This is a genomic window from Kordiimonas lipolytica (genome assembly GCF_001550065.1).
The window spans coordinates 1-40,946 of record NZ_LRUB01000034.1 but is presented as its reverse complement, the minus strand read 5'-3'; the positions used below and the strand labels follow the sequence as shown (position 1 = coordinate 40,946).

The 40,946-nt window shown below is 55.3% G+C and carries 32 protein-coding genes, 3 tRNA genes, 3 rRNA genes and 1 pseudogene; 27 read left to right on the top strand and 12 right to left on the bottom strand.

The features are described 5' to 3' along the window. The first annotated feature begins 230 nt into the window (after positions 1-230). The 6 genes from KORM41_RS17900 to KORM41_RS17870 all read left to right on the top strand — a co-directional run bounded on the left by KORM41_RS17900 (position 231) and on the right by KORM41_RS17870 (position 5,901). Positions 231-1,727, top strand: a 16S ribosomal RNA gene (locus tag KORM41_RS17900). A 251-nt stretch (positions 1,728-1,978) separates the two neighbouring features. Next, positions 1,979-2,054 (top strand) — tRNA-Ala (locus tag KORM41_RS17895). A 28-nt stretch (positions 2,055-2,082) separates the two neighbouring features. Beyond that, positions 2,083-2,159: transfer RNA gene (locus tag KORM41_RS17890), tRNA-Ile, on the top strand. Between the two features lie 389 nt (positions 2,160-2,548). Next, positions 2,549-5,293: ribosomal RNA gene (locus tag KORM41_RS17880) — 23S ribosomal RNA — on the top strand. 176 nt (positions 5,294-5,469) lie between these two features. After that, positions 5,470-5,584 (top strand): 5S ribosomal RNA (gene rrf, locus KORM41_RS17875). The 16S, 23S and 5S rRNA genes sit together here with 3 tRNA genes alongside, the layout of an rRNA operon. A gap of 240 nt (positions 5,585-5,824) precedes the next feature. Continuing rightward, positions 5,825-5,901: transfer RNA gene (locus KORM41_RS17870), tRNA-Met, on the top strand. A 279-nt stretch (positions 5,902-6,180) separates the two neighbouring features. Here the strand turns inward: KORM41_RS17870 and KORM41_RS17865 are convergent. The 3 genes from KORM41_RS17865 to KORM41_RS17855 all read right to left on the bottom strand — a co-directional run bounded on the left by KORM41_RS17865 (position 6,181) and on the right by KORM41_RS17855 (position 10,977). Next, positions 6,181-7,638, bottom strand: coding sequence for a hypothetical protein (locus tag KORM41_RS17865; protein ID WP_068151505.1), 1,458 nt, complete (start codon positions 7,636-7,638; stop codon positions 6,181-6,183). 205 nt (positions 7,639-7,843) lie between these two features. Continuing rightward, positions 7,844-10,321, bottom strand: a complete 2,478-nt coding sequence (locus tag KORM41_RS17860) for an ABC transporter permease (protein WP_068151501.1) — start codon at positions 10,319-10,321, stop codon at positions 7,844-7,846. Further along, positions 10,318-10,977: an ABC transporter ATP-binding protein gene (locus KORM41_RS17855; protein ID WP_068151499.1), complete on the bottom strand. Its 660-nt coding sequence runs from the start codon at positions 10,975-10,977 to the stop codon at positions 10,318-10,320. Before KORM41_RS17855 ends, KORM41_RS17860 begins: the two co-directional genes overlap by 4 nt. 126 nt (positions 10,978-11,103) lie before the next feature. On the opposite strand from KORM41_RS17855, the gene KORM41_RS17850 reads away from it, so the two are divergent. The 3 genes from KORM41_RS17850 to KORM41_RS17840 are packed head-to-tail and all read left to right on the top strand — an operon-like array spanning position 11,104 to position 13,846. After that, complete coding sequence (locus tag KORM41_RS17850; RefSeq protein WP_068151497.1) at positions 11,104-11,775, top strand: response regulator transcription factor; 672 nt, start codon at positions 11,104-11,106, stop codon at positions 11,773-11,775. Then, a complete protein-coding gene (locus KORM41_RS17845; RefSeq protein WP_068151494.1) occupies positions 11,772-13,007 on the top strand; it encodes a sensor histidine kinase in 1,236 nt (411 codons plus the stop codon). Before KORM41_RS17850 ends, KORM41_RS17845 begins: the two co-directional genes overlap by 4 nt. A gap of 53 nt (positions 13,008-13,060) precedes the next feature. Then, entirely contained in the window at positions 13,061-13,846 is a 786-nt protein-coding gene (locus tag KORM41_RS17840; RefSeq protein ID WP_068151493.1) for an alpha/beta hydrolase, read from the top strand. 35 nt (positions 13,847-13,881) lie between these two features. On the opposite strand, the gene KORM41_RS17835 is transcribed toward KORM41_RS17840, so the two are convergent. The 4 genes from KORM41_RS17835 to KORM41_RS17820 are packed head-to-tail and all read right to left on the bottom strand — an operon-like array spanning position 13,882 to position 18,921. Further along, the gene (locus KORM41_RS17835; RefSeq protein WP_068151490.1) at positions 13,882-15,330 is read right to left on the bottom strand and encodes a hypothetical protein; all 1,449 of its coding nucleotides are present in this window, start codon (positions 15,328-15,330) and stop codon (positions 13,882-13,884) included. Further along, positions 15,331-16,116 (bottom strand): outer membrane lipoprotein-sorting protein, encoded by a 786-nt coding sequence (locus KORM41_RS17830; protein WP_068151487.1) that lies wholly within the window; start codon positions 16,114-16,116, stop codon positions 15,331-15,333. Next, positions 16,113-18,707 (bottom strand): efflux RND transporter permease subunit, encoded by a 2,595-nt coding sequence (locus tag KORM41_RS17825; RefSeq protein ID WP_068151484.1) that lies wholly within the window; start codon positions 18,705-18,707, stop codon positions 16,113-16,115. The genes KORM41_RS17830 and KORM41_RS17825 overlap by 4 nt, the downstream gene beginning before the upstream one ends. A 10-nt stretch (positions 18,708-18,717) precedes the next feature. After that, on the bottom strand, positions 18,718-18,921 hold the full coding sequence (locus tag KORM41_RS17820; protein ID WP_068151481.1) for a YgaP family membrane protein: 204 nt from the start codon (positions 18,919-18,921) through the stop codon (positions 18,718-18,720). A gap of 94 nt (positions 18,922-19,015) precedes the next feature. Here KORM41_RS17820 and KORM41_RS17815 point away from each other — a divergent pair, with 94 nt between their 5' ends. Further along, entirely contained in the window at positions 19,016-19,333 is a 318-nt protein-coding gene (locus KORM41_RS17815; RefSeq protein WP_197421255.1) for an ArsR/SmtB family transcription factor, read from the top strand. 212 nt (positions 19,334-19,545) lie between these two features. After that, positions 19,546-21,570 (top strand): phenylacetic acid degradation bifunctional protein PaaZ, encoded by a 2,025-nt coding sequence (gene paaZ, locus KORM41_RS17810; RefSeq protein WP_068151478.1) that lies wholly within the window; start codon positions 19,546-19,548, stop codon positions 21,568-21,570. Between the two features lie 38 nt (positions 21,571-21,608). Here the strand turns inward: paaZ and KORM41_RS17805 are convergent, their stop codons facing one another. From KORM41_RS17805 to paaN, 3 genes are all read right to left on the bottom strand, one after another. Further along, entirely contained in the window at positions 21,609-22,223 is a 615-nt protein-coding gene (locus tag KORM41_RS17805) for a TetR/AcrR family transcriptional regulator (RefSeq protein WP_068151475.1), read from the bottom strand. Between the two features lie 104 nt (positions 22,224-22,327). Beyond that, complete coding sequence (locus KORM41_RS17800) at positions 22,328-22,771, bottom strand: PaaI family thioesterase (protein ID WP_068151472.1); 444 nt, start codon at positions 22,769-22,771, stop codon at positions 22,328-22,330. Then, positions 22,761-24,425, bottom strand: a complete 1,665-nt coding sequence (gene paaN, locus KORM41_RS17795) for a phenylacetic acid degradation protein PaaN (RefSeq protein WP_068151513.1) — start codon at positions 24,423-24,425, stop codon at positions 22,761-22,763. Before paaN ends, KORM41_RS17800 begins: the two co-directional genes overlap by 11 nt. Before the next feature lie 212 nt (positions 24,426-24,637). Between paaN and paaG the strand changes: the two genes are divergently transcribed. The 12 genes from paaG (at position 24,638) to KORM41_RS17735 (ending at position 35,155) form a co-directional block, all read left to right on the top strand. Beyond that, positions 24,638-25,429 carry a 2-(1,2-epoxy-1,2-dihydrophenyl)acetyl-CoA isomerase PaaG gene (gene paaG, locus KORM41_RS17790; RefSeq protein WP_068151469.1) on the top strand — a complete coding sequence of 264 codons (792 nt, stop codon included), beginning with the start codon at positions 24,638-24,640 and terminating at the stop codon, positions 25,427-25,429. A gap of 3 nt (positions 25,430-25,432) precedes the next feature. Continuing rightward, positions 25,433-25,864: a hydroxyphenylacetyl-CoA thioesterase PaaI gene (gene paaI / locus KORM41_RS17785; protein ID WP_068151467.1), complete on the top strand. Its 432-nt coding sequence runs from the start codon at positions 25,433-25,435 to the stop codon at positions 25,862-25,864. Between the two features lie 19 nt (positions 25,865-25,883). After that, positions 25,884-27,089: a 3-oxoadipyl-CoA thiolase gene (gene pcaF / locus KORM41_RS17780; RefSeq protein WP_068151464.1), complete on the top strand. Its 1,206-nt coding sequence runs from the start codon at positions 25,884-25,886 to the stop codon at positions 27,087-27,089. 13 nt (positions 27,090-27,102) lie between these two features. Beyond that, the gene (gene paaK, locus KORM41_RS17775; protein ID WP_068151461.1) at positions 27,103-28,392 is read left to right on the top strand and encodes a phenylacetate--CoA ligase PaaK; all 1,290 of its coding nucleotides are present in this window, start codon (positions 27,103-27,105) and stop codon (positions 28,390-28,392) included. Between the two features lie 146 nt (positions 28,393-28,538). After that, positions 28,539-29,540, top strand: a complete 1,002-nt coding sequence (paaA, locus tag KORM41_RS17770; protein WP_068151458.1) for a 1,2-phenylacetyl-CoA epoxidase subunit PaaA — start codon at positions 28,539-28,541, stop codon at positions 29,538-29,540. Between the two features lie 14 nt (positions 29,541-29,554). After that, positions 29,555-29,839, top strand: coding sequence for a 1,2-phenylacetyl-CoA epoxidase subunit PaaB (paaB, locus tag KORM41_RS17765; RefSeq protein WP_068151455.1), 285 nt, complete (start codon positions 29,555-29,557; stop codon positions 29,837-29,839). An 11-nt stretch (positions 29,840-29,850) separates the two neighbouring features. After that, complete coding sequence (gene paaC, locus KORM41_RS17760; RefSeq protein WP_068151452.1) at positions 29,851-30,627, top strand: 1,2-phenylacetyl-CoA epoxidase subunit PaaC; 777 nt, start codon at positions 29,851-29,853, stop codon at positions 30,625-30,627. A gap of 2 nt (positions 30,628-30,629) precedes the next feature. Further along, positions 30,630-31,133, top strand: coding sequence for a 1,2-phenylacetyl-CoA epoxidase subunit PaaD (gene paaD / locus KORM41_RS17755; RefSeq protein WP_380084364.1), 504 nt, complete (start codon positions 30,630-30,632; stop codon positions 31,131-31,133). Positions 31,134-31,148: 15 nt separating this feature from the next. Continuing rightward, positions 31,149-32,219, top strand: coding sequence for a 1,2-phenylacetyl-CoA epoxidase subunit PaaE (gene paaE / locus KORM41_RS17750; RefSeq protein ID WP_068151450.1), 1,071 nt, complete (start codon positions 31,149-31,151; stop codon positions 32,217-32,219). A 298-nt stretch (positions 32,220-32,517) separates the two neighbouring features. Next, a complete protein-coding gene (locus tag KORM41_RS17745) occupies positions 32,518-33,228 on the top strand; it encodes a TonB-dependent receptor (protein ID WP_068151446.1) in 711 nt (236 codons plus the stop codon). Beyond that, positions 33,229-34,821, top strand: a complete 1,593-nt coding sequence (locus KORM41_RS17740; RefSeq protein WP_068151443.1) for a TonB-dependent receptor — start codon at positions 33,229-33,231, stop codon at positions 34,819-34,821. A 103-nt stretch (positions 34,822-34,924) separates the two neighbouring features. Further along, the gene (locus KORM41_RS17735; RefSeq protein WP_068151440.1) at positions 34,925-35,155 is read left to right on the top strand and encodes a hypothetical protein; all 231 of its coding nucleotides are present in this window, start codon (positions 34,925-34,927) and stop codon (positions 35,153-35,155) included. Positions 35,156-35,273: 118 nt separating this feature from the next. Here KORM41_RS17735 and KORM41_RS17730 read toward each other — a convergent pair whose 3' ends face one another. Both KORM41_RS17730 and KORM41_RS17725 read right to left on the bottom strand, forming a co-directional pair. Next, on the bottom strand, positions 35,274-36,119 hold the full coding sequence (locus tag KORM41_RS17730) for a hypothetical protein (RefSeq protein WP_156432044.1): 846 nt from the start codon (positions 36,117-36,119) through the stop codon (positions 35,274-35,276). Between the two features lie 200 nt (positions 36,120-36,319). Continuing rightward, a complete protein-coding gene (locus KORM41_RS17725) occupies positions 36,320-36,895 on the bottom strand; it encodes a hypothetical protein (protein WP_068151435.1) in 576 nt (191 codons plus the stop codon). Positions 36,896-38,100: 1,205 nt separating this feature from the next. Here KORM41_RS17725 and tnpA point away from each other — a divergent pair. From tnpA to KORM41_RS17705, 4 genes and pseudogenes are all read left to right on the top strand, one after another. Then, positions 38,101-38,505, top strand: a complete 405-nt coding sequence (gene tnpA / locus KORM41_RS17720; RefSeq protein ID WP_197421011.1) for an IS66-like element accessory protein TnpA — start codon at positions 38,101-38,103, stop codon at positions 38,503-38,505. Continuing rightward, a complete protein-coding gene (gene tnpB, locus KORM41_RS17715) occupies positions 38,502-38,849 on the top strand; it encodes an IS66 family insertion sequence element accessory protein TnpB (protein ID WP_068146674.1) in 348 nt (115 codons plus the stop codon). The genes tnpA and tnpB overlap by 4 nt, the downstream gene beginning before the upstream one ends. 84 nt (positions 38,850-38,933) lie before the next feature. Continuing rightward, positions 38,934-40,519: pseudogene (gene tnpC, locus KORM41_RS17710) on the top strand (IS66 family transposase). Further along, complete coding sequence (locus KORM41_RS17705) at positions 40,516-40,878, top strand: DUF3024 domain-containing protein (protein ID WP_068146672.1); 363 nt, start codon at positions 40,516-40,518, stop codon at positions 40,876-40,878. Before tnpC ends, KORM41_RS17705 begins: the two are co-directional and overlap by 4 nt. Positions 40,879-40,946: the final 68 nt, after the last annotated feature.

Below are 40,946 nucleotides of genomic sequence, written 5' to 3'. Positions count from 1 at the left end.
TTTGCTCTTTGACATTGTAGATTGGAAGGGAGATGTGGACGGTGGTCTGGTTGATCATCATCTATATTTTCCGACATGTTTCACTGGTTTTCGGACCGGTTGAAATAAGCAGTGACTAACTTTGGTTAGTCACGTCAGTGAATTCTTGAGCGCATATTTCGGTATGCATTCAGATTTTCTTGTTGTGTGAATTGATGATGGTTTTTAGGAACCATTTATTGGTTCCTGTTCAACTTGAGAGTTTGATCCTGGCTCAGAACGAACGCTGGCGGCACGCCTAACACATGCAAGTCGAACGCGAACGCACCTTCGGGTGTTATTAGAGTGGCGGACGGGTGAGTAACACGTGGGAATATGCCTTTCGGTAAGGAACAACGCTTGGAAACGAGTGCTAATACCTTATACGCCCTGAGGGGGAAAGATTTATCGCCGAAAGATTGGCCCGCGTTAGATTAGCTAGTTGGTGAGGTAATGGCTCACCAAGGCGACGATCTATAGCTGGTTTGAGAGGATGATCAGCCACACTGGGACTGAGACACGGCCCAGACTCCTACGGGAGGCAGCAGTGGGGAATATTGGACAATGGGGGCAACCCTGATCCAGCGATGCCGCGTGAGTGATGAAGGCCTTAGGGTTGTAAAACTCTTTCAGATGGGAAGATAATGACGGTACCATCAGAAGAAGCTCCGGCTAACTCCGTGCCAGCAGCCGCGGTAATACGGAGGGAGCTAGCGTTGTTCGGAATTACTGGGCGTAAAGCGCGCGTAGGCGGCTTAGCAAGTTGGGGGTGAAATCCCGGGGCTCAACCTCGGAACTGCCTCCAAAACTGCTAAGCTAGAATCCTGGAGAGGTGAGCGGAATTCCTAGTGTAGAGGTGAAATTCGTAGATATTAGGAAGAACACCAGTGGCGAAGGCGGCTCACTGGACAGGTATTGACGCTGAGGTGCGAAAGCGTGGGGAGCGAACAGGATTAGATACCCTGGTAGTCCACGCCGTAAACGATGGATGCTAGGTGTTGGGTAGCTTGCTATTCAGTGCCGAAGCTAACGCGTTAAGCATCCCGCCTGGGGAGTACGGTCGCAAGATTAAAACTCAAAGGAATTGACGGGGGCCCGCACAAGCGGTGGAGCATGTGGTTTAATTCGAAGCAACGCGCAGAACCTTACCAGCCCTTGACATACCGATCGCGATTTCCGGAGACGGATTTCTTCAGTTCGGCTGGATCGGATACAGGTGCTGCATGGCTGTCGTCAGCTCGTGTCGTGAGATGTTGGGTTAAGTCCCGCAACGAGCGCAACCCTCGCCTTTAGTTGCCATCATTTAGTTGGGCACTCTAGAGGAACTGCCGGTGATAAGCCGGAGGAAGGTGGGGATGACGTCAAGTCCTCATGGCCCTTATGGGCTGGGCTACACACGTGCTACAATGGCGGTGACAGAGAGCTGCTACCCAGCGATGGGGTGCTAATCTCTAAAAGCCGTCTCAGTTCGGATTGTTCTCTGCAACTCGAGAGCATGAAGTTGGAATCGCTAGTAATCGCAGATCAGCATGCTGCGGTGAATACGTTCCCGGGCCTTGTACACACCGCCCGTCACACCATGGGAGTTGGTTTTACCTGACGCCGGTGGGCTAACCTTTTGGAGGCAGCCGACCACGGTAGAGTCAGCGACTGGGGTGAAGTCGTAACAAGGTAGCCGTAGGGGAACCTGCGGCTGGATCACCTCCTTTCTAAGGATGGCGATGATCTAGTATCATCACCAACTTAGCATCAAGGCTGCACATGAGCCTTTCTCCAAGTCAACGGAGATAAATCAGGCAAGTCCTGTTTATTCAGGAGATCAGGCCGCCGTTCACATGTCCCTTCCAAAGAGATTAAGAAATACAGATACATAGGTATCTGCACGCCGGTTGAACTGTGAGTGAATGACCCTGTGCCTCTTGAGCCAAGCGCGAGCGCGGCGATTGAGACATCCAAAAATGGGGCCTTAGCTCAGCTGGGAGAGCGCCTGATTTGCATTCAGGAGGTCAGCGGTTCGATCCCGCTAGGCTCCACCATTCACCTAAACAGTGTTCGAGTTGGTGAGGGCCGGTAGCTCAGGTGGTTAGAGCGCACGCCTGATAAGCGTGAGGTCGGAGGTTCAAGTCCTCCTCGGCCCACCATCGCTTTGCGATGGTGATCCTCACTTTAGAGCTATTAGCGTGGCGAGTTTTTAATCTCTGTCAAACGGGAAACGAATTCCTCTTCGGAGGATGTAACGAGTTTGTTCTTTGAAATTGTGAAGATGTTGATTGCGTTCGTAACTGCCATAGGGCCCCTCAAAACCTTATGGCGATATGGTTACGAATTGGACCAGATAATTATCCTTATCTGGTCTGAAAATTAGGGTAAGGATTATGTTGTTTAAGGTCTGTCTGAAGGCAGCCTTGAGCGCGTTCCATGGGATCGCTTGCGATGCCTGGGACAAGACATAAATCTTATTTTCAATTTTGCATGCTGAGAAAAGTTCCATTCATTGATAGAGAGTTTTGCTCTCTGGATATGGAGGAGCTCTCAAGTGACGTAAGGGCATTTGGTGAATGCCTTGGCGTATGGAGGCGATGAAAGACGTGACAGGCTGCGAAAAGCCGTGGTGAGGTGCCAGTAACCTTTGACCCACGGATCTCTGAATGGGGAAACCCACCCTTAGGGGTATTCTATACTGAATACATAGGTATAGGAGGCGAACCCGGCGAACTGAAACATCTAAGTAGCCGGAGGAAAAGACATCAACAGAGATTCCCCTAGTAGTGGCGAGCGAACGGGGACCAGGCCAGTGTTATCTTTTGATCTACCGGAACCATCTGGAAAGTTGGACCATAGTGGGTGATAGTCCTGTACGGGAAAGAAAAGAAGATAGCCTCGAGTAGGGCGGGACACGTGAAATCCTGTCTGAACATGGGAGGACCACCTTCCAAGCCTAAATACTACCATACGACCGATAGCGCACCAGTACCGTGAGGGAAAGGTGAAAAGTACCCCGATGAGGGGAGTGAAATAGAACCTGAAACCGAATGCCTACAAGCAGTCGGAGCGGACTTGTTCCGTGACGGCGTACCTTTTGTATAATGGGTCAGTGAGTTAGTCTACTTAGCAAGCCTAAGCCGTTAGGTGTAAGCGTAGCGAAAGCGAGTCTGAATAGGGCGACTGAGTTAAGTGGATTAGACCCGAAACCCGGCGATCTAGTTATGGGCAGGTTGAAGGTGCGGTAACACGCACTGGAGGACCGAACCCACGTCTGTTGAAAAAGACGGGGATGACTTGTGACTAGGGGTGAAAGGCCAATCAAGCCGGGAGATAGCTGGTTCTCCGCGAAAACTATTTAGGTAGTGCCTCAGGTATTACCTACGGGGGTAGAGCACTGGATGGATGCGGGGGGCGCGAGCCTTACCAATTCTAACCAAACTCCGAATACCGTAGAGTAGAGCCTGGGAGACAGACTGTGGGTGCTAAGGTCCATAGTCGAGAGGGAAACAGCCCTGACCACCAGCTAAGGTCCCTAAATCATGTCTAAGTGGGAAAGCATGTGAGACGGCCAAAACAACCAGGATGTTGGCTTAGAAGCAGCCATCATTTAAAGAAAGCGTAACAGCTCACTGGTCTAATTAAGCTGTCTTGCGGCGAAGATGTACCGGGGCTCAAGACATGTACCGAAGCTGTGGATTTGCACATTAGTGCAAGTGGTAGCGGAGCGTTCTGTAAGTCTGCGAAGGTGTGGCGTGAGCCATGCTGGAGATATCAGAAGTGAGAATGCTGACATGAGTAGCGATAAACAGTGTGAGAGACACTGTCGCCGAAATCCCAAGGGTTCCTGCGCAAGGCTAATCCGCGCAGGGTGAGTCGGCTCCTAAGGCGAGGCCGAAAGGCGTAGTCGATGGGAAACAGGTTAATATTCCTGTACCTGGTGGAATGTGACGGATACCGTAAGTTGTTCTTCCTTATTGGATTGGAAGGGCCGCGAAGGTGTCCCAGGAAATAGCACCACCATATAGACCGTACCCGAAACCGACACAGGTGGGATGGTAGAGCATACCAAGGCGCTTGAGAGAACTATGTTGAAGGAACTCGGCAAATTGCCTCCGTAACTTCGGGAGAAGGAGGCCCAGCTTTAAGGCAACTTTTAGCTGGGGGCACAAAAGAGGGGGTGGCGACTGTTTACTAAAAACACAGGGCTCTGCGAAGTCGCAAGACGACGTATAGGGTCTGACGCCTGCCCGGTGCCGGAAGGTTAAGAGGAGGTGTGAGAGCACCGAATTGAAGCCCCGGTAAACGGCGGCCGTAACTATAACGGTCCTAAGGTAGCGAAATTCCTTGTCGGGTAAGTTCCGACCTGCACGAATGGCGTAACGACTTCCCCACTGTCTCCAACATAGACTCAGCGAAATTGAATTCTCCGTGAAGATGCGGAGTACCCGCGGTTAGACGGAAAGACCCCGTGCACCTTTACTACAGCTTCAGTGTGGTATTAGGGACAACATGTGTAGCATAGGTGGGAGGCTTTGAAGCAGGGACGCCAGTCCTTGTGGAGCCAACCCTTGAAATACCACCCTTGTTGTTCCTGATATCTAACCACGTCCCGTGAACCCGGGACTGGGACCCACTGTGGCGGGTAGTTTGACTGGGGCGGTCGCCTCCCAAATGGTAACGGAGGCGCGCGAAGGTAGGCTCAGATCGGCCAGAAATCGATCGTTGAGTGCAATGGCATAAGCCTGCCTGACTGCGAGACTGACAAGTCGAGCAGAGACGAAAGTCGGTCATAGTGATCCGGTGGTTCTGTGTGGAAGGGCCATCGCTCAACGGATAAAAGGTACGCCGGGGATAACAGGCTGATACTGCCCAAGAGCTCATATCGACGGCAGTGTTTGGCACCTCGATGTCGGCTCATCTCATCCTGGGGCTGGAGCAGGTCCCAAGGGTATGGCTGTTCGCCATTTAAAGAGGTACGTGAGCTGGGTTTAGAACGTCGTGAGACAGTTCGGTCCCTATCTGCCGTGGGCGCAAGAGACTTGAGAGGAGCTGCCCCTAGTACGAGAGGACCGGGGTGGACGGACCTCTGGTGGACCTGTTGTGGCGCCAGCCGCATTGCAGGGTAGCTATGTCCGGACGGGATAACCGCTGAAAGCATCTAAGCGGGAAGCCCCCCTCAAGATAAGGTCTCTCTGAGAGCCGTGGAAGACCACCACGTTGATAGGTCAGGTGTGGAAGTGTGGCAACACATGAAGCTAACTGATACTAATTGCTCGATAGGCTTGAAGAGCCCCTCCATAGACAGAGAGGAATACTCTTTGTCCTGGTTCCGGTATCGCCACGGCGATCCCATGAACCGCGCTCAAGGCTGCTGCAGCCAAGAGCGGACAGAATGGAAATACTTCAAAGCATGCAAGACAAAAACGCAATCCGGTAAGCACTGCTTACTGTTTACTCTTTTGTTGATCTGGTGGTTATAACAAGATTGTCCCACCCGGTCCCATCCCGAACCCGGAAGTGAAAGGTCTTTGTGCCGATGGTACTTCGTCTTAAGGCGCGGAAGAGTAGGTCGCCGCCAGATCTACAAAAGAGTAAAACATCGTCACAATCTCAAAAAACTAACAAACCGCCCATAAGGCGGTTTTGTTGTTTTAAGAGGGAACGCTCAGCCCTCGCCGGAAAACCGGCAGCCCTGAGCGCGCTTCATGTGAGCGAAGCCCGTTAGGGATCGCGAAGCGGAAGCAACATTTATGACGCGGGCCAAAAGGCGCATTGCACGCGAAAGCGTGCCGCACCAAGCACCCCGCGGAAATGAAATTGACGCGGGGTGGAGCAGCCCGGTAGCTCGTCAGGCTCATAACCTGAAGGTCGCAGGTTCAAATCCTGCCCCCGCAACCACTCAAAAGTCCCCTGTCACCTCGTGTGGCAGGGGCTTTTTAGTTCTTGCTGTGGGCATGGTGAATGAAACTGTGTTCGACCGTAGCGTAGCGAAGGTAATGTGAGGAGCGCAAAGCGCCCGCAACAGTAAATCCTGCCCCCGCAACCAATAAAACAAAGGGTCCCCATCTGGGGCCCTTTTGTTTTATCTGGTCCGCTCTGGTCCGTGAATGAACAAGTTGGTTCGGGCGGAAAAAAGTTAAGGGGCGGGCTGGCTAGGCCTAGAACGCCCCATAGATATTAGCTGCAAAAGTCCCAAAATGCCGGACACTCAAGCCTGGTGAATGGGCCAGTCGAGGATTGGACAAGATCTTCATAGCTCAGGACCCTGCCGCTATGTACAGCGGCGAGCTGTTTGATATCAAGTCCGTATCCATCCAATGCCGCCTTGAATTCCGCGTACATTTCGGCAGGGGCGGGCAAACCATTTTCAGCAAATGAAAAGAAATGGTCGGCGCTGAAGGCGAGCTTGGCATGCGGGATGTAGGTGACTAGGTTATGGTTTGCGTGCCAACTGGCGATATCAACCACCTCAACCAGCCCTTTGCCGTAGCTACTGCGATCACCTGCAATCAGGAAGCGGTCGGTGCCAAGATCAGTTGGCACTGCTGCGCGCACGGCATCGATATGCTCCTCCGCCACTATGAAGGTTGCGCCGAGCCTGGCCGCGTCCTTCAGCCCGGCTATATGGTCGTCATGATGGTGGGTCACAATCTGGTATCTCAGGGGCTTGTTTGTACCAGCGAAAGCCTTCACGGCGTTGAAGCGGTCCTCCAGCCCAGGGTAACCACCCGAGGCGATAAGATAGTCACCCGCGTCGACAAAAATTGAGAAACCGCCATTCTTGCCGGCATGATAGACACCGTCTGCCAACCGGCGGACTGCCATTTCGGAATCGTCCAGCATTTTTGCGGGCGTGCCATATGTTTCCGGCACGGTGTATGCGTCATCGATATCGGCGTTGAAGTCCAGCGATCTTGAGACCGTCAGGCTATCCGGTTTGCCGTCATGCATGACATAGGTATCGGCCGCAAACGTAAAGCCGCCCCGTTTTTGGTAATCACTAAATACATAGCTGTAGAAACTGTCAGGTTTTCTGCCGGGCCTGGTCATTTTGCTGATAAGGCCGCTTGCCTTGTCGACATATAGTGTGAACTCGGGGTAACCCTCTGGCTTGAAGGCTAGAAGGTGCTGGGGTTTGCCGCGATGGGTGTCTTCGCCTTTATAGGTTGCCGTAGTGCGTGCGTCCGCCAGCAACTTGACCAAGGCAATATCCAGCCGCCAAGAGAGTCCCCTGTCTGCGCGGGCAAAGCTGGTCCATGGGTCTTCGGAGGATGTTTGTGCCGTGTGCTGGATGCGGTATCCTTTTTCCCCATTGAAGAAGGCGTGCTGTACATAGAGGCCCTGCACATAGACCCCGCCAACAGACTGCATGCTCTTGCGGCTGTTTTTAAAATCGATTGTTGTGCTGGTTTGGTAGCTAACCTGGTCGATTTCGGACGGGATGCGGCTTTGTCCTTCGCGAAAACCCTTATAGGTGTCATTGATGCGTAGGGTTTCCAGTTGCAGCAGGGCGTCACCACCATAGGCAGCCACAGCCTTGTCTATTACTGCTTCTTCCTTGGCGTCGGCATAAGCGGCGAGACTGGTGACCATCAAACCTACTGAAATGGCCAGACGGGAAACTTTCAACTTCACGACATATTCCTCCTGCGTGTTACGGCTCGCTGGCTTGCTTTGGCCCGCGCCTTTTTCTTGAGATGCACAGCTAGAGGTGGGTAATAATACCCGCTACTGCATTGAGGTAAAGTGAGTGACACGTGCGACCAGCTGTGAGGCCATACAGGTGAGATAATGGGAAGCCCCTGGTCAAGAGCCAGGGGACACCCATTTGTAGGATGGTCTACGCCGTCAGAAGGTCACGAACAGACGACTGCAGGGACTGACGGCAGGCCAGGAGCCCTACCAGGCAGACCACGCTGACCATGATGGCCATAGTCGCAACAAGCCACACAATGTCCGGGTCATAGGTCAAGCCGAATTGGGCTTGATACATCAGTTCCCCGGATATCCAGGTGCCCGTGATGGCGCCTGTGGCTGCAATCAGGGCTGTAAGGCCCCAGTCATAAAGATTAAGGCGCAGGCACTCAGCGCGTTTTAGTCCCATGCTCATGAGAAGCCCGTTTTTCTGGCGGTCGTCTGCGCTGAAGCCGCTGATGGAGGCCGCTAAAACGAAAAGGGCCAGAAGAAGCGTCATGCCGGCATAGCCGCTGGTGACCTTGGTTATGACTGCAAGCGTCTGGTCGAAACGGTCGGTCAACTCTTTCAGCGACACAAGGGCTAGTGTCGGGTGGGCCTGCCAAAGCCGTGCGAGGTCATTCCAGGCCTGTTCCGGCAATTCCATGCTGCCCATGTAGCGTGTCGGGGCATCGATATGTGCGCGGGCGGCATAGGGTACCTGAAACCAGAAAGTGATGGACCCACCGCCAGGCTTGAACGCGTGGCTGGCCACAAGGCGGAATTCATAGAGCTCGCCTTCAATCTGATAGGTCAGGGTGTCGCCATACGCGAACCCCATGTCGGTCATTACTTCAGGTTCAGTAGAAATCTGGCGCCAGTCGTCCGTGCCCTGTTGCCACCAGGAGCCACCAGCCAGGCGGTTGTTTGCAGGCAGGGTGTCGCTCCAGCTCAGGCGGATCGGGTTCTTGAGCGAGGCAAGCGTATCGCTTGGTTTCTGCATATAATCCGCCAGCCGCTCTCCGTTGACAGCAACCAGTTGGGCAGAGACATAGGGGCGAAGTGTGCGGACCTTGCTGCCGGTCTCTTTGGCCCACTGATGAATGGCTTCTGTGTGGTCCTCGAGGGCTTCAGAAACCAACAGATTCCCATCATGGGAACGACTATGGCCTTCAACCATGGCGCCAAAGTCACGCATCAGCATCAGAGTGAACAGAAGCAAGAGACCGCAAAGCCCAAGTCCCATCACCTGCGCCGACTTGGCGAACAGGCGCTGGCGCATGATGAAGAAAGCAAATGGCAGCAGGCCGGCCCGGCGCTTGCCCCAGGTGTCCCCAAGCCTGACGATAGCCCAGGTGAGCAGGATCATCAGAAGCATTGCGAAAACAATGGCAGTCAGCGTCATGCCGGTCAGAAGCCAGTTGTCGGAATAGGCGGCTGCGAGGATGGTCACAGAGATCAACCCCATCAACAGCCGTGGCCAAACATAGTGGCCTTCGGAGGTGCTGCGGATCAGACTAAGGAGGGATGCCCGCGTGAGCTGAACAAAGCTGGGCACTTGCAGCGCCAGTATCAGCGCAAAGAGCAGCGCTATTGTCTTGATTGCCGCAAGCGGGTACCAGCCTGTGGCCAAACCTGGAAAATATGACTGCATGTCTGTGATGATCAGAGTGTGGGCAAAGACGGCGACGGGACCGGCCATCAGCACACACATGATGAAACCGAAGAGCCATTCTCCAAGTGCCATCAATATGCCGGTACGCCTCAGTGTGCCGAAACTGGCGTAAATTGCCAGGCGGTAGCGCATTTTCGCAAGCCAACGGCGGTTGGTCATATCCAGCGCGACGGCACCGAGGAAAAACAAAATGACCGAAGCGAGGCCCAGGAAATTTTCTGTCCGCTTCCAGAAGCCGGCAAGCGGGTGCTGCCCGCCATATTTTTTTATGATCGAGGCGCCGGGAAGGGCCTTCGTGGCCCAGGCCTCAATTTCCTCCTGCTGGGTTTGGTTCGCAGTTATCAGGTAGCGGCTGCGCCCTTTACCAGTGCCGACAGATGTGCCCTCAAGCGTGGCTCCATGGACCATGGCCCGCATGGCCACGCTGTGCCCTTCCAGGATGCGGTCTGGTTCGTGGAACAGAATTGCGGTGACAATCAGGGTCGATTCGCCAAGTGTGAGAGTATCCCCAACATTCAGGCCAAGCTCGGTGACGAGCCGGGGTCCAAGCCAGACCTCCCCCATGTCGGGGCCGTGCGTGGCCGGGCGCTGGGTCCCTGACTGGCTGCTGCCGATTTGCAGCGTGCCCTGAAGGGGGTAGGCGCTGTCTACCAGTTTCAACTGGGCCCGAGCCCACTTTTCTCCGTTGGTCAGGGTAATATCGGTCAGGGCTGTCGTTGATAGGTCCCCGGCCATGCCTTGCAGTGTGTCCAATTCTGCTGTGGCGAGCGGACTGTGGGTTTCAATCACAAGGTCAGAGCCCAGCATCTGGTCCAGGTTATCTTTCAGGTAGGCCTGAATGGATGCGCTGGTAAGCGTCAGTGTCAACAAAAACACAAGCAAGACGCTCTGGGTCAGCATGCTGATACGGCCATCTGCGTTTGAGAGGTCGCGGAGGCTGTTTTCCATCATCAGTTTAAGCTTGGTCATGCTGCCGCCTCCAGTCGCCCGGCTTCAAGATGAAGGCTGTTTTGCGCCTTCAGTGCCAACCGCTTGCTGTGGGTTACAATCACAAGGGCACACCCGGTCTCGGCTGCGCAATCGAACATCAGGTTTGAGACGCTTTCAGACGTGCGGGCATCCAGATTGCCTGTGGGTTCGTCGGCGAAAATGAACCGGGGGCTGGATACAAAAGCCCGGGCGACAGCGATGCGTTGCTGTTCACCGCCGCTCAATTGGTGTGGGCGGTGCCTGGCCCGGTCCTTGAGGCCAACCTTCCCAAGCCAGTTTGCGGCGATATCAAAAGCGTTCCTGTTGCCCTTGAGCCTGAGCGGCAAGGCCAGGTTGCCGATGGCGTCAAGCTCAGGCATCAGGTGAAACTGCTGGAAAATGAAGCCGGATCTGGCCCGCAGGGCAAGGGCATCAACTGTGTCACCGTCAATGATAAAGCGCACAGAACCACTCGCCGGCGTTTCAAGGCCGGCGGCAATGGAAAGCAGGCTGGATTTCCCTGCGCCCGATGGGCCGACGATTGCCAGTGTCTCTCCTGCGCGGATGGTGTGTGAAAGATCGTGAAACAGCTCAATGCGTTCTTCTGATGTGTTAAAATGGTGGCTGATATTGTTCAGCTCGATTGTATCTTGCATGGATGCCTCCTGTCGCTTGCCAAGACATAAGGCGCGCAATGTCAAATGAAGGTGAAACGCATATTTGACGTTCGTTTGACATGCCTTGGGGGATGGTCTTTGATCGTCAGAGAGAGGGGCATATACATGCGCATACTGATCGTTGAAGATAACCTGGATATTCAGGCCAATATCGCGGATTACCTTGAGGATGAGTATCTACTGGATTTCGCCTACAGCGGCGACCAGGGGCTGGAGCTTGCCATAGAGGGCAGCTACGACGTGATCGTGCTGGATGTGATGCTGCCCGGGCGCGACGGGCTTGATGTATGCCGGGCATACCGTCAGGCGGCGGGGCTTCAGGCACCCATCATCATGCTGACGGCGCGCGACACCATTGACGACAAGGAGGCCGGGTTTGAGGCTGGCGCCGATGATTATCTGGTTAAACCGTTTTCGCTCAGGGAGTTGAAGATGCGGATCGAGGCGCTGGCGCGGCGTCCGAAAAACCGTAGTACCCCTAAGCCTTCTTTTGCCGGTCTTTCCCTTGATGTGGTTGCATTGACTGCCCAGGCGAATGAAGTCAGCGTGTCACTTCACGAAAAAGAAGCCAGGGTCCTTGCGCTTCTTCTGGACGCAGCACCTGAAGTCGTCAGCACTGCAGATATTAGCTATGCCTTGTGGGGGGATGAACCGCCGGAATCTGGTGCGCTTAGAACACATATTTATAATCTCAGGAAGGCGGTTTCGGGCCTGGGCTTGCCGGACATGCTGAAAACCGTGCGCGGCAAGGGCTATGCCCTGAAGGAGGAAAAATGACATCGTCCCCCCGCCGTGTCCGTGGCATGATCATGCGCACCTTCGTGGGTGCTCTTGTCAGCAGCTTTGCCGTTTTTACCATAATGGTTGTGTTCTTCGGCTTCACGCTTGAGGACGACATCTTTGAACTGCAGGTAAGCGAAGCCGCGGACAAGTTTCTGGCAGGAAACCCCAGTCCGTTGGCGGATAACGGAACGCTGGCCGGCCTCGATATGACCTACTATGTCGGTTTGGAGGCGATGCCCGCCTGGCTGCGCGCCGAAGTGGACCCAAGCTACCGTAATCGCCCGTTTGAAGTTTTCGGCAAAGAGCATGGCCATTTCCATGCGCTTGTGCGGACGATGGCGGATGGCAGGAACCTGTATGTTTTCTTCAACGCCCGGCCTTTCGTTCAGTCAACGCCGCAAATCAAGGGATTCCTTGTGGTCATTGGCGGCATGGCTGGGCTTGGGCTTCTGCTGTCGCTTTTCTTCCTGAACAGGATGAGCCGGAAGGTCTCTGGCCCGCTTGAAGGCATGGCCGCACTCTTGGCGAATGGCGAAAGCCTTGCCGGGCGCGTTGACCTGCCGCCTGAGGCCCCGCGCGAGCTGCATGCGTTGGCTCAAGCCATCGAGGAAAGGGACCGTCGCATTCAGACGCTTCTCGAGCGGGAGCGCCAGTTTAACCGAGATGCAAGCCACGAGCTCAGGACACCGCTTGCAGTCGCTTACGGCGCAGCCGAAGTGCTGGAAGAGAAACAAAAACCCAGCGCCGCGCTCACCCGGTTGAAGGGTGCTATCAAGGACATGCAGCAGTTGACAGAAGGCATCCTGTGGCTTGGCCGGGACCCAGGCGGTGCACATAGTTGCGATATCGGGGCCGTATGCGCGGACACCATCAAGGCCTATCGGCATCTGGTTGGCACGAGGGATGTAGTCGTCAAAGTTGAAGGCGATGAGGGCGCACTGATGCCCGTTCCTGAGGCTGTGGCCCATGTGATGGTTGGCAATGTGCTGCGCAACGCACTTTCCTACACGGACCGTGGTTCGGTAACGGTTTTCTTTGGCAAAGACATGGTTGAAGTCGTTGATACAGGAGTTGGTTTCGGTGGCGCCGAACCATCGCGTCAAGGCTTCGGCGTGGGGCTGACGCTTGTAGAGCGTCTGTGTTCCCATTTTGGCATCGCCTTTGATGTCGCGGCCCGAGACGAGGGAGGCACGAGGGCCGTTCTGACCTGGCGCAATGGCGTTTGACACCGGTTTGACAGATGCCGCGCTAGAAGGTCTCCGGAAAGGAGACTTTAACCATGAAAACCAAATTAATAAGACTATATGCCGCCATTGTTGCGGTCATGACAGCGACCACAGCCAGCCTCGCGGGGACCTATGTCCAGCAGCTTGGCTATGATGCGCCGGACGGTAACCGCATCACGGGTTTTATCTATCAGTCAGAGGACACCAAGAAAGATGCGCCGCTCGCGGTTCTCATGCACGGACTGATGGGCTCTAGCCTTTATTGGCTGGCGGAAGACAACCTGATGTATGGCGATGATGTGACGGCGGAGCTGATCGAGCGCGGTTTCCGAGTGGTTGCCCTTGATGCCCGAGCCCACGGTGCGCGCATCGTGGATGATAAGCCCATCGTCTATGTGAAAGCGGCCCGCCGGGGCAACAGTGCTGCCTATGAGGCCATGATTACCAATACAGTGAAGGACTATCAGTTCCTGCTGGATAAGGTTCTGAAAAAATACGCCAAAACCAAACAGGTGCTGGTGGTGGGCTACAGCATGGGGGCACAAATGGGCACCCTTCTGGCAGCCCAGGATGATCGGGTAACCCATCTGGTGACCATGGTGCCGCCGGCTGTTCGCAATGTGCCCGCAGTCTCGCCCATTCGTTTTGCACCTAGTATAAATATTCCTTGGCTATTGATTACTGCGGAACGGGATGAATATTCCACCGGCAAGCAGAATGCAGAACTTATTGCTGCGGCCGGTCGTGCGCCCGAAGCCGTATCCTTTGACAGCAAGCATGTGCTGCCAGCCGCGTATGTTCAAACGGTGGAGGGTTGGCTGGGCCAGATTACGCAGTAACCGCCACTTTGGCTTGCCACGCTACAGCTTTTCATTCAGAAGCTGTAGCGCACGGCGGCGAAGATGTTGCTGTTGCGCTCGAACTGGCCGAAGAAGTTATAATCATTCTTGCCGATGAACCAGTTGGCACCGCCTTCCAGAAGCCAGGCATCCGTCAGCTTGTAGCTGACTTTTGGGCGCAGGTAGGCATCCTGGTCTGATGGGCTATAGTATGCGAACAGCGACCATGTCAGGGTCTGGTTCATGGCCAGTTTTGTCAGCCGTGCGGTCAGGACGTGGCGGTTCTTGTCCTTCGCGGCAAAACCCGCAGGGAGGGTGGTGCGGTAGGCGTCATAATCAGCCATATGCTCCAGATAATATTGCACAGAGCCCGTCAGCTCTGACGCCAGTTCACGTTCATATCCGGCAAGGAAGCGGAACTCCCCATTAGGCACAAACGGGTTGGTGCCAGCATTGTCACCCCGGCTGTCATAAAAGCCGATCTCGATGTTGGTGATGCCGCTGAACATGGGTTTGCGAAGGCTGGCGCCGTAGGTTCTGAGGCGCGGGAAGGTGGCCTGGCCCGAGACCGGGTCCATGCTGTTCGGGCTTTTCTGGTAGCCGTCATAGAAATAAACTGCCACTTCCGCCGCGCCGATATTACGGTGCAGGCGCAGGGCGATTTCATCTTCGCTGAACCAGCTGTCGGGACGGTTGGCGTTCACCACTGCATTCCTGCCAACAACGCTGTTATACCCCGGATGAAAATAAGAAAGCCGCCTGCCATCGATATAGCGATCGGCGTCAAAACGCGGGGTATAGACCACATCCAGGTTGGCGAAATCGCTGAACATGGCCAGCTTTACGGCGTCAGATGGCGCCTTCAGGTATTCTTCGTCCCGGCCGATGAAAAAGGCATTCCAGTCCTTTGGGAACATGTCGTTGATGAACAGAAGGTCTCCCGTGCCCCATGTCAGGACCTGGCGGCCGATTTTGAGGTCAGCGAAGCTGGTTGGCCGCGCGAGGAAATTCGCCTCCCGAAGGTCGATGGCACCGCGGCCACTCTCCAGGCGCGGTTTGTAGCTGCCCGCCACCGGGTCAAACAGCAGGTCGCCGGTCACGGAAAGTGTGCCCAGGCTGAAGGCCTTTTCAAACGATAGCTGCAGGCGCGCTTCGGCAATGGAAGCCGCTTTCTGGTTCGGGTCTGATTGCGTTCTGAACCCCAGCCGGGTCTCAGCAAAACCTGTCAGGTCAAGGCCATGGAAACCGCTGTCACGGCTATCCATCTTGTTAGCCGCGTCAGTGTCAGGTGTGCCGCCAAGGCCGGGGGGCAAGGATGGGGGGGCTTCCCCGAACAGCCCTGGCGGCAACGCTGGTTCTTCTTTCTTTTCCTGGTCTTTCGTGTCTTCCAGCCCTTCAGGCAATGGGGGAGTGACTGCGTCAAACGCAGCTGCCGGAACGGCCAGTGCCAAGGACACAAGAAATGGAAAGAAGAGGCGCGTCACTTAGCGAAGCTCCCTGCGCGGTGGGTTCCTCAGGTAGCGTTCGCTGAAAATGTCTTCATCGATACCTTGATCGTAGCTGACATCCGAATAGCGCATCTCGGTGGATCCACCGATACGGCTATCGGACATGCGGGCGGCAGTCACTGTTGGAATGCCGTTTACCATGTCAACCTTCAGGGCGTCATAGGTGCGGTAATTTTCGCCCTGTTCGTCAAAATATTTGATCTGCACAGGCAGGAAAGTGGCCTTGTGGATGTAGGCGATATAATGGTCAAACTCGACCGCGCCTTTGTCCTTTGGCGTGTTCTTCAGCACATAGTAATTGTCGGTTTCTTCCACCAGTTCGTGGTTGTCCTCTTCCGGTGACCGGCCAGAGACATCCTCATAGAAGAAGTGCGACCCTACAAAGCTTGTGCGCTCATCGCTGGCGGCGATGCGCTTGACCAGATCAAGCGCGGGCAGATACATCCAGCGGTCGTCGTCCGCTTCCGGTTTTTTCCAGACCATAAAAACGGTTTTGGCAACGTCTGCGGGGCCGCGGAAATAAACATAGAATTTCTGCGCTGCGTCATCCGGCTCGCCGTCACGCCTCAGAATCGTGAATTCTCGCGTGCGGGTGCGGCCCTGTGTGTCAGTGATGGTCATGGACACTTTGGCCTTGCCGTCAGCACCCTGATAATAGGCGGCGTGGTTGGCTTTCGCCACGACCTCATCCACGGGCATGGCGAAGGCGCCAGAAGTCAGGGCTGTCGCAAGGGCGAATGTGGAAACCAGTTTTTTCATCATGCTTCGGCTCCATCTTTTTTGGGGAACAGATATTTCTGCAGGATTGTGATCAGGCTTGGCAGCAGCAACAGCGTCACGGCACCCGCCAGCAAAAGGATGGCAGAGATAAACACACCCACCGTCTGGTAGGGCACCAGGGGTGCGGCCAGCAGCGGCAGGAAGCCAACACCGATCACAATCACATTGCGGCTGATGGCGCGGGCGGGCTCACCGAACACGGTACTGATGGCATCGCCCCAGTTGTTGCCAAACCGGCTGGCGATCTGGCGGCTGCGGGCCAGGAAGTGGATGGCATAGTCAACCGCGAGGCCAAGGCTGAGTGCGGAAAGGACCGCCACAGGCATGTCATAGTCCTTGCCGATGAGGCCGATGAGGCCATAGATCACCAGGATCGTCACACTAAGCGGCAGCATGGCAAGCACGCCCCACAAAGGTGACCTGAACAACACAGCCATCATCACAAGGACGATGATGAAGCTGCCTGCGAAGGCCTCCAGCATGCCCGCGACCATTTTCTCCTGCCACACCACATTGATGTAGGTCAGGCCGAACCAGTTGTGCGTCAACCCCGCTGGCATGGGATTGTCTGCGACATAAGCGTCAACCGCGTCGACAACAGCTTTCATGTCTTTGTTGTCGCCGCTCGTAAGCTGCAGCCAAATGTTGGTTTCACGGTAATCCGGCGTCACAAAGTGCCACAAGTCTTGCGGACGGTGGCTGCTTTCATACGTAAGCAGGGTTTGCGCAACTGCGGCCGAAGTGGCTGGCAGGCGGTACGCCGCTTCATCATCTTCATAAAGGGCGCGGTGGACGGTTTTGACAACATCCGTAAGGGCATTGGTTTTGCCCACAAGGCCGGTGGTCAAGAGGTGGGCTTGCAGCTTTTCAATATAGGCCAACACATCCGGCCGCTTGAAAATCTCACGCGCCTGCAGTTTGGCGTCGATGCCTGTGATGGCGCTGTCGAGCGCGTCCCAGTCGGCATCACTTTCAACAGCGTCTTGCGCGGCATAAAGCATGGACTTGATATCTGCGGGGGTGGTCTCATCCGATACGCGGCCGTCAAGCGCCGCCCGTGCCACTGTCGGCATGTCTGCCATCAGGGACTGTGCGGTGATCGGGGCTTCGTCGCTAGCCGGGCCCAGCGTCAGGTACGCCATATAGGTGCCTGCGAAGCGTTCGTTCAGCGCACGGTCCGCTTCGCGGATCGGATGGTTTTCAGAGAACCACTTCACCGGGTTGTCGTTGATCTGGATCTTGCTGATGCCGTAAAGGGCGCCGGTGGAGATCAGCAGTGTCAACAGGACAAGCAGTTTGGCGCGGCCAAAGGACAGGCGAGCAATACCTGCCATGGTACGGTTCAGAAGGCCGCTTTCCTCGCCGGCATCACCGTGGCCGAAGTCTGAAAACGAGCTTTCGTTCATCAGCATGATATAGGCGGGCACCAGCGTGACCGTAAGAATCCAGGCCATGAATACGCCGATGGCAACAAACACACCAAACACCTGAACAGGCGGGATCGGCGTGAAGGCAAGTGACGCGAAGCCCGCACAGGTCGTCAGCGTGGTGAAGAACATGGGCGCGGCCAGTTCTTCCATCACCGCGCGTACGGTCTTGCCCCGGTCGCCTGTTTCCTTATATCGGTCGAAAAAGTCCGACAGAATATGCACGGCATCCAGGACGGCAATGGGCATAATGAAGATGGGGATCATGCTCGACATGATGTGAACCGTGTTGCCGGTGGCGACCAGAAGGCCCATTGTCAGGATCACAGCAATCATAGCCACGATCATGGGGGCCGCGATCAGCTTCAGGTTACGGAAGAAATACCACATCAGGGCAAAAATCAGCAGCATAGCCATAGGGGCGGAGATCGCCATCTGGACGAACATTTCAACGCCGAACTGGTCTTGCGCGACCGGCAGGCCGGTGATGTGATAGACATTGCCGCTGGTGTGCGATGCGGTGGCTGCGCGGATTTCCTCGGCCAGGGTATAGCTCAGGTCTTTTGAAGCAATCGGGATATAAAGCGCCAGCGCCTTCCTGTCGTCCGAGACCAGCGTGTTATCGAGAAGCGGGATATGTGCGGCCTTCTGGGCCACGGCCTTGGCATCGGCTTCAGAGGTCGGTGCAGACTGCATCAGCCAGTTGAAGCGCACGGCTCCAAGGCCTGCCTGTTCGATATTATCGACAGTGGACGGCGCAATGATATCGGCTGTGATGATGCCGCTGCCATCTTCATCTGGCATCAGGTCGAGCGATTTGACGGTTTCCGTAAGGCTGTAGATATCAGCCAGGGACTGCTGGTTGAACACACCGTTTGGGTTTGCCTCGTTCACCACGCCAACAACCACCATGTCATAAAGGCCGAAGGCGGCCTTCTTTTCATTGTGGAAGACACGCACCGGCTCGTCCGCGGAAAGCATATTCTCCGGGTCGGTGTCGATCTTGAGCGGGTTCAGAAAGCCGGGCGCATAATTTGGCGCCAGGCTGGGCAGCGCCACAGCGACGATCAGCAATAGACTGGCGAGTGATGCAAGCCAGAACCAGTGTTTAGGGCGCTTTACGGCGTGTTCGGATAGTGCCAGCATTTCTAAAACCTTATTTGAATGCTTCGCCAGGCTTGAAGCCAAGCTTTTTCAGGATCATGGCCAGGGGGCAGAAGCCAGTGAAGGCCGCCTGAAACATGTTGAGCCCGACAAAACCAGTCAGGATAAACCAATAGGGGTGAACCAAAAGCCCCAGCGCGAGGCTCAGGAGAATCATGAAGCCTGCGAATGCGAAAACAGTCCGATCGATATTCATCTTGTCACCTCGTTTTCAGTTTAGTATTATCTAATTTAGAACATACTAATTTAGCAATAGCTAAAATAATAAAAATAACTGGAGAGTCAAGACAGTGACTGCAAACTTGGTAGACTCGGAAATCCCATTTGACGCTGAGGGGTTCGAGCGCGCATTGACCCTCATCAAATCGCTCGATAACCGCAATCGGCTGTTGATATTGTGCATCTTGTGCTACCGCGAGGCAAATGTTTCAGACATGGCGTCGGCTTCGGGTCTGAGCATGTCAGCCGTGTCCCAGCACCTTACGGTGCTGAAAAATGCAGCCCTGGTGACCAGCCGCAAGGAAAGCCAAACAGTGATCTACAGCCTGGCAAGCGATGAGGTCCGCCAGATGATCGGGCTTCTAAAGGATCTGTATTGCGCGGCCTGATTTGGGTGCCAGGGTGAGGGCGCTTCCGCCTGACAAACTTCATTCTGACAAACTTCATTTTCTGATTGCCCGATGAGGGCGGCTGTCATGCTGCCAATATCTCCCCATCTGATGCATGCGATTAAATGATTGACTGATCGGTCAGTTAATTATTACAGTTATGATCTGGAATTATACCGGGATTCGGTATTTCAAACTGATAGGGAAGTAAGATGATTTTGGGAAGTTTTGCTGAAGGCCGTTGGCACAGGCCTGCCGGTGGCGGCGCACCTCTTTATGACGCATCGACGGGAGAAGTAGTTGCTGAATGCAGCAGTGACGGTCTTGATTTCGGGGCGATGGCGGCTTTCGCCCGTGAAAAAGGTGGCCCAGCCCTTCGGAGCAAGACCTTTCACGAGCGGGCCTTGATGGTGAAGGAAATCGCCCAGCTCTTGAACGAGCATAAGGACGAATTCTACGACCTTTCCTACAAGACGGGTGCGACAAAGGCAGATACTTGGGTCGATGTGGATGGCGGTATTTCCACCCTGTTCGTCTACTCCTCAAAAGGTAGGCGGGAGCTTCCGAACGACTATGTGCTGGTCGACGGCGATGTCGAGCGCCTTAGCCGTGGCGGCAGCTTTCTGGGGCAGCATGTGATGGTGCCCCTGCAGGGCGTGGCCGTTCACATTAACGCCTTCAACTTCCCCGTTTGGGGCATGCTGGAAAAGCTGGCGCCGACGCTGATTGCTGGCGTTCCTGCCATCGTCAAGCCGGCTTCGGCGACCGCCTACCTGACTGAAGCTGTCGTGAAGCGCATCATTGAAGCTGATATCCTGCCGGAAGGCGCGCTGCAGCTTATCTGCGGCGGCACTGGAGATCTATTGGATCATATGACCTGCCAGGATGTAGTGTCCTTTACGGGGTCAGCCGATACTGCAGCCAAACTCTCTAGCCACCCGGTGCTGCGCCGGGAAAACACGAGCTTCATTGCCGAAACAGATTCGCTCAATGCCAGCATTCTTGGACCGGACGTTTCTCCCGACAGCGAAGAGTTTGAGCTGTTTGTGAAGGAAGTAGCGCGGGAGATGACTGTCAAGGCGGGGCAAAAATGTACCGCTATCCGGCGTGCAATTGTGCCTGCAGCACAACTTGATGCCGTGGCGGCAGCGCTGAAGGAGCGGCTGCAGAAGATTACTGTTGGCGACCCGCGCAGCGAAGGCGTCCGTATGGGCGCGCTCGCGAGCCGGTCTCAGCGCGATGAGGTTATCCAGCGGATCGGCGAACTGGCAACAGAGTGCGACATCATTCTGGATGGCCGGAACGCTTTTGATCCGAGTGAGCCTGGGGCGTTTGTGGCCCCGACGCTGATGGTTTGCCACGATCCGCTCAAGAAAGAGCTTGTGCATGCGGTGGAAGCCTTCGGGCCTGTTAGCACCTTGATGCCATACGGTGATTTTGACGAAGCGATTGCCCTTGCCAACAAGGGCCATGGCAGCCTTGTGTCATCGCTGTTCACACGCGATCCTGAAACCGCAAGGAAAGCCCTTCTGGGCATTGGGGCATATCATGGCCGGCTTTATGTGGTTGACCGCACAAGTGCGGGCGAGGCCACGGGGCATGGTTCTCCGCTGCCGCACATGAAACACGGCGGCCCAGGTCGGGCCGGTGGCGGCGAAGAGCTGGGCGGCATTCGCGGCGTGACACATTATATGCAGCGTGTGGCGGTTCAGGGATCACCCGACGTTCTCACCGCAGTGACGCACCGCTGGGTACCTGGCTCAACGGAGGCTGATTGCAAGCCGCATCCGTTCCGCAAGAATTTCGCTGAAATTCAGATTGGCGACACCATCCATACCGCCCCGCGGACTGTTACGATGGAAGACATCGAGCATTTCGCCAATTTCACCGGCGATACCTTCTATGCCCATATGGATGAAGAGGCGGCGGCCGCCAACCCGTTTTTCGGCAAAAGGGTGGCGCACGGGTATCTGATGCTTTCCTTTGCGGCGGGCCTGTTCGTAGACCCGGATCCAGGGCCGGTACTGGCCAACTACGGCCTTAACAGCCTGAGCTTCATGCAGCCCCTTTTCCCTGGTGATTCCATGAAAGTCCGCCTGACCTGCAAGGAGAAGGTGGAACGGATCGGGTCTGACTACGGCGAAGTGCGCTGGGATGTCGAGATTACAAATCAGGACGGGGATATCTGCGCGACATATGAGCTGCTGACCCTGAACGCGCAACCTGGCACCTACTAGGGTCGATGGAGCCTGCTGGCCCACTGGTTTCCAGTGGGTCAGCTTTTGAAATCATCCTCGCCGAGCGATGTGATTCCCGCTGTGAAGATGCGGCTGGTCAAATGGGCGATGGCCGACGAATTCAGAACGCCGTCTGGCTTGTACCACATGTGGGTCCAGTTGATCATGCCCAACAAAAGCATCCCGATGGCTGTCTTTGCCTGCTTTTCCTGCAGGTCTACATCCACCATCTGATCAAGCGTGTCGGAAAAGGCTTTTACGACCTTGGCCTGCAGGGCAACGATATGTTTGCGCTGTTCGTCTGTCAGCGACCCAAGTTCATTTGAAAGAACGACGTGCTTGTCTGACGCGGTTTCATACAGGTGCATGAATTCCTTGAGGATTTCGCTCAAGCACTCCTGTGCCGGCAGGCCCTTTGCCAACACTTCGTCTGCGGTGGCCAGCAGGTCCTGAACATGGTCTTCCATCGCGTGATAGAGCATTTCCTGCTTCGAGGAAAAATAGTGATACAGCAGGGATTTTGAGATTTTACACTCGCGCGCGATCTGGCCAATAGAGGCTTTGTGAAAGCCTTCCTGCGAGAAAATGCGCGTCGCGGCGTCAAGGATCGCCTGTTTCCGCTCATCATAATCCGGTGATTGTGGACGCGCCATGTTTGGTAAAGCCCTTGTTCTTCGTTAATACTGCGAGACAGTAGCAACTGTCTTGGTGGTGGTCCAGAAGACTTCTGAAAACCCGGTGCATATGACCGGGTCTTTTACACCAGTAGCTGATTTGTGCTGGTTGCAGTAGCAATATGTGTTCCTGCGCTGTCAAGCAGCTGCGCTTCACAAAAGGCGATGCGCCGCCCGAACTTTACCAGCCGTGCTTCGGCCAAATAGCTACCTGGCAGGCAGGGTCGAAAAAACTGCATCTGGAGATTGGTGGTGGCGACCGCCGTGTCTTCCGGCACGCGGGCCATCACACTCATGGCCATGGCCAGGTCCAGCGCTGCCGTGACAATGCCGCCCATGACGACGCCATTGTCATTGAGAAAGTCTGTGCCAAGCACAAAGCCAGCGGTCAACGTGCCGCTATCGGCATCATAGTTTTCGATTGATGTGCCCAGCATCAAGGTTACAGGGCCGCCATTCAGGGGTGTCCCGAAGGTGCCGCTTTCAATCGACTCGCGTATCGCGTTCCAGTCTGGATTAGCCTGCATTGTGCCGGACCTCCACGATATTGAACCGGCCCGCAATAAAGGCATTGTCTGTCAGGCTGGCATTGGCGGCGGGGTTGGCCCCGCTGCCATGGAAATCGCTGAAGGCAGTGGCCTGGTTGACCATCAATGGCCCAGTCAGGTTGCAGGATAGCGACACGCCGGCGTCAACGGCCGTTCTGGTGACCTTGTCAAGAACCTCAGGGTTCGTGCTGTAGGCGCCGAGTGTCATGGACCCGCGGGACCTGACCAGCGTATCGATGCAGCCGAGCGCATGGTCGGTATCCTCCGTGCGGACGATATAGAATATCGGTCCAAACTGTTCCTGACCGTAGGCTTCCACCTCCGAAGCTTCAACAATGCGGCAGCTTGGTGTGAAACAGCAATTGGGCCCGCCCTCAATGGTAACGCTGCGCGCTGGGAGTGCCAGTCCTGGTTGTTGCTGGATGTCTTCGACGCGTTGCCTGACGTCGTCATTAACGATGGCGCCCAGAATGCTTGCGGCCCGCTGGTCATCCGCGAGGAGGTTTGAGACTGCTTCGGTGATACGGTTGACGACGTCACCGAAGTCAAGGTGGCCTTCATTGGTCTGGATGCCGTCTTTCGGCACAAACAGGTTTTGCGGGGTTGTGCACATCTGCCCCGAATAGAGGCTGAGCGACAGGGCGAGGTTGGAGGCCATGCCGCTGATATCGTCTGTGCTGTCGATCAGGATGTTGTTGACGCCAGACTTTTCCGTGTATGTGCGCGCGCCGCGCAGGGCTTCCCTTTCAACCCTGTTGCCGAACGTTGCACTGCCGGTGAAATCGATGATGCCGATGGCCGGGTGGGTGACAAACGCTTCGGTTGCTGGGTTCTCAGAAGTGTCGACCGCAAGGGTGACAACATTCGGGTCAAGGCCAGCTTCCTTCAGGACGCTGCGCAGAACCTCAACTGTAATCGCAAGCGGCAGGATGGCTTTTGGGTGCGGCTTGACAATCACAGTGTTCCCGGTGGCGAGGGAGGCGAAAAGACCAGGATAGCTGTTCCATGTCGGGAAGGTGTTGCATCCAATAACCAAGGCGATGCCCTTGGGTCGGATATGGAATGCCTTTTCAACAACCAGCGGCGGCCTTTTGCCTTGGGGTTTGTGCCAGGTAACCGGGCCCGGCACATTGCCCATTTCCTGATAAGCATAGACCAGCGCTTCAAGACCGCGGTCCTGCGCGTGCGGGCCTCCAGCCTGGAAGGCCATGGCAAAGGCCTGGCCTGTAGTGTGTTTCACCGCATGGCCGATTTCAAAGCTGCGGGCATTCAGCCTGACCAGGGCTTCGGTCAGTATGCCGATCCTTTCACCGATGGATGTCGCCGCCCAATCCCGAGCAGCCGCTTTGGCGGCGCCAACTAGGGCATCCGGGCTGGAAGCAGGGTAGCTGATATCCAGTGGCAGGCCATAAAGGGCATTCTCATTGCCGATCCAGCTGCCGCTTTGGGGTTGGTCGATCACGAACTTCTTCCCCAGAAGCTTCATGAAGGCTTGTTCGCCATCGTCCGGCGCGGACTCACCATAGATGCTGCGTGACGGAATCTCCGAAAACGGGCTCCAGAACTGTCTGGATTGCGCTGCGGCAATCGCTTGCTGGAGCAGGTCCCGGTGGCGGTCAAAAAAAGGCGTCACATTCAATCTCGCTATTTTCTATTTTGAAATCAGTTGGTTAGATTTCATCTCTTGCTTTCGCTTTGCATCGCTGCGGCGAAATGACACACATAGATATTGACAAATCATGATGCGCCGTCAATAAAAGATTGAACGGTCGGTCAATAAATGATCAACTTGGGAAGATTTGCAGCTTTCGTCACGGGGGACGAAACTGAGGGAAGGGAAGCCCTATGGAATATACGGCGATCACATTCGCGGTAGAGAACGGTGCCGCGCACCTGACGCTTAATCGTCCTGACAAATTGAACTCTGTAACAGCCGTGATGCTGCGTGAAATTTGCCACGCGCTTGATGTTGTGGAAACAGACTCTGACATTCGGGCTTTGTTGATTACGGGTGCGGGGCGTGGCTTCTGCGCCGGGCAGGACCTGAACGAACGGGCTGTCAGCTCGGGTGGCGAGCGCCCGGATCTTGGTGCCACGGTTCGCGACGGTTATGCGCCGATGATCACGCGTCTATATAATCTGCCTGTGCCTACGGTTGCGGCAGTCAATGGTATTGCGGCGGGCGCGGGCGCGAATATCGCCTTGGCCTGTGACATTGTCCTGGCGGCTGAAAGCGCTAAGTTCGTGCAGGTCTTCAGTAATATCGGCCTGATCCCGGATACGGGCGGCACCTTCATCCTGCCGAAGCTTATTGGAATGGCGCGGGCCAAGGCGCTTGCCATGCTTGCGCTTCCTGTGAAGGCCGCAGAGGCCGCTAATATGGGCATGATCTGGAAAGCGGTCGCCGACGACAGCCTGATGGCTGAAGCCAACGAGCTTGGAGAGACGCTGGCGCAGCGCCCGACACTTGGCCTCGCGCTTACCAAGAAGGCCTTCCATGTAAGCGCCAAAAACAGCCTGCAGGAACAGCTCGCATTGGAGGCGGAGATGATGCGCCAGGCCGGCTATTCCGACGATTACGCAGAAGGTGTTTCGGCCTTTCTGGAAAAACGCCAACCCAACTACAAGGGAAGCTAGGGCGTGAGTTTCGAAAAGCAGGAACTGGCGCGGCGATGCGCCAATCATCTTCTGCCGCGTGCGAAGATGGATGGGCTGATGGATATCCGGATGCTGGATGTCGGGCCGGGATACGCCAAGCTATCCATGGTGGTGCGCGAGGACATGCTGAATTTTTACGGCACAGCGCACGGCGGTGCGGTTTTCAGCCTTGCTGACAGTGCCTTTGCCCTGGCTTGCAATACTACAGGGTTCATGACTGTGGCGTCTGGTTGCTCGATCGAATTCCTGCGCCCAAGCCAGCCAGGCGATGAGTTGACGGCCGTCTGCCGCTTAAGCGGCGACGCCGGAAAGTCGGGCATTTACCATACTGAAATTTTTAACGGCGATGATGAGTTGGTGGCCAGCTTTACAGGTAGGGCTCACCGAACATCTACGCCGATTGATTTAGACTAGGTCCGCGGAAGGGAAACCAATGAAGGACGCATTTATTTGTGATGGAGTAAGAACGCCGATTGGCCGATACGGTGGCAGCTTGTCTGCGGTCCGTGCTGATGATCTGGCGGCGGTGCCCCTTGCGGCACTGAAGGCGCGCAACGGTGGCCTGAAAACGGAAGAACTGGATGACGTCATTCTTGGCTGTGCCAACCAGGCGGGTGAAGACAACCGCAATGTTGCGCGCATGGCCGCCCTGCTGGCGGGGTACGGCGAAACAGTTTCCGGTACAACGGTGAACCGGCTTTGCGGTTCTGGCATGGATGCCGTGGCCATTGCGGCCCGCGCGATCCGCACCGGCGAAGCCCAGACCATTGTTGCGGGCGGTGTGGAAAGCATGAGCCGGGCGCCTTTTGTAATGCCGAAAGCCACCCAGGCCTTTTCCCGCAATGCCGAAATTTTCGATACCACCATCGGGTGGCGGTTCGTGAACCGGCTGATCAAGGAAAACTGGGGCATCGATTCGATGCCGGAGACGGCAGAAAATGTCGCGGCGGAATTTGATATTTCGCGCGCTGATCAGGACGCGTTCGCGGTGCGCAGCCAGGAAAAGGCAGCCAAGGCCCAGGAAAATGGCCGCCTGGCCCAGGAGATTGTCGGGCTGGATGTGAAAGTGAGCCGCAAGGAAACGCGTTTTGTCGACAAGGATGAGCATCCCCGCGCAGGCACCACCATTGAAAGCCTGCAGAAGCTGCCAACGCCTTTCCGCGCTGATGGCAGCGTTACCGCCGGGAATGCCTCGGGCGTGAATGATGGAGCATGCGCGCTGGTGATCGCCTCTGAAGAGGCGGCGGCTTCACAAGGGCTGACGCCTATGGCGCGGGTGGTTGCGACAGCCACAATCGGCGTGCCGCCGCGTATTATGGGCATTGGCCCTGCGCCGGCCACGGAAAAAGTTCTGAAAATCGCGGGCCTAAGCCTTGACGATATGGATGTGATCGAGCTCAATGAAGCGTTTGCAGCCCAGGGGCTCGCGGTAATGCGCCAGCTTGGCCTTGCGGACGATGATGCCCGGGTCAACCCGAACGGTGGGGCGATCGCGCTTGGTCACCCACTTGGTATGAGCGGTGCCCGCCTTGTTCTGACAGCTGCGAAAGAGCTCCAGAATACTGGTGGCCGGTATGGCCTGTGCACCATGTGTATTGGTGTTGGTCAGGGTATTGCCATGATCATTGAGCGCGTTTAAGGGAGAATTCGTCATGTCTGTCAAAGAAGATGCGATACTGAACGCCTCCCGCGATGAGCTTCAGGGCCTGCAGCTTGAACGCATGAGATGGTCGCTGGCGCACGCCTATAACAATGTGCCTTTCTACAAAAAGTCCTTTGATGAGGCGGGCGTACACCCAGATGACCTGAAAAGCCTGAGTGACCTTGCTAAATTTCCCTTCACGGTGAAGCAGGACCTAAGGGACAATTACCCTTTCGATATGTTTGCTGTGCCGCGGGAAAAGGTCGCGCGTCTGCATGCCTCAAGCGGTACGACCGGCAAGCCGACCGTGGTTGGCTATACCATGAAGGATATCAATACATGGGCTGATGTTGTGGCGCGGTCGATCCGCGCTGCGGGCGGCAAGGCTGGTGACATGGTGCATGTGGCCTATGGCTACGGGCTGTTTACAGGTGGCCTGGGCGCTCATTACGGCGCGGAACGCTGTGGCTGTACCGTAGTGCCCATGTCGGGTGGGGCTACGGACAAGCAGGTTCAGCTGATCCAGGATTTCAAGCCGAGCATCATCATGGTGACGCCGTCATATATGCTAGCATTGGCGGATGGGTTTGAGCGGCTGGGCATTGACCCTGCTTCGACTTCGCTCAAGATCGGTATTCACGGTGCAGAGCCCTGGACGGCTGAGATGCGGCAGGAAATTGAGGCTCGTTTCAATATTGACGCCGTCGACATCTATGGCCTGTCGGAGGTGATGGGCCCCGGTGTAGGGCAGGAATTCAGGTCCACGAAAGACGGCCCGACTCTGTGGGAAGACCATTTCTATCCAGAGATTATCGACCCTGAAACCGGTGAAGTGCTGCCGGACGGCGAAGAGGGTGAGCTTGTCTTTACGTCCCTGACCAAGGAGGCGCTGCCGATCATCCGCTACCGCACGCGGGATTTGACGCGCTTGCTGCCGGGCAGCGCCAGCACCATGCGCCGCATGGACCGTATCCGGGGTCGCAGCGACGACATGATGATCATTCGCGGCGTGAATGTGTTCCCGACCCAGATTGAGGATCTCATCTGTCAGGATCCACGGCTTGCGCCGCACTATTACTGTGAAATCAACCGCACGGGGCGGATGGATACGCTGACCGTGGTGACCGAGGTTTCGGCGGGCGTAACGGGTGACGAAGACAAGGCCGCTGCCGCTGTGTCGCTGCAGAAAAAGATCAAGGATCTGATCGGCGTGTCGACAAAGATCGACCTGCGTGAGCCGGGCGGTGTGCCGCGTTCTGAGGGCAAGGCCCGTAGAGTGGTGGATAACCGAGGGAACTAGGCAGAGTGAAGTAAGGGCTTCATTTTTTAAGTATATTGACCGACCGGTCGATTAATTATAAAATGAAGAAAATGTCGCGCTGATTGAGCACCTGACCGAACTTCTAAGGTGCCGCTGGAACAAAGCGAAAGCAAAGAGGCAGTCAAATGTACACAACCGACCTACGGACCAAAGAGCAGAAGCAGAAGGACCAGCAGGAGCAGCTGGCTACTGTGACTGAGGATGACGCTGCCTTTCAGGAGCGCATTGACGATGATCAGTTCATCGAGCCAAAAGATTATATGCCAGAGGCCTACAGGAAGACTCTGATCCGTCAGATTGCGCAGCATGCGCATTCCGAGATTGTCGGCATGCTGCCGGAAGGAAACTGGGTAACCCGCGCGCCATCGCTGCGCCGTAAGCTTATCCTGATCGCCAAGATCCAGGATGAAGCCGGCCACGGCCTTTATCTTTATAGCGCTGCAGAGACATTAGGCGTTGCGCGCGATGATCTGGTGCAGGAACTGCACGAAGGCAAGGCCAAATATTCCACGATCTTCAACTATCCGTCGCTGAACTGGGCCGACATTGGCGCCATCGGCTGGCTGGTGGATGGCGCGGCCATTACCAACCAGATTCCGCTGTGCCGGACAAGCTATGGTCCATACGCGCGGGCGATGGTTCGGGTATGTAAGGAAGAAAGCTTCCATCAGCGCCAGGGCTATGAGCTGATGATGGCCATGGCGAAGGGCTCTGAAGCGCAGAAAGAAATGGCGCAGGACGCGCTGAATCGCTGGTGGTGGCCGTCCTTGATGATGTTCGGGCCGCCAGATGCGGAATCGACCCACACGGCACAGTCCATGGCCTGGAAGATCAAGCGTTTCACTAATGACGAGCTGCGCCAGCGTTTCATTGACGCGACCATACCGCAAGCCGAGGCGCTGGGTCTGACTGTTCCCGATCCCGACCTGAAGTGGAACGAAGAACGCGGCCACTATGATTACGGCGAGATCGATTGGGATGAATTCTGGGCGGTGGTGCGCGGCGAAGGCATCTGTGCCCGCGACCGTATCCGAGACCGTGTCAACGCCTATGAAGATGGCGCTTGGGTTCGCGAAGCCGCGGAAGCCTATGCCGCCAAACAGAACCAAAAAGCCGCAGTAGCATAAGCCGGGAGAGTGAGATGAGTAACCAGTGGGATCTTTTTGAAGTGTTTATCCGTTCCAAGAACGGCACCTCGCACAAACACGCCGGCAGTATCCATGCGGCAGACGCGCAAATGGCCATAGACAACGCGCGGGACCTTTATACCCGCCGGGGCGAAGGAACCAGCATCTGGGTTGTGCGGTCCAAGGATGTGACAGCCTCTGACCCAGGTGAAGCTGCCGCGCTTTTCGAGCCAGCAGAGAGCAAGATTTATCGCCATCCAACCTTCTATGACATCCCCAAAGATGTCCCGAATATTTAAGGGGTGGACAGATGACGCAGAAAGCAAATGACACAAAGGCTGCCCTTTTGGAGTATGTGCTGGGTGTGGCTGATGACAGCCTGATCCTGGGGCAGCGTGTTTCTGAGTGGCTTGGTCACGCACCGGCCATGGAGCTTGATATTGCATGCTCCAACCTTGCCCTGGACCTGATCGGTCAGGCGCAGCTCTATTATGAATATGCCGCCAAACTTCAGGGCGAGGGCAAATCGGCCGACGATCTCGCTTTCCTCAGAGACGGTCATCATTTCCGTAACCACCTGCTGGTGGAGCAGCCCAACGGTGACTTCGGGCAGACAATTGTTCGCCACTATCTTTTCATGATGTTCCACCTGAAGCGCTCGGAACTGCTGGTTGGTTCAGACGACAAGGAGCTGGCGGCAATCGCGGCGAAAACCGTGCGCGAGCTTGAATATCACCTCCGCTTTTCAGCCGACTGGTTCCGTCGCCTGGCTTTGGGCACGGACGAAGGTAATCGCCGTATCCAGGACGGTCTTGAAAATCTCTGGTCTTTCACTTTTGAGATGTTCAAGGATGTACCCGCAGAGACGCCGCTTTATGAAGCGGGTACCGTGCCGCGGCCATCCGGGATTGAGGCGGGCTGGAACGCGGCAGTTGCAGACCTGTTGCAGGAAGCTGATATCAGCCCGTCTGCCCGGAAAGCTGCGCCCACGAAAGGACGCATCGCGGGGCACCACACAGAACATTTGGGGCACCTGCTTGCAGAAATGCAGTTCCTGCAGCGCGCCTATCCCGGCCTGTCCTGGTGACCATGATGACCGCAAGCCCCCAACAAGATGCCGCCTTTGGAACCGAACAGCACGTTTGGCAAGTGCTTGAAGGCGTGCCGGACCCGGAGGTGCCTGTGCTTTCGGTTGTGGACCTGGGGCTTGTGCGCAGCGTGGAGATTGCCGGTGATGCAGCTGTGAAGCTGGAAGTGACGCCGACCTATTCCGGGTGCCCGGCCACCAGCCTGATTACCGCCGCGATCGAGCTTGCGCTTCAGGATGCTGGCTACACGGTGGAAACGGCAACGGTCTTGTCTCCCCCATGGACGTCGGACTGGATGTCCGAAGAGGGTCGGCGCAAGCTGAAGGAATATGGCATCGCGCCACCTTCCCCATGTGGGACGCGCGGTGCAGGCATGACCATTGCCTGCCCCCAGTGTGGTTCAGAGGATACGGCGCTTGTGAGCGAGTTCGGCTCCACAGCCTGCAAAGCCCTTTTCAAGTGCAATGCATGCCTTGAACCTTTCGAATATTTCAAGTGTATCTAAGTCAGGGATCAGTAGATGAAGCATTATCACCCGTTGACGGTTCAGAGTATCGCCCAGGAAACACAGGACACGGTGTGTGTGAGTTTTGCGGTTCCGGAGGAACTGGCGGATACATACAACTATTTGCAGGGCCAGCATGTTGGCCTGCGCAAGAAGTTTGACGACCAGGATATTCGCCGCAGCTATTCCATTGCGTCCAGCGTGCAAGACGGGCGGCTGGATATTGCAGTTCGCAAGGTGGAAGGCGGCATCTTTTCGACCTTCATCAATAACGATCTGAAAGTGGGTGATACCCTTGATGTCTTTCCGCCAGTAGGGACGTTCCGCACGGAACTTGAGCCGTCTGCAGAGCGCACATATGTGGCGTTTGCGGCAGGCAGTGGTATCACGCCGATCTATTCCATCATCAAGACGACGCTTGAGGCAGAGCCAGAGAGCCGGTTTGTCCTGTTCTTCGGCAACCGGAATGGCCGGTCCATCATTTTCCGCAACCGACTTACCGATCTTAAGAACCAGTTTATGGGCAGGCTCAGCGTCTATCACTTCCTCAGTCAGGAAGAAAATGACATCGAGCTGTTCAATGGTCGCCTGGACGGCAAAAAGGTGAAAGACCTTCTTGGGCGCATTGTGCCTGTTGACGCGATTGACGAGGCCTATGTCTGTGGCCCGGGCACCATGATCGAAGAGGTAACGGCTGCGCTTGTAGAAGAAGGTGTTGAGCCTTCCCGTATCCACCATGAGCATTTCGGTGTCACGGACGCTGCCGCGAAGAATGCCGCGCCCCGGGCCAAGAATGCCAAGACCGGCCAAGTCAATCTGACCGTAATCCGAGACGGCGAAAGCTTCAATCTTCAGGTACAGCAAACGGACAAGCCGTTGCTCGATGAAATCGCCGATGGCGGTATTGATGTACCATATTCGTGCAAAGGTGGTGTTTGCTGTACTTGTCGCGCCAAGGTTGTGAAGGGCAAGGCGGAAATGGTGCTAAATTATGGCCTTGAAGAGGATGATGTTAAAAAAGGATTCATTCTTACGTGTCAGAGTTATCCAGTATCTGACAATTTGATCCTAGATTTTGACGCCTGATAAGGCCCGCAAGACAGGATTGGGTCCTGAAGTTAGAATGCAGATATGAGGAGGTTTTTTAATTATATAGAACGAACGGTCAGTCAATGATCGTGTTTCACCAATCGGCCTCGGATGGCACAGCCCCTGTCATCCAATAAGGGGACAGAAGCTGGTTGGGACGTTGGATAGTTTGGAAGGGGAAACGCTCACTACCGGATTGAAGGGAGTATCGCGTTTGAAGCTGCAAGGAAGAGATGGCTGAGAACGTGAATTGGCAACTGAAGAGTTGCCGCCGGTAATGTAAATGGGAAGTGACATGAAACAACTTATGCTTACTGCTTCGGCGTCGGCCTTACTGGCTGCGCTACCTACGAATTATGCCCTGGCACAGGATGAAGATTCCGGCGGGTTCATGCTCGAAGAAATCACTGTAACGGCTCAGAAACGTTCTGAGAGCATGCAGGATGTACCGCTGGCTATCACGGCTATTGCGGGCGACAAACTGCGTGAAGCGAATATCGCGTCGCTCCAGGATGTCGGCAACCGGACACCGGGTATGGTCTTCGCGGCCTTTAGCCCGGGTCAGCCGGAAATCGCCATTCGCGGTATTGGTACCAAGGAAGATGGTGCTTCTGCTTCTGACTCAACCGTTGTATCGATCGATGGTGTCTATATCGCTGCACGTACCGCCCAGGTATTCGATATTTTCGACCTGGAGCGCGTGGAAGTGCTGCGTGGTCCGCAAGGGACCCTGTACGGCAAAAACTCCATCGGTGGCTCGATCAACTTTGTGACGTCCAAGCCAAGCGATGAAACCAAAATCCGTGTCCGCCAAACTGTTGGCAACTATGACACGTTCGATACGGGCGGCATGATCTCTGGTCCTATCAGCGACACATTCTTCGGCAAGTTCGCCTTTTCCCGTCGCAAGCGCGACGGCTACATTGAAAATGTGTTGCCGGGCGAGAACTTCGGCGAAAAATGGGGTGAGCAGAATACGTTCGCATGGCGCAGCCAGTTCCGTTGAGTGCTGAGCGACAATTTCGAAGCGCTGCTTTCCTTTGATGGTGCCGACGACAGCATGGGCGCAACCAACCGTGAACCTGTTGGGTCGGCTGGCCCGCTCCATAACTGTGGCTGTGCATCCGATCCTGTGGCGGTGAACGAAGCGCTTGGTGGTAACACCAGCCCTTGGGACACCCTGGCGGAAACGGAAGGCTATACCGAACGTGATGTGTTTGGTACGCACCTGCAGCTTGACTATGACATGGAATGGGCAAGCTTCATGTCCCTTACGGCCTACCGCGAAAGTGATTTCGACTGGCTTGAGGACTCTGAAGGCCTGCCACCATATCCTGGCCTGATCGACCTGACGGGCAGTTCCGGTAACCCGGGTATTCCGCTGACGGATTCGGCAAGCGAAGGCTTTACGTTCGACATCAATGACTCAGCGCTTGAAACATCCGAACAGTGGATGCAGGAATTCCGCCTGACATCTCCTGGTGGCGAGACGTTTGACTGGCTGGTTGGTGCCTTCTTCAGTAAAGAAGAGATCAACCGGTCCGAGACCTTCGAGTTCACCACCCTTGGCGGCCCTGCTGGTCAGGATGTGGAAACCTCCTATCAAACTCACAAAGGTAAGAGCTGGGCGCTATACGGTCAGGGCACTTATAATGTGAACGAAGACTTGGGCCTGACAGTTGGCATGCGCTATTCCTACGACAAGAAGGAAGGTACAGCTGAAGCCGTTCTGGACCCAGGTATTGGCCTTCTGTTGAAGGCATTTGATGAAGTTGCCTTTGAAGATTCCTGGAAGGACTTCTCCTGGAGGGTCGCGCTGGATTACCGCATCAACGACAACGTGCTGGCATATGCTAACGTGTCCACGGGCTTCAAAAGTGGCGGTTTCACAGGTAGTGCCTCTACGGCTGCAGTTGCAGCCACGCCATTCGGTCCAGAAGAAGCGACCAACTTTGAAGTTGGTTTCAAATCGGACCTGCTGGATCGTCGCCTGCGCCTGAACGTAACGGCTTTCTATACTGACTATAAAGACCTTCAGGTTACCCGTTTCTTCCAGCCTCTGGGCGGTGACTTTGGTGAATTTATCACCGAAAACGCCGGTGAAGCGGATATCAAAGGCCTTGAAGTCGAGTGGACTGCGCTGATTACGCAAAGTCTTGAGTTCGGCGGTTCCTATGCATATCTGGACGCGACTTACTCCAAGTTCCAGGGCACGCCATCCGCGGCAGATCCGGATGCAGTATTTGACGGTAACCGGCTGCGTCAGGCTCCAAAGAACAGTGCCAACGCCTATCTGAACTACACACACGATATGGCCGACAACGGCACGCTGTCGGCAACTGTTGAGTGGCGTCACCAGAGCCTGAGCTACTACGACCCGGACATGAACGATCTGGCGACCATTCCTGGCTACAGCCTTTGGGATGCCCGTCTGGTCTGGAAGTCTGTAGAGGGTAACTATGAAGTATCCCTCTGGGGTCAGAACATCGGCAATGAGGAATACCGGACGCACGTGTTTACACAGCGTGGTGGTCGGATCGCCTTTGCCCAGTATGGCATGCCGCGGACTTACGGGCTGACCTTCACCTACAACTACTAGGCGGACCTACCCTCCCCCCAACCCCCCTAGGTCAGGAGCATATGGTGCCCAGCATCATGTGCTCCTGATCAACTCGTATGGCTGAACAGGGAAGTTGAAGATTATGGAACTAGGTTTGTCTGACCGTGAAAAGGTGCAGATGCGGGCAATGAAGCCGCTGATTGGAAAGCGCGTGAAGATATCTGTCTCTCTCTCGCTTTTCCTGATTGTGGCCTATGCCGCATATGGTTTTCTGCTGACGGGGGATGGCGCGTATGCTGGCACCAAGGTTTGGGGGCAAATGACCCTCGTGTTTCTCGGTATGGTGGCGCAAACGCACCCATCAACTCGGTGATGCAATAGTTCATACCTAATCTGAACTTATTCGACCCTTATTTAGTCTGCCTTTTTCTCAACGATAAAAACCTTGCTGCGTCCTAATATTACGGATTAATAGGTGACTAAATTTCAGTTCACTCCAATAAAAGCAGGCACATTGAGGACAGGCTGGCAATGCTTTGGTCGCGCACCATGGGCTCATCTAGGGCTTCATCCATACAAATTACTACCTGTTCAGCAAGCAACTGGTTTCTGGTCTTATTCACCGCAAACACTATATCTGAAGCAGTGGCCAACTTGTTCGCATATGTTGATTGAACCCATTGGTGGCCTGTCGCTTGTCGTAAGATACCACCGTCGTGCCGACTAGCGTCTTCGCTATAGCTGCCTTGGTTAGAGTTAGCTTCGCGGGGCTGATAATAAGCCTGACTTCTTTTAAGCAATTCTGATAACACTACGTCAGACGGCACTGACAAAGAGTCAGCTGTTTTACCTTCTGTCACCAGTGTTTCTTGAGAGTTGGTTTTATTCCCCATATCACCCTCTTCACGGTTTCCAGCAGGTGGCAACAGATTGGGGTCACCACCTATCTCTTCATAAGACGAACCCGCGACCACAATCAGATCTACCTCAGCAGCCAGGTCCTGCCGGGAAACATCTTCACCGGGCTCCGCTTTCTTTGAAGACTGTGTTTGGCTTTCCAAGGCAGTTGCAGTTGTGTCCTTGTCGGCAGGTTTCGGAGTTACTTGGTTAGATGGCATTAAGTCGGTGCTTTGTGGTGTGGAGTATTCAGAAGCAGTTACATTTTGGAGCCAGAAGACAAAACCAAGAATCATAAATCCCGCGATAGCAATTCTGAACAGCAGACCAGAGAGACCCATCTCCTGTAGGTCTTTTTTCAGAGCATCGCCAAAAGTCATTTGTGCTCTAAGATTAGCCTTAGCTTTCTGGCGCTCAATCCACGATGGCTGCTTGTTCATATAATTACCTACAACTCTTGCTAAAATTTGACCGTCCGGTGGATAGTTCCCAGCCGGAGCTATCATAGCTTTCCTTAATGCTCGCTAAGTCGACGTATGGGAAAAGGTCGGGCCTTTGCTGCCGTTTCCACTACAGCAAAGGACGAGATGTCAACTTTCACCTTCAGTTTTACCTTGTTGGCCCCACATCATCCCACTCATTATCTCTGGCGCGCTGTCAGACCTATTTGGACAAGAAAGTCAAAACTTTGCAGGTGCCCCCGAGCTTTACACCACTCACCAAATGGTGCCCCAAATTCAAATAAATGTGAGTCAACTTTGATTTTGTCAAAACTGTTAAAAGAAGCCTCACCCAAATGTACATATGATGCGAGGGCACTTGCAATCATGTAAACAGCTACTTCTTGATCAACTACTTCCTGAGGCACGATTGTGAGTTGACCATTCCTGATCCCAACAACAATAGGGTTGTATGACCACAAGGCTTCCTTCGCTTTAGTCAAATCCGTCGTGATATTTTGGTTAAGAGTATATCCGTTCTGGAACAGCACATTTTCGTTGTTGGCTGAGACAGTGTCCACCTGCACGCCAAACGGTGCGTGCCTGGTAGCAATCTGCGACTGAAGGGTTGCGTCAGCCTCCATAGCTCTCAGCTGATCGTTTGCAGCTTGTTTTTCAGCAGCAGTACAACTGCGAGAGGCGGCATTCACTTGAGCTGACGCAAATATCAGAGTTAACGACACACCAAATGCACGCCAAGAAACACAATCCCTCATTGGAAAGTCCCCGAAGTAATTCTACCCTAGGGTAGAATGCTAAACGATTAATGGTGTAATTACTAACTAGAAAACTGCAGGCGATTTAAGAGGTCCAGTTTGACCCTGTTCTCAAATTTAGTTTTTCAATGCCATATGATTGTATGCTTTATGGCGTTTTCCAAGAATCATCTGTCTTCTTTGCCATCCAAAAACGCTGCAATTACTTGCCTTACCTCCCTGGCGTTAGGCGGCCTTTGGTCTTGCCAACCAGAGGAAAATCCAAACCATTCATAGGGCCCGGTTGGATTTTCAGCAAGCTCTTTACATCTTCTGGTTGGCGAATAGATATCAGTCCAACCTCTATCGTTGTGGGTTAAGATCACCTGATATCCGGCAGAAAGAGTCGCCAAACCAAGTTCAGGGTTCTTGTTCCCTAGAAGCGCACGGGTTAGGTGGCCCTCTTTGTCCAAGAGTCCGCATTGATCCAATCCCTCAACGATATGCTTACAGGCTCGTCGTGGATCTCGTTTAGGGAATGAAGCTCTGCTTTTCCGGAAGTCAGGACAGCTGCAGGTCATATTTTTTAACGATACCTTGTATGAGCGCCTATCATTCGAATGCGACTGTATTGATAAATCCCGCCCCGTATAATGTAACGGTGCCGTCAGATATAGAGCTGACGGGTCGTGCAACTTCTTTTTGGCTGCAGCCAGCCTTATAGACGTTCTTTTGTCCGTTGTACTAGGTTTCTGGGAGCTGATCCTATCGTAACCCGTGGCAGCATGTACGTATCCAATCACTGCGACGGCAGACAACCAGAGACTAAAAAACAAGCCAATAATACCCAGAATTATACAGCAGATAGCGTAAATGACCCACATTGTGCAGAGAGAGCAATCAGGGCTTCCTCGGGGCGCATTTCTATGATGATACGTACAATAGCCCATCTGGTCTTAGCTCGCGATCTGGTGTTGTGCGTTACCAATGAAGCTACACTATTAGCTGCATGTTTGGAACAAGCCAGGAGCGACAGTTTGGAGCATATCGGCAAGTCGATGTTGTCTTTTGACCTATAAGAAAGTGGTAATCTTAAAAGGTCACGCTCGGTTGGTAAGTCATGATCGCTCATAGGCGATCCGTAAGCGGTGATTTTCCCCCACGTTCCGTATGAGTTCATGATCTGCCACAAGGTGCAGGGAGTGATTTTGTCCATGGGAGGCCATATGGAGCTACAGCGTGAGAGTGATGTCGTTTCGCAGATTGTCATGACGCCGAAGGGTCAGCGGCGATGGCCTGATGAGGTGAAGGCGCGGATTGTAGCGGAGACGTTGAGGGCGGGCGCGACGGTAGATGGTGTTGCTCGGCGGTATGACCTTCGTCCCAACCATCTGTCGACCTGGCGACGCCTGGCGCGACAGGGCAAGCTGGTGCTGCCGGAGGATGACGAGGTCGGCTTCTTTGCTCCTGTCTGTGTGGAGGACGATGCGCCGTCCCGGTCGGGGTCTGCGCCCATCCTGGCTGGCACGGTCGATGTCATCTCGGGCGGTGTTACGGTACGGCTTGACGGTGCAACGCCAGCGGCGCGGATTGCCGAGATCGCCAAGGCGCTCGGAGCTCTTGGGGCATGATCTTCCCATCCAATCGGGTGCGTATCCTGGTAGCGACGAAGCCGGTGGACTTCCGCAAGGGCCACGACGGATTGGCGTCGCTGGTCCAGTCTGAGCTCAGGAAGGATCCTTTCACGGGCACGGTGTTTGTGTTCAGGGCGAAGCGGGCCGACCGGTTGAAGCTTCTCTATTGGGACGGCAGCGGTCTGGTGCTGGCCTACAAGCGGCTGGAAGAGCACAGCTTCACCTGGCCCGAGGTGCACGAGGGCATGATGACGCTGAGCCATGCCCAGTTTGAGGCTTTGTTCGCCGGTCTCGACTGGCGGCGGGTGACGCCGCTCCGGGCGAGGACACCGAAGGTCTGACAAAGTCTCTGGATAGCTGCGGCAGAGTGACTCAGGGAAACAATAATCCTGCCGCTCGGGCCGCTGTTTTGCTATGGTCTGATCATGTTCAAAGAGACCGACCTTCCCGATGATACCGAAGCCCTGAAGGCGATGATTATCGCCCAGGCAGCAGAGCTTGCCGCGAAGGAAGCTGTGATCATCCAGAAGGAAGGCGTGATCTCCGCCAAGGAGGATTGCATCACCCGGCTTGAGGCGCTGGTGAAGGCGTTCCGGGCAGCCATGTTCGGGCGGCGTTCCGAGAAGCTCGATCCGGATCAATATGACCTGGCGCTTGAGGATATCGAGGTTGGGATTGTCGCCATCGCCACCGAAGACAAGACCGCCGCCCAGGCTGTGGAGAAGGTTCGCCAGCCGAAGAGTGAGCGCGCCAGTCTGCCGCAGCACCTTCCACGTATTGATGAGGTCATCGAACCCGAGAGCACTCTCTGTGCCTGTGGCTGCCACATGCATGCGATTGGCGAGGATGTGTCGGAACGGCTGGATATCATCCCGGCCCAGTTCCGGGTGATCGTCACCCGCCGCCCCCGCTATGCTTGCCGGACGTGTGAGGATGGTATCGTCCAGGCGCCTGCGCCAGGCCGCCTGATCCCAGGGGGCTTACCGACGGAAGCCACAGTGGCCCAGGTTCTGATCTCCAAATACGCCGATCATCTCCCGCTCTATCGCCAGAGCCAGATTTATGCCCGGCAGGGCATCAAGCTCGACCGGTCGACACTCGCTGGCTGGGTCGGGCGGGCAGCGTTTGAGCTCAGGCCCGTGTATGACTGCCTGCTCAATCAGCTCAAGCGATCATCGAAACTCTTCATGGACGAGACGCCGGTGCCCGTCCTGGACCCCGGGCGGCGCAAGACCAAAACCGGCTATCTATGGGCGCTGGCGCGCGACGACCGGCCATGGAATGGCGAGGGTCCACCCGGGGTGGCCTTTCTTATGCACCGGGCAGAAGTGGCCAGCATGGTGAGGATATGCTCTCAGGCTTCAGGGGGACACTGCAAGTGGACGGGTATGCTGGCTATAACCGCCTTGCTAGACGGGCGGAGGCGCCGCTCAACCTCGCCTATTGCTGGGCTCATGCCCGCCGCAAGCTGATGGATGTGGCAAAGAACAATGTTGCCCCGATCGCTGAAGAGGGCCTGAAGCGCATCGCCGTCCTCTACCGAATTGAGGCCGACATCCGGGGCCAGAGTGCTGACGTGCGCCTCGCGGTCAGACAAGAGCGTGCCGCACCGCTGATGGACGCCTTCAAGATATGGCTTGACCAAAGCCAGGCGCGGGTGCTGGGCAAATCCCCGCTCGGACAGGCACTGGGCTATATCACCAAGCACTGGGACGGGCTGAGCCTGTATCTGACAGACGGGCGCGTTGAGATCGATAACAACACCGTCGAACGCACGATCCGGCCAATTGCCCTGAACCGGAAGAATGCCCTCTTCGCCGGTCATGATGTCGGCGCCCAGAACTGGGCTGTCATCGCGTCACTGATTGAGACCTGCAAACTTAATGCCGTCGATCCCCAGGCTTGGCTCACTCAGACATTCTCGGCTATCGTCACCGGCCACAGGCAGGCCGACATCGAAGGTCTGCTGCCCTGGAACAGGAAAGTTGCGACAACAGAGGGTGCCCCATGACATTGTCAGCCAATGAAAAGGCCACTATTACCGCGACATGCCAGACCTTTATCGACACCGTCCTAAAGCTGCGCTTCCTGCCGGTCGTCAATCAGACACCCTTCAATTACCCCGTCGATATCCAGGGGAAATGGCATGGCAGCAAGTATCGCTTCCTGCAACGCTACCGGTCGGGCTTTCCTGAGAACCTCGGTGAGGAGTTCGATGCACCCTTCGTTCGCATCGACTGGATCGGCCAAAACAGGTTCGATGTCCAATGGCATCGCCATACCGGCCAATGGTTCCCTGTCCACCAGGGCTTATCGCTCAAAGCCGCCCTCAAGGCCATTGAAACCAACGAGTTCCTCCACCCGGTGTGAACACAATAGCCCGATTGAGAGCAGCGTCACTGGCTCCCATATAGACGTGGGGGAAAATCACCGCTTAC

Bases quoted from the DNA above. Each gene is read 5' to 3' on its own strand.
- paaG (WP_068151469.1), top strand. From the start codon at position 24,638: ATGGAATATACGGCGATCACATTCGCGGTAGAGAACGGTGCCGCGCAC.
- KORM41_RS17730 (WP_156432044.1), bottom strand. From the start codon at position 36,119: ATGAACAAGCAGCCATCGTGGATTGAGCGCCAGAAAGCTAAGGCTAAT.
- KORM41_RS17820 (WP_068151481.1), bottom strand. From the start codon at position 18,921: ATGAATATCGATCGGACTGTTTTCGCATTCGCAGGCTTCATGATTCTC.
- paaE (WP_068151450.1), top strand. From the start codon at position 31,149: ATGAAGCATTATCACCCGTTGACGGTTCAGAGTATCGCCCAGGAAACA.
- KORM41_RS17745 (WP_068151446.1), top strand. From the start codon at position 32,518: ATGAAACAACTTATGCTTACTGCTTCGGCGTCGGCCTTACTGGCTGCG.
- KORM41_RS17840 (WP_068151493.1), top strand. From the start codon at position 13,061: ATGAAAACCAAATTAATAAGACTATATGCCGCCATTGTTGCGGTCATG.
- KORM41_RS17845 (WP_068151494.1), top strand. From the start codon at position 11,772: ATGACATCGTCCCCCCGCCGTGTCCGTGGCATGATCATGCGCACCTTC.
- paaZ (WP_068151478.1), top strand. From the start codon at position 19,546: ATGATTTTGGGAAGTTTTGCTGAAGGCCGTTGGCACAGGCCTGCCGGT.
- KORM41_RS17850 (WP_068151497.1), top strand. From the start codon at position 11,104: ATGCGCATACTGATCGTTGAAGATAACCTGGATATTCAGGCCAATATC.
- pcaF (WP_068151464.1), top strand. From the start codon at position 25,884: ATGAAGGACGCATTTATTTGTGATGGAGTAAGAACGCCGATTGGCCGA.
- KORM41_RS17855 (WP_068151499.1), bottom strand. From the start codon at position 10,977: ATGCAAGATACAATCGAGCTGAACAATATCAGCCACCATTTTAACACA.
- KORM41_RS17800 (WP_068151472.1), bottom strand. From the start codon at position 22,771: ATGCAGGCTAATCCAGACTGGAACGCGATACGCGAGTCGATTGAAAGC.
- KORM41_RS17725 (WP_068151435.1), bottom strand. From the start codon at position 36,895: ATGAGGGATTGTGTTTCTTGGCGTGCATTTGGTGTGTCGTTAACTCTG.
- KORM41_RS17860 (WP_068151501.1), bottom strand. From the start codon at position 10,321: ATGACCAAGCTTAAACTGATGATGGAAAACAGCCTCCGCGACCTCTCA.
- tnpB (WP_068146674.1), top strand. From the start codon at position 38,502: ATGATCTTCCCATCCAATCGGGTGCGTATCCTGGTAGCGACGAAGCCG.
- paaD (WP_380084364.1), top strand. From the start codon at position 30,630: ATGATGACCGCAAGCCCCCAACAAGATGCCGCCTTTGGAACCGAACAG.
- paaC (WP_068151452.1), top strand. From the start codon at position 29,851: ATGACGCAGAAAGCAAATGACACAAAGGCTGCCCTTTTGGAGTATGTG.
- KORM41_RS17735 (WP_068151440.1), top strand. From the start codon at position 34,925: ATGGAACTAGGTTTGTCTGACCGTGAAAAGGTGCAGATGCGGGCAATG.
- KORM41_RS17805 (WP_068151475.1), bottom strand. From the start codon at position 22,223: ATGGCGCGTCCACAATCACCGGATTATGATGAGCGGAAACAGGCGATC.
- paaA (WP_068151458.1), top strand. From the start codon at position 28,539: ATGTACACAACCGACCTACGGACCAAAGAGCAGAAGCAGAAGGACCAG.
- paaK (WP_068151461.1), top strand. From the start codon at position 27,103: ATGTCTGTCAAAGAAGATGCGATACTGAACGCCTCCCGCGATGAGCTT.
- paaB (WP_068151455.1), top strand. From the start codon at position 29,555: ATGAGTAACCAGTGGGATCTTTTTGAAGTGTTTATCCGTTCCAAGAAC.
- KORM41_RS17705 (WP_068146672.1), top strand. From the start codon at position 40,516: ATGACATTGTCAGCCAATGAAAAGGCCACTATTACCGCGACATGCCAG.
- KORM41_RS17825 (WP_068151484.1), bottom strand. From the start codon at position 18,707: ATGCTGGCACTATCCGAACACGCCGTAAAGCGCCCTAAACACTGGTTC.
- tnpA (WP_197421011.1), top strand. From the start codon at position 38,101: ATGGAGCTACAGCGTGAGAGTGATGTCGTTTCGCAGATTGTCATGACG.
- KORM41_RS17830 (WP_068151487.1), bottom strand. From the start codon at position 16,116: ATGATGAAAAAACTGGTTTCCACATTCGCCCTTGCGACAGCCCTGACT.